Below are 55,655 nucleotides of genomic sequence, written 5' to 3' on the forward strand. Positions count from 1 at the left end.
GGGCCGCCGGGTTGTGCGTGGGTGGCGGGGTGCGCTGTCGCCTCGTGGGCGGAGAAGCGAACGGGAGGGTGCTGTGAGCGTCGCGTGCGGGGCCGCCGGGTTGTGCGTGGGTGGCGGGGTGCGCTGTCGCCTCGTGGGCGGAGAAGCGAACGGGAGGGTGCTGTGAGCGTCGCGTGCGGGGCCGCGGGGTGGTGTGGGGGAGACGGGGTGCGCTGTCGCCTCGCGGGCGGAGAAGCGAACGAAAGGGTGCACTATGACCGTTGAGCTGAACCGCGCGGTGTACGCCGATCTCTTCGGCCCCACCACCGGGGATCGTATACGGCTCGCGGACACCGACCTCTTCATCGAGGTCGAGGAGGACCGCAGCGGCGGGCCCGGCCGGGCCGGGGACGAAGCGGTCTTCGGCGGCGGCAAGGTGATCCGCGAGTCCATGGGCCAATCCCGCGCCACCCGCGCGGAAGGCACCCCCGACACCGTGATCACCGGCGCCGTCGTGCTCGACCACTGGGGCGTTGTCAAGGCGGATATCGGCCTGCGTGACGGCCGTATCACCGGCATCGGCAAGGCCGGGAACCCCGACACCATGGACGGCGTCCACCCCGACCTCGTCATCGGGCCCGAGACCGAGGTCATCGCGGGCAACGGCAGGATCCTCACCGCGGGCGCCATCGACGCCCACGTCCACTTCATCTCCCCGACCCTCGTCGACCAGGCGCTCGCCTCCGGGATCACCACCCTCGTCGGCGGCGGCACCGGCCCCGCCGAGGGCACCAAGGCGACCACCATCACCCCCGGCCCCTGGCACCTCGCCCGGATGTTCGAGGCGCTGGAAGGGTATCCGGTCAACATCGGGCTGCTCGGCAAGGGCAACACCGTCTCGCGCGAGGCGATGTGGTCCCAACTGCGCGGCGGGGCCCTCGGATTCAAGATCCATGAGGACTGGGGGGCCACCCCCGCCGCCATCGACGCCTGCCTCGGCGTCTGCGAGGAGAGCGGCGCCCAGCTCGCCATCCACACCGACACCCTCAATGAGGCGGGCTTCGTCGGCGACACCCTCGCCGCCATCGCCGGGCGCTCCATCCACGCGTACCACACCGAGGGCGCGGGCGGCGGGCACGCGCCCGACATCATCACCGTGGTCTCCCAGCCGAATGTGCTGCCCAGCTCCACCAATCCGACCCGCCCGCACACCATCAACACCGTCGAGGAACACCTCGACATGCTGATGGTCTGCCACCACCTCAACCCGGCCGTCCCCGAGGACCTCGCCTTCGCCGAGTCCCGCATCCGGCCCAGCACCATCGCCGCCGAGGATGTGCTGCACGACCTCGGGGCGATCTCGATCATCTCCTCCGACTCCCAGGCCATGGGGCGGATCGGCGAGGTGGTGCTGCGCACCTGGCAGACCGCGCATGTGATGAAGCGGCGGCGCGGCGCCCTCCCCGGTGACGGCCGTGCCGACAACCACCGGGCGCGTCGCTATGTCGCCAAATACACCATCAATCCGGCGGTGGCCCAGGGGCTCGACGGGGAGATCGGCTCGATCGAGACCGGGAAGCTGGCCGATCTGGTGCTGTGGGACCCCGCGTTCTTCGGTGTCAAACCGCAACTGGTGATCAAGGGCGGGCAGATCGCCTACGCGCAGATGGGCGACGCCAACGCCTCGATTCCCACCCCGCAGCCGGTTCTGCCGCGCCCCATGTTCGGCGCGCTCGGCCGCGCGGCGGCCACGGGCTCGGTCAACTTCGTGACCCCGACGGCGCTCGACGACGGGCTGGTGGACCGGCTGGACCTCCGCAAACGGTTCGTCCCGATCCGCGGTACCCGAGGGGTCGGCAAGGCGGATATGCGGGAGAACGACGCCCTGCCGCGGGTCGAGGTCGACCCCGATACGTTCACGGTGACGATCGACGGCGAGCCCGTGGAACCGGCTCCGGCGGTGGAACTTCCCATGGCCCAGCGGTACTTCCTCTTCTGACCGGGCGTCCGTCATGACTGCGAACGAGATCCCGCCCGTGCCTTGGGGCGGCGGTGGGTCGGCCGCGGGTGGGGCGTGGGCGGGCTTTCCCCCACCCCGCCCCTCCCCGAAACCACGGGGCTCCGCCCCCTGGACCCCCGCTACCCCGCCACCGGACGCCCCGAACCGTGCCCGCCACCCGACGACGAAAGCCCCACCCACAGGACGCGCGGCAGGCCCCGGCCTCCCGGCCGCGCAACGGGTGCCCGGGGAAGAGGCCCCGGCCGCGGGCCGCGGCGAACTTCCGGGCGGGGGGCGCGGCGAGGTCCCCGGGGTCCGGGGTGAGGCCGCGAGCGGGGGTCGCGGTGAGGCCCCCGGCGGGGTTGCCGCGTTGCTTATTCTTGCCGATGGTCGGTTTCCCGCCGGAGGCCATGCTCACTCCGGCGGTGCCGAGGCCGCCGTCGCGGCGGGTCGGATCCATGACGCGGCCTCCCTGGAGGCGTTCTGCCGGGGCCGGCTGCACACCGCCGGGCTCACCGCTGCCGGGCTCGCCGCCGCTGCTGCCGCCGGGCTCGACCCGCTCGCGCTGGACGAGGCGGCGGACGCCCGTACCCCCGCCCCCGCGCTGCGCGCCACCGCCCGGCGGCTCGGCCGTCAGCTGATGCGCGCCGCCCGCGCCACCTGGCCGTCGCCCGAGCTGGACGCCCTCGCCGCCGCCCGGCCGCGCGGGGCGCACCAGCCCGTGGTGCTAGGACTCGCCGCGCGGGCCGCCGGGCTGGGGCCGCCGGACGCCGCGTACGCCGCCGGGTACGAGGCGGTGAGCGGGCCCGCGACCGCCGCCGTACGGCTGCTGAGCCTCGACCCCTTCGACGCCACCGCCGTCCTCGCCCGCCTCGCGCCCGAGTTGGACCAGGTCGTGGCGCGGGCCACCGAGGCGGCACGGCGGGCCCTCGACCAGGGCCCCGGCGCGCTGCCCGCCGCCTCCGCGCCACTGCTCGACATCGCCGCCGAACAGCACGCCACCTGGTCCGTACGCCTCTTCGCCTCGTAACCCCGGCGCGAACCGAACCGCATCCCCCGCACCCGTTGGAACATCGGAGCCGTCATGCATCTCGACCACGCGGACCCCTACCCCCCGCGCCACACCTACGGCGCCCCTGCCCCCCACCGCCCCGACGGCACCCGCAGGGCGCTGCGCATCGGCCTCGGCGGGCCGGTGGGCTCGGGCAAGACCGCGACCGTCGCCGCGCTGTGCCGGGCGCTGCGCGACCAGTTCTCCCTCGCTGTGGTCACCAATGACATCTACACCCGTGAGGACGCCGAGTTCCTGCTGCGCAACGCCGTACTTCCGCCCGAACGCATCACCGCCGTGGAGACCGGCGCCTGCCCGCATACCGCGATCCGCGACGACATCTCCGCCAACCTGGAGGCGGTCGAGGAACTCGAGGAGTCCGTGGGTCCGCTCGATCTGATCCTGGTCGAGTCCGGCGGGGACAACCTCACCGCGACCTTCTCCAAGGGCCTGGTCGACGCGCAGGTGTTCGTCATCGACGTCGCGGGCGGCGACGACATCCCCCGCAAGGGAGGCCCCGGCGTCACCACCGCCGATCTGCTCGTCGTCAACAAGACCGACCTCGCCCCGTACGTCGGCTCCGACCTGGAGCGCATGGCGCGCGACGCGAAGGCCCAGCGAGGTGAACTCCCCGTCGCCTTCACCTCCCTGGTCGCCGAGGACGGCGTCCGCCCCATCGCCGACTGGGTCCGCACCCACCTGGCCGCCTGGACAGCGACTCCGGCATGACGCCCACCCCAGATGCCGTGCCCGGCCCGGAGCTGCCGCGGGCGGGCGGTCCGGCCGTATCCGATGGGGAACAGCCGCGTCCCGCGTCGCGGATGTCCGGGCGCGCCCCGGCGCGGGACGCCCCGGACCCGGGGCGAGGCTCGGCCACCCCGGGTGCGGCAGGCCCCTCGGGCGCGGCGGACCCCTCAGCTATGACGCCCACCTCGCCTGCGGTGGCCTCCTCGGGCACTACGCGCACCCCAAGCACTGCAAACGCCCCAAACGCCCCAAACGCAGGCGTTCGGGTCGTTGGGCGGGTTCGGGCTGAGGTGGATGGGCGGGGTGGGATCGCGTTGCCTGTTCTTGTGGGGGACGGGCCGCTCGCGTTGCGTCGTACCCGGAGCGTCGTGGACGGGGAGGCGCAGGTCACCGTGGTCGGTGCCATGAGCGCGCCCCTCGGCGGCGACCGGATCGCGCTGGAGGTGACGGCGGGGCCGGGCGCCCGGCTGCGCATCGGCTCGGCCGCGGCGACCATCGCCCTGCCCGGGCGGTCGGCCGGGCCCGCCCACTACGAGATCCGGCTGACCGTCGCCGACGGCGCGACCCTGCGTTGGCTGCCCGAACCCCTGATCTCCGCCCACGGCAGTGATCTGCGCATGACCACCCGTGTCGAACTCGCCCCCACCGCCCGCCTGGTGCTCCGCGAGGAGCAGATCCTGGGCCGTACCGGCGAGTCCCCGGGCCATCTGACCACTCGTCTCACCGTCCACCGCGCCGGGCGCCCGCTGCTCGACCAGGAACTCGCCTACGGCCCCGGCGCCCCCGGCTGGGACGGCGGCGCGGTTCTCGGCGGGCATCGCGCGGTGGGACAGCTGCTCGTGGTCGACCCGTCCCGCGACAGCGGCCCCGTCGCGGGGCCACGACTGCTCGGCGCGACCGCCGTCCTCACGCCCCTGAGCGGCCCCGCCGCCCTCGCCACGGCCGTGGCGCCGGACGCCCTTCAGCTCCGCAGGGCCCTCGACGAGGCGGCCGCCGCCGTGGGTTGATGTTCACGTCTTGATAAAGAAACGGCGGTTTGCCCTGTACTCGGCGGTAAGCCAGACAGAAGAATCCCCCTGACACTCTGTGATCATTGCCGCTCCTGGCGGCGCAACAAAGCAGGGGGATTACTACGTGAGACGCACAGCAATCTTCGGCGTGACCGGCGGTGTGATCGCCGGTGCGCTGATAACCGGTGCGCTGGCCGCCCCCACGGCCGGGGCGGCGGAGCGGACGCCCGGTGGGGCCGCCGAGGCCCGTGGTGTGGCGGTGGCCGCGGCCAAGGCCGCGAAGCAGGGCATCGACTGGGCGGACTGCCCGGCCGACTGGGGGCTGGCCAAGCCCATCCAGTGCGGCTATGTCACCGTGCCGCTCGACTACGCCAAGCCGAACGGCCGCACCATCAAGCTCGCGGTGGACCGGATCGCCAACACCGGCACCGCCTCCGAGCGACAGGGGTCGTTGATCTACAACCCGGGCGGGCCCGGCGGCTCCGGGCTCCGTTTCCCGACCCGGGTCACCACCAAGAACCCGCTGTGGACGAAGGCTTCGAAGGCGTACGACTTCGTCGGCTTCGACCCGCGCGGGGTGGGCCACTCGGCGGCCATCTCCTGTGTGGATCCCCAGGAGTTCGTCAAGGCCCCGAAGCTGGACCCGGTGCCCGACAGCGAGGCGGACAAGCGTGTCCAGCGCAAGCTGGCGCGGGAGTACGCCGAAGGGTGCGCGGAGCGCAGCGGCTGGATGCTGCCGCATATGACGACGCCCAACACCGCCCGTGACATCGACGTCATCCGGGCCGCGCTCGGCGACAAGAAGCTCAACTACCTGGGCGTGTCGTACGGAACGTACATCGGCGGGGTCTACGCGACGCTCTTCCCGACCCATGTGCGCCGGCTGATCGTGGACAGCGTGGTCAACCCCTCGCGGGAGAAGATCTGGTACCAGGCCAACCTGGACCAGGACGTGGCCTTCGAGATGCGCTGGAACGACTGGAAGGCGTGGGTCGCCAAGAACGACGCCGCCTACCACATCGGCGACACCCCCGCGAAGGTCCAGCAGCAGTGGGAGAAGCTGCGCGCGGCCGCCAAGAAGAGCCCCATCGGCGGGGTCGTGGGCCCGGCCGAGCTGCTCGGGCTCTTCCAGAGCGCTCCGTACTACGACTCCTCGTGGGCCACGGTCGCCCAGGTGTGGAGCGACTACCTCGCCGGCGATGAGAAGGCGCTGGTCGAGGCCGCGGGCCCGGACATGTCCGACACCGCGGGCAACATCGCCTCGGAGAACGGCAACGCCGTCTACACCGCCGTCGAGTGCGCCGACGCCAAGTGGCCGACCAGCTGGTCGAAGTGGGACCGGGACAACACCCGGCTCCACCGCGACTACCCCTTCCTGACCTGGTCCAACGCCTGGATGAACCTGCCGTGCGCCACCTGGGGCGCCAAGCAGCGGACTCCGCTTGAGGTGGGGGCCGCCAAGGGGCTGCCCGAGACGCTGATCGTGCAGAGCACCCGTGACGCCGCGACCCCGTACGAGGGCGCGGTGGAGCTGCACAAGCGGCTGAAGGGGTCGCGCCTGGTCACCGAGAAGGACGCCGGTTCGCACGGGGTCACCGGTCTGGTCAACCCGTGTGTCAACGACCGGGTGGACGCCTACCTGCTCAAGGGCACGGTGGACGCCACGGACGTGACCTGCGCTCCGCACGCCACACCGGTGCCCGCGAAGTCCGGCGCGGCGGCCGCGAAGGACGCGAAGGCCGCCAAGGAGGCCGCCGTCCTCGTCAAGTAGTTCGGCGAGCGGCGGTATGTGGTGATGGGCCGGGCCCGTGCGTTCCCCGCACGGGCCCGGTGCCGTTTCCCGTACGGGCCGACTCTGTTTCCCGTACGGGCCCGGCTCTGTTTCCAGCGCGGCCCGGCGCCGTTCGCCCGAAGGGATCAGGGCGCGAGGGGGTGTCCGCCGCTCCGCAGCCAGGCGTCCTCGGCCGCGTAGTCGAACAGATCGGTCATCGGGTCGTAGGCGGCGGCCATGTCGGGGAAGGCCGTGCGCCAGTCGGGGGCGGCCGCGAGCCGGTCCGCCAGCCAGGCGACCGTCGCCGGCAGCGATTCCGGGTAGCCGGTCACCGGGCGGTAGCCCAACTCCCGTTCGGCGGCGGACATGTCGTAGACGAGGGGGTGGGCCAGGCTCCAGGGGGTGCTGCCGACATGCGGATGCGGCGGCTCCCCGTCGATCAGCACCAGCTCACCGCGCACCCCCAGCACCGCGTCCACCGCGGCGGAGATGTCGGCGACCGTCGGGGCCTGCGGATCGCCCGCGTTGAGCACCCGTGAACCGGGCCGGTGGGCGGCCAGCCGCATCAGCTCCGCGAGGTTGTCGACATGCACCGGGTGGAACCGGCTGCGGCCGCCGTACGCCAGGATCCGCACCGGCCGCCCGTCCAGCGCCCGTTTGACGAAGTACAGCTCACGGGGGGTCCGGCAGTGCGGGCCGTGGATCGCCCCGGCGCGCAGCAGGGTGGTCGGCAGTCGGTCCCCGGCGGCCAGCAGCTCCCGCTCCAGCGCCACCTTACGGCCGCCGTAACCGTCGCCCGGCGGGACGGTCCGCTGGGACTCGGGGAGCGGCACCGGATAGCGCGGGGCGCCGTCGGGCCGGTCCTGGGTGCCGAACCCCCGGCCCTGGTCGTCCTCGTACACCGCCCCGGTGGAGATCACCACCGCGGAGCCGATCCGGTCCGCGAGCCCCAGCAACTGCCGTGCGTGCGCCCGGCCGTAGGCGACGCAGTCCAGCACCACATCGCAGCCGTCCCCGATCAGCTCCGCCAGCGCCGCGTCGTCGTTCCGGTCCACGGCCACGCCCACCACCGACGCGGGCCAGCTCTCGTCGCGGCCCCCGCCGCGCGAGGCGGCCCGCACCCGCCATCCGTCCGCGGCGAGCGCGCGTACCGCCGCCCGGCCGATCTGCCCCGTCGCCCCGATCACACATGCGCTTCCAGTGGTCATGCCCGGACGCTACGGGCCGGGGTGCCACGCTGCCCAGACTCCTTCGCCATGAGCAGATTCGCCCAGAGCGCGATCATTCACGGTCAAAGAATGAATGCGGATGATCGCTTTTTCTCGCTCTTTGAATTCCTGGTGATGCATTTCGAAGAAAGAGGCATATTCGATTCATGCCACGGTGAAACCGCTATGCTCCAGGGCCCATGACGGGCTGGTTCATCATCGCCCGTATTCCGCACCCATTTCTCTTCGCTGTTTTTAAGGATGCCCATGGTTTTCGCCGGCACCTCATCCGGAGGACGACGGCCCGCCTCCACGCTCGTATGGGTCATCCCTCCCGCCGCGATGGCACTCTGCGCGGCGCTCGCCGTCGCCGTGGTACCCGCCGACGCGCGGGCCGCGGTGATCTGGTGCGGGGTGGTGGCGACGCTCGCGGTGGCGCTGGCGGCGGTCGAGGCGATGCGCCGCGGCCTGCTGATCACCATGCTGCGCACCCGGTTCACCGCCCAGGAGGCCGGGCTGCGGCAGCGCCTGGTGGACCAGGAGAAGGCGATCCGGAGGCTGACCCAGGACGTGCTGCCCCTGGCGGTGGCCCGGCTCCAGCGCGGTGCCGGGGTGCACGAGTCGGTCAAGGACATCGACCATGTGCCCGGTATCGACCCGGACTTCGACGCCGCCCACGGGCAGCTGCTCCGGTGGGTGCTGGAGACCGTACGGACCGAGGAGGACCTGCGGGACGCGGCCCAGCGGGCCTTCGTCAACATCGCCCGCCGGGTGCAGGCCATCGTCCACCAACAGGCCCATGACGTACGGGAGATGGAGGACAAGCACGGCGCCGACCCGGACGTCTTCGAGGATCTGCTCCACCTGGACCACGGCAACGCCCTCATCGGCCGGCTGGCGGACTCCATCGCCGTCCTGGGCGGCTCGCGGCCGGGCCGCCAGTGGCAGAAGGAGGTGCCGCTGTTCAATGTGTGCCGCGGCGCCATGTCCCGCATCCTCGAGTACGAGCGGGTGGATCTGCACTCGGTGGCCGATGTGGCCATCGTCGGCCCCTCGGTGGAGCCGCTGATCCACGCCCTCGCCGAACTGCTCGACAACGCCACCCGCTACTCGCCGCCCAAGACCCGGGTCCATCTGACCGCGATCGAGGTCCAGTCCGGGATCGCCATCGAGATCGAGGACGCCGGGGTGGGCCTGTCGGAGGAGGCGCGCAGGCGCACCGACGCGGTGCTGATCCAGGCGGCCACCGGACTCGACCTCAACGACCTGGGCGAAACGCCGCGGCTCGGCCTGGCCGTGGTGGGCAGGCTCGCCGCGAGGTACCGGTTCCAGATCTCGCTGCGGCCCTCGGCCTACGGCGGGGTGCGCGCGGTGCTGGTCGTACCGCAGGACATCGTCTGCCCCACCCCCGCACCCGGTGGCATGATCGCTCGCGCGGCCAAACTGCCGCCGCCCAAGCCCATCAAGCGGGCCACGCCCCTGCCGTCCCCCACCCGCGCCCGCACCGGCCCGGTGCCGTCGGACCGCCCGGGGCCCGGCTTCCGGCAGAACGGCGCCGGGCTCCCGCAGCGCCACCGCCGGATGCCCATGGTCACCCCGGCCCGCCCGCCGTTCAGGGTCGACTCCGCACCCCCGGCGGCGCCCGCCGCGCCCCGCGAACCGGTCCGGCGGCCCGTGCAACCCGGGATCTGGCTGGACGCCTTCACCAAGGGGCTCAACGGCGAACCGATCCCGGTGGCGGACGCCGCCGAGGACGCACCGGGCCCGCCGGCCGTCCCGGACCCCCGGAGGGCCCCCGACACCCCGGACGTCCAGACCGCCCCGAGCACCCCGAACCCCCCGAGCACCCCGAACGTCGGGACCGCCCCGAACCCCCCGAGCACCCCGAACGCCCAGAACACATCGTCGGACAAGGATGAGTAGGCAAGTGACCCCACCGCGGTTCAACATGGACTGGATGCTCCGGGACCTGGCGTCCAGCGTTCCGCAGACCCGCCACGTGGTCCTGCTGTCCTCGGACGGCCTGTGCATGGCCCAGGTCGGTACGGACAAGGACACCGCCGACCGCCTGGCCGCCGCCTGCGCCGGCCTCCAGAGCCTCTCCGGCGCCATCGCCGCCGAATTCCCCGAGGGGGACGGGCGGATGCGGCTGGTCGTCATCGAGGTCGACGGCGGCTTCTTCTATCTGATGGCGGCCGGTACCAGTTCCTATCTGGCGGTGCTCGCCGAGGACAGCGTGGACGCCGGGCTGATGGGCCAGTGCATGAGAGACCTGGTCGCCCGGCTCGGGGAGCACCTCAGCAGCCCGCCCCGGGTCGACGGACGGGTGACATGAGCGAATCCGGCAGGCCGTGGGACGAGGGCGGGCCCGACCGGCTCTACACCGTCAACCGCGGCCGCGCCCCGGAGGAACCCCGGCCCGTCGAGCTCGTCAGCCTGATCGTGGCGCGCGCCGAGCCGGAGCCGGGGATGGCGCCCGAGGCCGCCGCCGTGCTGAGGATGTGCCGGTTCCCGCTCTCGGTGGCCGAGATCTCCGCGTATCTGGCCCTGCCCGTCTCCACCGTCGGCTTACTCCTCGCGGAGCTGCTGGGGGACGGCCGGGTGGAGGCCAGGGCGCCGGTCCCGGCCGCCGTGCTGCCCGACCCCGAACTGCTCCAGGCGGTGATGCATGGACTACAGAACCTCTGAGGAGATCGTCGGACCGCGCGGCGAGGACACCCTCCCGGCCTCCGCGTCCGCAGCCGTCAAGGTGGTGATCGTCGGAGGGTTCGGGGTCGGCAAGACCACCATGGTCGGCTCGGTGAGCGAGATCCGGCCGCTGACCACCGAGGAGACCATGACCCAGGCCGGGGTCGGGGTGGACGACATCGCGGGGATCGAGCGCAAGACCGAGACCACCGTCGCGATGGACTTCGGCCGGATCAGCCTCAACGAACAGCTGGTGCTGTATCTGTTCGGCACCCCCGGCCAGGAGCGGTTCTGGTTCCTGTGGAACGGCCTCTTCGAGGGCGCCCTCGGCGCCGTGGTCCTGATCGACACCCGCCGTCTGGAGGTCAGCTTCGACGCGGTCGGACGGCTCGAGGAGCGCGGTGTGCCCTTCGTGGTAGCGGTCAATGCGTTCCCCGAGGCGCCCGTCCACCCCATGGCGGAGCTGCGCGCGGCCATGGACCTGCCCGACTCCGTACCGCTGATCGACTGCGATGCCCGCGACCGGGCCTCCAGCCGTGACACCCTCCTCACCCTCGTGCGCCATCTGCAATCCCTCCACCCCGTGACACCGGAGACTCCGTGACCCCTCATCCCGACGGCCCCGGTCCCGGGCCCGCCGAACCCCCGCCCGCCCGGTGCCCCGTCCACCCCGCGCTCTCCGACAGCGGTCCGGTGGACCTCCTCGGGCCCGAGAACGAGAAGGACCCGATGGGCCTGTACGAGCGGCTGCGCGTCGAGCACGGCCCGGTGGCCCCGATCGTGCTCGACGGTGGCATACCGGCCTGGCTGCTGCTGGGCTACCGCGAGAACCTGGAGGTCTCCCGCACCCCCTCCCGCTTCTCCCGGGACTCCCGCCACTGGCACGCCTGGAAGGACGGCGGGATCGGCGCCGACTCGCCCCTGCTGCCGGTGGTCGGATGGCAGCCCATGTGCACCTTCGCCGACGGTGACGAGCATGAGCGGCTGCGGGCCGCGCTCACCGAGTCCATGGGGCGCTTCGACCGCCGCGGGATCCGCCGCCATGTCACCCGCTTCACCCATCAGCTGGTCAACGACTTCTGCGCCGACGGGGGCGCCGAGATGGTCACCGCCTTCGCCGAGCAGCTGCCCATGCTCGTCCTCACCCAACTGCTGGGCATGCCCGACGAGTACGGCCCGCGGCTGGTCCAGGCCACCCGGGACCTGATGAAGGGCACCGAGACGGCCCTGCGCAGCGACGCGTACGTCACCGGGGCGCTCAAGGGCCTGGTGGACCGCAAACGCGCCGACCCCGGCGAGGACCTGGCGTCCTGGCTGCTGGCCCACCCCTCCGGCCTCACCGAGGAGGAGGTGGTCCAGCATCTGCGGCTGGTGCTGCTCACCGGCAACGAGACCACCACCAATCTGATGGCCAACACGCTGCGCATGGTCCTCACCGACCCGCGCTTCCGCGCGTCCCTGGCCGGCGGCCAGATGACCCTGCCGGACGCCATCGAGCATGTGCTGTGGAACGAGCCCCCGCTGACCGTCGTCCCCGGCCGCTGGGCCACCGGGGACACCGAACTGGGCGGTCAGCGGATCAAGGCCGGGGACATGCTGCTGCTCGGGCTGGCCGCCGGAAACGTCGATCCGGCCATCCGCCCCGACATCGGCGCGCCCATGTACGGCAACCGGTCCCATCTCGCCTTCAGCGGCGGCCCCCACGAATGCCCGGGGCAGGACATCGGCCGAGCCATCACCGACACCGCCATCGACACCCTGCTGCTGCGCCTGCCCGATCTGCGGCTCGCCGTCGAGGAGTCCGAGCTGTCCTGGCTCTCGTCCTGGATCTCCCGCCATCTGGTGGCGCTGCCGGTGGAGTTCATGCCCCGCCGCCCCGAGCCGGACATCGTGGACGAACCCGCCACGGGCGTCCTCCCCTCTCGGCCGCGGGCACGTCCGACGCCCGAGCGGGAACCGGCCCCGGCACCGCTCGCGCCCGCCGCCGAGGGGCCCGGGGCGTTGGCCTCCGGGCGCGTTCCGTGGTGGACGGCGTTATGGCGGCGGCTGCTGGGCAGGCCCTCGGGATCCGCCCCCTATGGGCGGCGACCGGGCGCCCCGTAAGGGCGGCGACGGCGCGGTGGCGACCGTAAGGGCGACGCCGTCACGGCGGCGGCTCCGTAAGGGGGGCGACTTCGCGGGGACGCCGAAGGCCCCGCCGCTCAGCCCCGGGCCAGCACGACCCCCACGGTCAGCAGTCCGAGCACGACCCAGCTGAACCAGAGCCAGCCGTTGCTCCCCAGCGCCACGGTGTAGGCCGTCGCCAACACCAGGCCCCCCACCGTGGCCACCGTCATCGTCTTCGCGGAACCGGGCATCCCCGACCTCCTCACGGCGGTCCTGACGCCCCTTCGCCAGGATCCGGGCCACCCAGGGCCCGGGTCCATGGTCTCGCGGTCCGGGGCCCGGCCGCTAGCAGGCGGCCGGGCTTCGGCGGCTCAGGGTCCAAGCGGTTCCGGTCCGGGGCCGGCGGCCGCGGTGCGGCCTCAGTTGCCCCGGGACTGGAGCGAGGCCAGATAGGCGTTGTACGCCGCGAGCTCCTGGTCGCCGTCCCGGTCCGCGGTGCGGTCGATGCGCCGAGCCTGGCGCTCCTCGGACTTGTACCACTGGTGGACCAGCGCCACCAGGACGATCACCGACGGGATCTCGCTGAACGCCCAGGCGATACCGCCCGCCCAGGTCTGGTCCGACAGCGCGTCGATGCCCAGCGAGGCGGGCGGGTGCTGGTACGTCCCGATCATGGGCTCGGTCGCCATCATCAGCGCGATGCCGAAGAACGCGTGGAACGGCATGCCCGCGAACAGCTCCAGCATCCGCATCACATAGCCGGGCCGGTGCGGGCCCGGGTCCACGCCCATGATCGGCCAGAAGAAGACCAGGCCCACCGCGAGGAAGTGGACCATCATCGCGATATGCCCGGTCTTGCTCTCCATCAGGAAGTCGAAGAGCGGGGTGAAGTACAGCCCGTACAGGCTCGCGATGAACAGCGGGATCGTGAACGCCGGGTGGGTGATGACCCGCATATAGCGGCTGTGCAACAGCGCGACCAGCAGCTCCCGGGGCCCCTTGCGGCCGCGCCCGGCCGCCGGGAGGGCCCGCAGGGCCAGCGTGACCGGCGCGCCCATCAGCAGCAGGATCGGCGAGACCATGCTGATGATCATGTGCTGCACCATATGGACGCTGAACATGACCATGCCGTAGTCGTTCAGCCTGGTGCACATCGCGACCACGATGGTCAGCACCCCGAGCACGAAGGAGACCACGCGCCCCACCGGCCAGGCGTCGCCGCGCCGCCACAGCCGGGTGGCGCCCCAGCCGTAAAGACCGAGCGCCAGCACACAGCCGACCAGGAAGAACGGATCGCCGCCGAACTCCAGCCCGCGCGACAGCGTGAACGGCGGCAGATCCATCATCATGCCGTGCCCACCGTGATCCATCCGGTGCTCCTCTTTCAGCGCCTCAACCGGCGCCGCTCTCGCGGACCTGGTTGCTCGCCGTAAGGGTTGCGCAAGTGATGGCCGATGGCCGGGCCCGTGAAGTCGGCATTAACCGGCTTGTGTCGGCACTACAGTACGCACTCGGCCTCGGCATACCGTTCGGCGGGGACCGTCTTCAGCCGCTCCACGGCCGCCGAGAGCGGCACCAGGCCGATGTCCGTGCCGCGCAGGGCCGTGATCGTGCCGAATGCACCGCGGTGGACCGCCTCGACCGCGTGCCAGCCGAAGCGCGTGGCCAGCACCCTGTCGTACGCCGTCGGGGTGCCACCGCGCTGCACATGGCCCAGGATGACCGCCCGCGCCTCCTTGCCGAGCCGCCGCTCCAGCTCGACCGAGAGGTGGTGGGCGATGCCCGCGAAGCGCTCATGGCCGTAGACGTCCTTGCCGCCGGCCTCGTAGTCCATCGTGCCCTCGCGCGGCTTGGCGCCCTCCGCCACCACCACGATCGCGAACTTCTTGCCCGCCTCGAACCGCTCCCCGACGGTCCTGGCGAGCTCCTCGATGTCGAACGGGCGCTCCGGGACGACGATCGCATGAGCGCCCGCTGCCATGCCCGAGTGCAGCGCGATCCAGCCGGTGTGCCGTCCCATGACCTCGACGATCAGCACCCGCTGATGGGACTCCGCGGTGGTCTTGAGCCGGTCAAGGGCCTCGGTGGCGACCCCGACCGCGGTGTCGAAGCCGAAGGTCACATCGGTCGAGGCGATGTCGTTGTCGATGGTCTTCGGCACGCCGACGATCGGCAGCCCGGCGTCCGAGAGCAGCCGGGCGGCCTTGAGCGTGCCCTCACCGCCGATGGGGATGACCGCGTCCAGGCCGAGCTCCGCCACATGCCCCTTGGCCCGCTCCACACCGTCCCGCAGATGCTCGGGGCGCACCCGGGTGGAGCCGAGGATGGTGCCGCCGAGGGCCAGGATGCCGCTCACGGCGTCCAGGTCCAGCTTGCGGTAGTCGCACTCCAGCAGGCCCTTCCAGCCGTCCTGGAAGCCGATCACCTCATCGCCGTGATCGACGGTGGCCCGGTGGACGACTGACCTGATGACCGCGTTCAGGCCGGGGCAGTCGCCGCCGGATGTGAGCACACCAATGCGCATGGCACGCATACCTCTGTCTGCGATGGGGGCCGACGGCCGGACCGCGTCGTCCGGCGGGACCCCGCCACCCTACAAGCGGCCGGGCGGCGGGGGCGCGGTGATCGGCCGGATGTCCGCCATGCGGGCACTCTCGGCCTGGGCTGTGCTCGGGCGAGCGGGTGGCGGCTCAGGCGGGCTGGGTGGCCGCCGCGATCCGCTCGTTGCGCAGCGCCTCGTACCACTGGTCGTCGACCGGCGGCAGCGCGTTCACATCGAGGGCCAGCTTCAGCAGGTGGTCCGCGATATGCGGGTTGCGGGCCATCACCGGGCCGTGCATGTACGTCCCGAAGACGGTGTCGTGGTACGCGCCCTCGAAGCCGTCGCCCGAGCCGTTGCCGTTGCCGAACCGGACCCTGGCGAAGGGGCGGGCGGTCGGGCCGAGGTGGGTGACGCCCTGGTGGTTCTCGAAGCCGGTCAGCGGGGGCAGCCCGAGCCGCTCGTCGATGTCGGCCAGCACGTCCCCGACGCACCGGGCGCCCTCGCCACGGCTGCTGACCACGTCCAGCAGCCCCAGGCCCTGCTGGCGCTGCCCGAGGTCGTTGATGAACTCATGGCCGAGGATCTGGTACCCGGCGCACACCGAGAAGACGATCGCCCCGTTGGAGACCGCCCGGTTCAGCCCGCCGTCCCGGATCAGCCGCTCGGCGGCCAGCCGCTGCGGGCGGTCCTCGCCGCCGCCGACCAGGTAGATGTCCCCGGAGGTGGGGATCTGCTGGTCGGAGCGGACGTCCAGCCGGGAGACCTCCAGCCGGCGCTGACGCGCCCGGCGCTCCACCACCAGGACGTTGCCCTGGTCGCCGTACGTGCTCAGCAGGTCGGGGTAGACCCACACCACACGCAGGCCGTTCTGGCTCGTGCTACGCATCTTCGTGCCTCTCGTACGGGGGGTCAGTTGCCGACCCGGCGGCGCAGGTCCTGGAACGCGGTGTAGTTGGCGATCACCTCGATGCGGCCGGGCGGCGAGATCCGCACCGCCTCGTCCGCATCCGCGCAGACCCGGAAGTCCAGCCCGGCGACCTCCAGGCGCACCGCGAGGTCCAGCTTGCGGTCGCCGAGTACACAGATCGGGTGCCCGGCGAGCCGGGTGTAGTCCACGTCCCACAGCCAGGAGGTGTCGGTGCCGTCGGCGCCGCGCGCGTTCACTGAGAGGATCACCGGGGTGGGCGGCGGGTCGATCAGCGAGAAGGTCTCCAGCCAGCCGGCCGGGTTCTTCGCCAGCAGCAGCCGCATCTGGCGCTCCTGGAAGGTGACCACGTCATAGCGGCCCGCGACGGCCTGGACCTGGTACATCCGCTCCAGCGCGACCTGCGGGGGCACCCCGAAGGTGGCGGCGACGGCGGCCGAGGTGGCCGCGTTGGCCTTGTTGGCACGGCCGGGGAGCTGGAGGTGGATCGGCCAGGCCGCGCCGTGCGGATCGAGGACGTAGTCGCCGTTCAGCGCCCAGCTGGGGATCGGACGGCGGAAACCGCACTCCGCGCAGACCCAGTCGTCGCCCGGGCGCTGGAGCACACCGCCGCAGGACGGGCAGGACCAGGCGTCGTCCTTCCACTCCTGCCCGGCGGCGACCCAGACCACATTCGGGCTGGAGGAGGCGGCCCAGACGATCAGCGGGTCGTCCGCGTTGGCGATCACGACCGCCTTGGAGCCGGTCAGGCCCTCGCGCCACTTCTCGGCGAGCATCCGGGTCTCGGCGGCGCGGTCGAGCTGGTCACGGGAGAGGTTGAGGAGCGCGATCGCCTTGGGCTCGGTGTCGCGCGCCACACCGGCGAGATACTTCTCGTCGACCTCGATCACGCCGTAGCGCGCGTCGGAGCCACCGGCCAGGGCCGAGGTGATACCGGCCGGCATATTGGCGCCCAGTGCGTTGGAGACCACCGGGCCGGCCGCCCGCAGCGCCTCGGCGATCAGCCGGGTGGTCGTGGTCTTGCCGTTGGTCGCCGACACCAGGATGACGTCCAGGTGCTGCGCCAGCCTGCCCAGCAGATCGGGGTCGAGCCGCAGGGCCACCTTGCCGCCGATCACCGATCCACTGCCGCGGCCCGCGGCCCGCGACACCGCCGCCGCGGCCTTGCCCGCCGTCACGGCCAGCTTGGCCCGCGGTGACAGCGGCTCCGAGTTGCCTGACATCGTCTTCTCGATCCTCCTCGCATACCGGCGCCGCTTCCTGCCCCCCGAGGCGCCGGTGGTATGCCCCCTCCGCGCCGCATCGCCAGCCGGGAGGCCACGGTCGAGGAGAAGCCTATCGAGATCCGGCGGCTGTCCCGAATCCCCGTCACCCGCGCAGGACACTCCCCGGGCCCCGTAGGCTTGGCTGCCATGCGACATGGCGTGATCCCGGGCAGCCGCGGAGCGGTGCGGCCCATGCGGCTCCTCGGCGATCCGGCGCTGCGCGCGCGGTGCGAGGAGGTCACCGCGTTCGACGCCGAGCTGGCCCGGCTGATCGAGGACATGTACGCCACGATGTACGCGGCGCACGGGGTGGGGCTCGCCGCCAATCAGATCGGTGTGGGACTGCGGGTCTTCGTCTTCGACTGCCCGGACGACGAGGACCACCGTCATCTGGGGCATGTGGTCAACCCCCGGCTGGCCGCGGCCGACGGGGTGACGGTGCGCGGGCCGGAGGGCTGTCTGTCGCTGCCGGGCATCGAGGCGGGCACCCCGCGCTACGACCGTGCGGTGATCGAGGGCATGACGATGGCCGGGAAGCCGGTGCGGATCGAGGGCACGGGCTTCTTCGCGCGCTGTCTCCAGCACGAGTACGACCACCTGGACGGCGGGCTGTTCATCGACCGGCTCACCGGGCTGCGGCGGCGCAGGGCGCTGCGGGCGGTCCGCCGCGCCCCCTGGGGGGCGTCCGGCGGCGCCGAGGCGGTGGGGGCGTAGCGGCGTCCACCGGGTGTCGGCGGGTGTCTCCCCTGGGCTTCGGCTCTTGGCCCCGGGGTCTGGGCTTCGCCTCCGGACCCCGGGATCTCAGAAGCCCGGTGCGCCGACCCGGTCGTCCGCCAGGGACAGCCGTCCCCACAGCAGATCGGTGAGATGGTGCACCAACTGGCCGCGTGCGCACGGGCGGTCGCGCAGCCACCAGTCACCGGCCCCGTGCATCATGCCGACGATCCCGTGGCCCCAGACCCGCGCCACCTCGTCGCCGCCGGGGCCCAGCTCCAGCCGTTCGGCGATCACCGTGGCGAGCTCCTCGCCGAGCCTGCGCAGCAGCGGGGCGGAGTGCTGGCCGACGTCGAAGCCCTGCTCCGGCTCCGGCTGGCCGTTGTCGGCCGGGTGCATCAGGAAGCGGTACACCTGGGGCCGCGCCTCGATCGCCGCCAGATAGGTGTCCAGCGTGGCCTCCACGCGCTGCCTGCGGTTCTCGGCGGGCGCGTCCAGGGCCGTGCGCAGCGAGGCGAGCAGGGCGTCGGTGTGGCGCTTGGCGAGCGCGCGGTACAGGCCGCCCTTGTCGCCGAAGTGACGGTAGAGAATGGGCTTGGTGATGCCCGCTTCGGCCGCGATGGCGTTCATCGAGGCTTCGGGCCCGTCGCGCAGCACCACCCGGTCCGCGGCCTCCAGCAGCTCCTTGCGCCTGCGCCGGGCGGTCTGCCGCTGGTCGTCCCGCTGGCTGGTCCCGGTCTGCATAAGGTGCCTCCCCGCCCCCGATGTCGTACTCGCGCCTTCGCGCCTCCGCGTTTCCCGGCGCGATCGCGCTCCGCGCTCTGCGCAACGTAACACCCGCGGGGGAGCGGGGCCCGTGTGGCCGGGAGAGTTGACATCGCCTACTCGGCGGTAACAGACTGCCGTTACCGCAGGTAATAAGCACGTGGAGGGGTCATGGCGGAGTTCTCGTTCGAGCTGGACGACGATCAGAAGGCGGTGCGCGACTGGATCCACGGCTTCGCCGCGGACGTCATCCGCCCGGCCGCCGCCGAATGGGACGAGCGCGAGGAGACCCCCTGGCCGATTATCCAGGAGGCCGCCAAGATCGGCCTGTACTCCCTGGACTTCTACGCCCAGCAGTACTTCGACCCCACCGGCCTCGGCATCCCCATGACCATGGAGGAGCTGTTCTGGGGCGACGCGGGCATCGCGCTGTCCATCGTGGGCACCGGCCTCGCCGCCGTCGGCGTCCTCGCCAACGGCACCGAGGAGCAGATCGGCACCTGGATCCCGCAGATGTACGGCGACGCGGCCGATGTGAAGGTCGCCGCCTTCTGCTCCTCCGAGCCCGACGCCGGCTCCGACGTCGGCTCGATGCGCACCCGCGCCGTCTACGACGAGGCCAAGGACGAATGGGTCCTGGACGGCACCAAGACCTGGGCCACCAACGGCGGTATCGCGGGCGTCCATGTGGTGGTCGCGGTCGTCGACCCCGAACTCGGCTCCAAGGGCCACGCGTCGTTCATCGTCCCGCCGGGCACCCCCGGTCTCTCCCAGGGCCAGAAGTTCAAGAAGCACGGCATCCGCGCCTCGCACACCGCCGAGGTGGTCCTCGACAACGTACGGGTGCCCGGCAGCTGTCTGCTCGGGGGCAAGGAGAAGCTGGACGAACGGCTCGCGCGCGCCCGGGAGCGGGCCAAGTCGGGCGGTGAGCGGCTGAAGAACGCCGCCATGGCCACCTTCGAGGCGTCCCGCCCGGCCGTCGGCGCCATGGCGGTCGGCACCGCCCGCGCCGCGTACGAGGTCGCGCTCGACTACGCCAAGACCCGGGAGCAGTTCGGCCGCCCCATCATCGACAACCAGGGCGTCGCCTTCCAGCTCGCCGATATGCGCACGCGGATCGACGCCGCGCGCCTGATGGTGTGGCGCGCGTCATGGATGGCGGTGAACGGCAGGCCCTTCGAGTCGGCCGAGGGCTCCATGTCCAAGCTGTTCGCCAGCGAGACCGCCAAGCAGGTCACCGCCCAGGCGGTGCAGATCCTCGGCGGCAACGGCTTCACCCGTGAGTACCCGGTCGAGCGGATGCACCGCGACGCCGCGATCTACACCATCTTCGAGGGCACCAGCGAGATCCAGCGCCTGGTCATCGCCCGCACCCTCTCCGGCGTTCAGATCCGCTGAGCGCTCCGCTGGAAGGGTCGTGATGTGTCGTCGGCCACTGCGGCGCCGTCGTGGCTGGTCGCGCCCACGCGGCGGAGCCGCACATCGACACAGTCCCGCGCCCCTTCGGGGCGCTGCCCGAACCGTAGCGAGCGGCGGGCGCGTCAGACGGGGCCGACCCCCGCGCCAAAACGTCGCTTCCGGGAGGCAAACGCGGCCAGCAGCGCGCGGAGCTCCTCACCGGTGAAGTCGGGCCACAAGGTGTCCACGAAGAAGAGCTCCGCGTAGGCCGCCCGCCAGAGCATGAAGTTGGAGATGCGCTGCTCCCCGGAGGTGCGCACCAGCATGTCGATGTCCGGCAGATCGGCATGCGGCAGATGGCGGGTGAACAGGGCCTCGTCGATGAGCCCGGGGTCCAGCGCGCCGTCCACCGAGGCGCGGGCCAGGGAGGTGGCGACGCGGGCGATCTCCTCCCGGCCGCCGTGGTTGAAGCAGAACGCCAGCGTCATGGCGCGGTTGTGGCATGTCTCGTCCTCCGCCCGGCGCAGCGCGGCCAGGGTGGCCCGGGGGAGCCGGGCCTCCGAGCCCAGCCAGCGCAGCCGCACCCCCCGCTCGCCGTAGCCCCGGAAGACGTCCGCCAGCTGGGCGGTGAGCCGCATCAGGGCGGCCACCTCACCGCGCGGGCGGTTCCAGTTCTCGGTGGAGAAGAAGAACAGCGACAGATGTTCGATGCCCTCCTCCAGGGCCGTGTCCACCACCCGCGGCAGTGCCAGCACCCCCGCCTGATGGCCGCGGGTGCGGGAGAGACCGCGCAGGGCGGCCCAGCGGCCGTTGCCGTCCATGATGATGGCCAGGTGCCGCGGCCGCCCCGGCGTCCCGTCCTGGGGGCCCCGGCGCTGTCGTACGACGGCGGGCGCCTCGGCCACCGACGCCCGCAGCAGCCGCTTGACGGAGGGCACCCTCCAGGCCCCGACCTCGAACACCCGCGCGTCCCTCCGCCTCGCTTCCCGGCGCCGTGTCTGACGACGCGACGGGGGCGGGGGTTACCTCCCCGGTGGCCGAACCATTCGTTTGGTCGTCACCGCCGTCACGGCTTGCGCGCCACGCCCCCGTGGACATCGGTGGTCTCGATGTCCGTCTCGGAGGGGGCCGGACGCCACAGCGGACACGACACGATACCGGGCTCGATCAGCTCCAGACCCTCGTAGAAGCGGCTGACCTGCTCCACACTGCGCAGCACGTACGGAACGGCGCCGGTGTCGTCGTAGCCCTGCTGCGCCTGCTTGAGCGCCTGGTCGGTGTCGGTGCTGTCGTAGTGCACGAAGTAGCTGCCGGACGGCAGCGCGGCCTGGAGCCGCCGCACGATCGACACCGCCTCGTCGTAGTTCTGGATGTGGCCGAGGATGCCCATCAGCATCAGGGCGACGGGCCGGTCGAAGTCGAGCGTCTTCGCCGCGGCCTCCAGGATCCGCTCGGGCTCGTGCAGATCGGCGTCGATATAGTCGGTGACCCCCTCGGGGGTGCTGGTGAGCAGCGCCTGGGCGTGCCGGAGCACCAGGGGGTCGTTGTCCACGTAGACGATGCGGGCCTCGGGCGCCACCCGCTGGGCGACCTGGTGGGTGTTGTCGTAGGTGGGCAGCCCGGTGCCGATGTCCAGGAACTGCCGGATCCCGCATTCGCCCGCCACATGGGTGACGGAGCGGATGAGGTACGCGCGCGAGGCGCGGGCCATGGTCTCGATGTTCGGGGCGACCTCGCGGTACTCGTCCCCGGCGATCCGGTCGACCTCGTAGTTGTCCTTGCCCCCCATCCAGTAGTTCCAGATCCGGGCCGAATGCGGCACCGTGGTGTCGATCTTGGTCGGGGGCTGCCGGTCCGGGGTGGACGAGCGGTCTGTCATAGCGCCTGTCTCCTGCCGTGCGTATGCGGTTCGCGGGGCACCGACTCGGCTCCGGTGCCGGGTGGTTCAGCGATGCTGGGCACAGTGCGGCACGGGGGAGCGGATACGCGGAAGGGGCCGGGCGAACGAGGCCACCGGGGGCTCGGGCGCCGCCTCGTCGCGGCCCGGACCGGGATCCGGGCCGCCGCCGGGGGCCGGCCGCTCCTCGACGGTGAGGACCGGGGCGTGCTCGGCGAGGGTGGAGAAGGCGTGGTCATAGCCGGTTACCGCGGCGTCGATCTCCGCGAGGTCCGCCGCCGAGGCGCCGCGCGCGGCCAGCCGGACCTCCAGCACCTGAACCGGGGCCGTCACATGGACGAAGGCGCCGTCGCGCTCGGCCACCGCCTCGGCGAAGTCGAACGCCTGGATCCAGGTCACCCGGGAGTGGCCGCGGCGCAAGGGCCCGTAGACGAGCTCGCCGACCAGCCCGGCGTCCACCGCGAGCGCACCGTCGAGCTGGAGGAGTTCGCGGTACGGCCGCACCGGGTCCAGATGGGGGAGGTCGGGGGAGGCGCGGGTGACTGTGTAGCCGTGCCGGCGGGCGAGTCCGGTCAGCAGCGCGTCCCTGCCGACTCCGTCGCAGCCCTCGACGATCAGTGTGCGGTGCTGTGCCACCGCATGGTCGAGGTTCATTCCGGCATCCCGTCGGTCCCATGGCTCTGCAAGGGGGACGACGCCGCCGCCCGCCACGGCATATTCAGTGTGCGTGGCGGGACGGCGGGGACGGGAGTGCGATGCGGGGTTGTGCGGTTGTGCGGGCGTAGTGGTTTTCGGGTGACCGGCCGTGTGCGGCCGCTCTACACGACGAGGAAGTCCGCTTTGCCGGCCTTCGCCGCGTCCAGGAAGGACGCCATCTCCGCGCGGGTGTATATCAGCGCGGGCCCGGCCGGATCGGTGGACTGGCGCAGGGCGACCCGGCCGTCCGGCAGTCGCTTGGCCTCGATGCAGGTGCCGCCGTTGGACCCGCTCCAGGGCTTCTCCCAGCCCTCCGTGCCCAGGTCCGTGGCCGGCATTCCGCTGTAGACGGGCTCGTGCATCTCAGTGCTCCTTACGCAGTTCGGCCAGGATGGTGCTGGAATCGCCGATCGGCTCGGCCTGGACCGCCATCCGGTCCAGGACCTCGAGATAGGCGACGACTTCGGCCGGCTTGTCCACATAGACCGCGCCGGTGAGGCTCTCGGTGTAGACGACGTCCGGCAGTTCGGAGAATCCGAAGCGGAAGTAGTGGAAGGGGCCGAAGGCCCCGGGGTGCGGCCCCGCCGCGAACCGCATGATCTGGAGCCTGACCTTGGGAATCTCCAAGGTGCCGATCAGGTGGTCGATCTGGTCGCGCATCACCCGCGAGCCGCCGACCGGGCGGTGCAGCACCGTCTCGTCGAGGATGGCCCAGATGGTCGGCGCGTCCGGCTTGGTGAGCAGGCTCTGGCGCTGTACACGCAGCGCGATCCGGCGCTCCAGCTCCTCCTCGGTGTCATGGGGGAAGCCCATGCGTAGTACTGCTTGAGCGTAGTCCTCCGTCTGGAGCAGACCGGGGACGTAGTGGGGCTCGTACGCGCGAATGACGGTGGCCTCACTTTCGAGGCTTACGTAAGCACTGAACCAGTCCGGAAGCACATCGCGGAACTGATGCCACCAGCCCGGCTGGTTCGCCTCACGCGCCAGGGCGAGGAAATCCTCCATCTCCGGGCCGCGGACGCCGTAGTTCCGCAGCAGCTCCTTCAGATAAGGAATCTTGAGGCCGACTTCCGCCTTTTCCATCCTGCGCACGGTCAACGGGGTGACCTCGATGGCTTTCGCGGCTTCCTCGAACGACACCTTCGCCCGCTCGCGCAGACGCCGCAGTCGCTTGCCGAGAACTCTGCGCAAAACAGTGGGGGCGGCGCCGGCCGGCCGTGCCTCGCTCACGTCCCGCCTCCCGTAGGAATGGCTGTCATATGCCTGCACAGTGTGCCACGCGATGGATGACACTGACAGAGCGAGCGGATCGCTCTGAAATTATCAGAACGAAGGTTGCGGGGTGATGGCCTCACCACGCATAGTGAGCACGTGACCCATCTCACCCTCTATGGCGAGGGCTCCCAACCACCTTTGTCCACAACGTCGTTGACGCCCCGGACCGACCGGTCGGCATCGATCGACGGGGATCCCGCAGACCGCCGTGGCTACACACAGGGACGGTCACGGTGACGCATCACGCACAGCCGGTAACCGGGCGCCAAGGCCCGGCGGCCAACGCCGCGTTGGCCGCCGCCCTGAAGGAATCCGGGTGCTCCTACGCCTCATTGGCCCTGCGCGTCAATGAACTGGGCCGTAGGCAGGGACGCGAGTCGAATTACGACAAGGCGTCCGTCACCCGCTGGCTGCAAGGCGGACAGCCGCGCGGCACCACGCCGGAGCTGATCGCCGCCGTGCTCTCCCACCGGCTCGGCAGGCCCGTGGCCCCCGCCGAGCTGGGGTTCATCTCCGACCGACAGCGCCCGGTCGTCGCCCGGGCGCTGGCCTACCGGGAGGACGTAAGCGAAACCTTGCACACGCTCGCCGAACTCGGCTCCACCGACATATCCCGCCGCAGCCTGCTGGGTGCGGTGCCCTTCGTCGCCGGCGCGCTGGTGACCCCACAGCGCGAATGGCTGCTGTGGCTGGTCGAGAACCAGGACACCGCCCGGCTCGCACCCGCGGCCGAAGGCGGCCGCGTCGAACAGGTCCACGCGGCGATCAACATGTTCGACGAGATGGACAATCGCTTCGGCGGCGGCCAGGTCCGCGCCAGCATCGTGCTCTATCTGTCGACCGAGGTCGTCCCCATGCTCCAGCAGCGCGGCGCGCCTCCGCAGGAGCGGCGCCAGCTGTTCACCGCCGCGGCCAAGCTGGCCGCGATGGCCGGCTGGAGCAGCTATGACAACGCCGAATACGGCTTGGCCCAGCGCTATATGACCCAGGCGCTGCGGCTGTGCGCCGAGGGCGGCGACCGGGTCCTGGGCGGTCAGATCCTGGCCGGCCTGTCCCATCTGGCGACCAACCTGGGCCAGCCCGAGGCGGGGGTCGAGTTGGCCCGGGTCGGTGTCGCCACGGCCAAGCACGCCGGAAGCCCGCTGGGGCTGATGCGGTTGCACGCCATGGCCGCCCGTGGCTACGCCGCACTGGACCAGCCCCGGGAGGTGTCCAAGTCGCTGCGCGCGGCCGACGCCCAGCTGGAGAAGAGCCAGGGCCCCGAGCAGGAGTCGCCCTGGGTGCGCTTCCTGGACCACCACTATCTGGAGGCGGAGGCGGCGCTGTGCTTCCGCGACCTCGGCAACGCCTCCGACGCCGAGGCCGCCGCCGCCGAATCCGTGCGCGCCAACGCCGATCGGCGCCGGCGCCAGGCCATCAGCAGATCCGTGCTGGCCACGGCACATCTCCAGCAGAACCGGCTGGACGAGGCCGTCGGCACCGCGAGCGAGGCACTGGACACGCTCAGCGGGGTGCACAGCGAGCGCTCGATCCAGGCGCTGCGCGACTTCCGCACCCGGCTGCGGCCGCACCGCGGGGAGCCCATGGTCCGGGAGTTCGAGCAGCGCTCCCGGACCGTGCTCGGCGTGGCCGCCTGAGGCTCCGGGCCCCGGGGCTCCGCCCCGCCCGGTGCCTCGGCGAACTTCCCGGCCGCTCCGCGCGAGCGGCCGGGGAGGTGCCCGGAGCGCCTCCGCTCGGGGGAGCGCCGGGGGTCAATAGCCTCCCGGCGTGGGGGCGTTCTGGGCTCGGTCCACGGGCAGATGCGCACCGGAGACCCCGCTCGAGGCGTCCGACAGCAGAAACGCCACGACCTGGGCGACCTCCCACGGGGTGACCAGTTCACCGCGTGGCAGCTCGGCCATGAACCGGGCGTACGCCTCGGGCTCTTCGGTGCGCATCCGGTCCCACCGCTTCCCGGGGATCAGCATGGACCCCGGGGAGACGGCGTTCACCCGGATCCCGTCCGGGCCCAGCTCACGGGCGAGTGCGGCCGCCAGATGGATCTGGGCCGCCTTGGCCGCCCCGTACTGGGCCTGGGGGCCCGGCTTCCAGCCGGAGATGGAGGCGATCACCACCACGGAGCCGCCGCCCGCGCCGCGTAGATGCGGCACCGCGGCCTTCACCAGCCGTGCCGTATGACCGACGTTCATCTCCCAGGTCAGCGACCAGTCCCGGGCGCCGGCCTCCTCGATGCCGCGGCCGCGGGCGCCACCGGCGCAGGCCACCACGCCATCAAGACCGCTGAAACGTTCCGCCGCGGCCTCGACGAACTCCTCGAGCAGCTCGGGCTCGGTGACATCCAGCGCGCGGGTGAACGGCTCCCCGTGTCCCTGGGCGCTCAGGGACGCCGTGAGCGACCGCAGATCCTCAGGTGTCCGCGCACACGTGGCCAACCGCGCCCCGCCGGCGGCCAGGAGCCGTACGATCTGTTCACCCAGCCCCCGGGAGCCCCCGGTCACCAGGACCCGTTTGCCGTCCACACCGGAGCCTTCCCCCGGGCGGAGCCGCCCCTCGCGGCCGTCGCTCACGCTTGCCACGTCCGGACCGTACAGCCCGAACCACTACGCCCGTACAACCGGACAACCCCCATGCCCTCTCGCCCACCGGCCGGTCCAACCGTTTGTCTACATGAACGGCGACCGATGGCGCTTTGCGCTGCCTTCGAAGGAGGAACCATGCCGGTATCCGGCACTCACCGCGACCGGGCCGTCTCCGTCCGTGGCAGCTGGTCCAGGCGGGTCGGGTGGGGCGTGCGCACCACCTGTCACCAGCTCAGATGTCACGCCGTCGGTCGCCAGAATGCGCTTACCCGCTCACCGGAACATCAATCACTCCATGTGCCCGTATGCCACCCGGGCCCCCAGACCGACGAGGACCGTGAGGACCGACACCGTGAGCCGATCCTTTCCAGGACTGTCGCACCGGCCGGCGTCGGCCGATGAGGAAGGCGAGACGACGGCCACCAGCCGTGGTGTCGCGGTCTCCAAGGACCGCCCGCGAACCGCTGCGGTTACCGGGCCGGTCGCCGCGCCGAGAACCGCTCCGGTTACCGGCCCGGCGGCCGCGGCGATCCCCGTCCCCCGCTCCGGAGGGGAGAGTACGGTGATCCCGCTGGACACCCGCCGGCTCTTCCGGGCGGAGTTCCCCGCCCTGCCCGACCGCGCCGCCGCGGTGCGCCGGATGGTCGCCGGGCATCTGCGCGACTGGCGGCTCGGGGCGATGGTGGACCATGTCGTCCTGGCCACCAACGAGTTGTTCGCCAACGCCGTGGAGCACGGCAGCTCCGGCCCCGCCGACACCGTCACCATCACCGTCTCGCTTGAACGCTTCGGCCGTGAGCTGCGCGTGGAAGTGGCCGACGGCTCGCCCGTGGTCCCGGTCGCCCGCAAACCGGAGCCGACCGAGGAGTCCGGACGGGGGCTGGCCATCGTCGATGACCTGGCGGCCGACTGGGGCACCGAGCCGCCCGACCCCGGAGCGCGGGGCAAGAAGGTGTGGTTCACCCTGCCGCTGGTGGCCACCTCATGAACGCGGGGGCGCGCGGTGACCGCAGGATGCGGGTCACCGTGGAGACCGACGCGGCCGAATGGCTGCTGGCCGCGAGCGAGGACCCCGGGCGGGTGCGGCTCCAGTGGGCCAGCGGCACCGGCCTCGCCGATCTGCCGGTGGGCCCGGTCTTCGACCTGGTGCGGATGTGCGACGACATCGGCTCCGCGGTGATCCAGGCACTTCAGCGGCGTGACGCGGCGGGACCGGTGATGCTCGCCACCGCCAGCCATGTGCACTCCTTCCTCGTACCGCCCGGATCCGCGGCCGAGTGGAAGCGCTGGCTGGCCGGGACGGCGTACGCCCGCCGCCGCACGGTGGCCGCGGCGGGGCCGGGCCGGGTGCTGCGCTGCCCCAGGCCCGGCTGTGTCCGGCAGGGCCATGTCTGGCTGATCCGGCCCGGCGGCCCCCTCATCGACAGCCGCACTCTGCGCGCCGCCCTGGAGGAGGCCATCGACCGCCCCGGCCTCCCGGACGCGCTGTTCCGCTGACCGCTGTCGGCGGGTCCGGCCCCTGCGCCACTCCCGTGACGTCGGCACTGGACGCCGTGGGCCCGCGACGCCCGATGCCGGGCACCTCCCGGTGGCGGCCGGGGGCGCCGTGCCGGGTGTCGGGCGCCCATGGGGATCCGCCGGGCTCAGCCGGCGGGCTCCGGGGTGAAGGCGTGCCGATGGGCCTCGGCGAAGGCGCGGAAGGAGCGGGGAGCGCGCCCGGTGACCCGCTCGACGGTGTCGGTCGTACGGTCCTCCGCGCCGCCCCGGATGTCCTCGTCAAGCCCGGCGAGCACCGCGGCGAACTCCGGCGGCATCCCCATCGCGCTCAGCCGGTCCAGCAACACCCCGGCCGCCACCGCGACATGGCGGACCGGCCGTCCGGAGACCTCGGCCACGATGCGCGCCGCGTCCGCGTAACCGAGCGCCTCCGGGCCGGTGATGACGTGGCCCGTGTTGTGCGGGCGGTCGTCCAGAAGGGCCCGGGTGGCGACGGCGGCGATGTCCGTCGCGTCGACGAAGGCCACTCTGCCGTCCCCGGTGGCGGTGACGATCTCGCCGTTGTCGCGGATGGCATGGGCCACCGCATGGTCACCGGTGAAGTTCTGCATGAACCACGAGGGCCGCAGCACCGTCCACTCCGGGAAGGTCTCCCGCACCAGCCTGGGCAGCGCGCCGACGCCGGTGTCAGCCTCGGGGACCGCGGAGGAGCCGAGCACCACCACCCGCCGTACGCCCTGGGTGACCGCGGTCTTCAGGAACGGCTCGACCACGGGCAGCGGCTCGGCCATCGCCAGGGGCGGGATGAGATAGAGCCGCTCCACACCGCGCAGCGCCGCCGCGTGGCCGGCCGGGTCGTGCCAGTCGAACCGGACGGCGTCGGCGGCCCCGGCCTCGGGCCGCCGGGTGGCCGCCAGCGCCCGCGCGCCCTCCGCGCGCACCATCCGCAGCACCTTGGAGCCGGTGTTCCCGGTGGCGCCGAGGACCAGAACGGTGGGCTCAGCCATCGGTCCGGCCCTCTTCGGAGCCGAAGCTCACCTCGTCGAGCATCAGCGGGTTCCAGTAGTCGCGGTACGAGGCGATCTCGCCGTCACGGACCGTGATGACGGCGATGTACGTGGGGTGGAGCGGACGGCCGGTTCCGACCGCCACGGCGTCCACCGAGAACTCCACGATCAATACGGCGGGGTCCTCGGTGAGATGGACGACCTCATGGGTCACGGTGCGCAGATCGATGTGGTCGGTGTAGTCCCGCAGGTACTCGCGCACGGCCTCGCGCCCCTCCAGCAGGCGCGGCCGGCCGGGCGGGGCGAACGGGAACTCCATGATGCCGTCCACGGCCCACAGATCCGCGAATCCCCTCATGTCGTGGCCGAGCAACAGCTCCTTGGCCCGCTCGAACACCTTGACGCGGTCGTCCATGACGTACTTCCTTCTCACGGTGATTGGACGGAACGGTATCGTCCCGTCCGTCCAGCATAGAACGAGACGGTGCCGTCCCGTCCATCTGCTAATCTCGGAGCTATGTCGGAGCCCACCCGGCGCCCCCCGAGCGGCGCCGCCACCCTGCGCGCGGACAAGACCGCCGCCATCGCCGAGGCCGTCCTGGACGAGCTCGCCGAGCACGGATACGGCCGGCTGTCGATGGAGGCGGTGGCCAAGCGGGCCGGGGTGGGCAAGAGCGCGCTCTACCGGCGGTGGCCCTCCAAGCAGCGGATGGTCATCGCGGTCGTGTCCGAGCCGACCGTCGCCCTGGCCGATCCGCCCGACACCGGATCCCTGCGCGGCGATGTGCTGGCCGCGCTCCACGCGGTCGCCGACTGGCTGACCCATCCGCGGTTCTCGCGGATCCTGCCGGACCTGATCGCCGAGGCGCAGCGGGACGATGAGCTGCGCCGGGCCCTCGCCCTCCGCATCGGCGAGCCGCGGCGCGCCCGCATGATCGGCGTGCTGGACCGGGCGGTCGAGCGCGGTGAGCTGCCACCGGACCTCGACCGGGAGCTGGCGCTCGATCTGCTCGGCGGGCTGGTCTACTGGCGCGTCTCGGCCCGTGGGGCGGCCCTGGAGCCGGGCTACTTCGAGCGCGTCGCCGATATGGCGCTGCGGGCCCTGGACGCCCGGCCGCGCCGGGCCTGATGGCCTGACGGCCGGGGCGAGGCGGGACGGCGGCCTCCTCGGTGGGGCGTTTCCGCGGCGGGGTGCGTTTCCGGTGGGGGCGTTTTCCCGGGCGGCGGCGTTTTCCCGGTGGGGTGCCCGCCGCCGTTTCCCGGGCGGGGTGCCCGCCGCGGTGGGCGCCTCCTCCGGATGGGGTCGGTGAACAGGGCATGGCGGGGCGCGGCCGCGCATCATCGCTTAGTGGCGAGCGGTGGCGCGCCGCCGCCCGTCCCCGACCCTAGGAGCCCCCATGCCCATCGGCCTCTCCGTCCATATCGGACTCAATCAGGTCGACCCCGCCGCGTACGACGGCTGGAGCGGTGAGCTGGGCGCCTGCGAACAGGACGCCGTGGACATGGCCCGGCTCGCCGACGCGGCGGGGTTCGATGTGACCGATCCGCTGTTGAGTCCGGCCGCCACCGCGGAGACGGTCACCGCCACGCTGGAGGCCGCGGCCGGGCGGCTGGCCGAGGGGGACATCCTCTTCCTCACCTACTCGGGCCACGGCGGTCAAGTGCCCGACCTCAACCACGACGAGACCGGCGACCGCCTCGACGAGACCTGGGTCCTCCATGACCGGCAGCTGGTCGACGACGAGCTCTTCGAGCTGTTCGGGAAGTTCGCCAAGGGGGTCCGGATCTGGATGCTCTCCGACAGCTGCCACAGCGGCGCCGTGGCCCGGCGGCTGCCCGAGATGCTCAGCCCCGAGGAGCTCGACCGGCGCTTCAGCACCGCCGACCCCGCGGAGGTCGGCCGGAAGATCAGGGCCATGCCCCAGTCGGTGCAGTCCGCCGTCTACCGGCGCGACCGCGACGCCTACGACCGGATCCAGAACACCCGCACCGCCAAGGACCTCGCCAGGATCGACGCCAGCGTGCTCCGGATCTCCGGCTGCCAGGACAACCAGACCTCCTCCGACGGAATCGTGAACGGCCTGTTCACCGCCACTTTGCTGGAGGTCTGGCGGGGTGGCGCCTTCCCGGGCAGCTACCGCGGACTGCACCGGGAGATCGTCAAGCGGATGCCGCCCGACCAGACGCCCCACCTCTTCCAGACGGGTGTGCCGAACTCGGCCTTCGCCCGGCAGCGGCCCTTCACCATCTGAACCGGGATTCGAACCGTGCCCGTGTCATATCCGTGTGCGATGGCCCGTTCGGCGAGGTATGAAAGTAGGAGGGCATGGCGAGCCGGTGAGGTGCCGGTATGACGACGCATGACCGTGTGGACCAGGAGGACGAGGCAGGCATCAGCAGCATGGCGATCGCCCCGGGAGGGGTGCTCGACCTGCTGCGGGTCGCCGCCATCGCGCTGGATGTCGAAGGACGGATCGCCCTGTGGAGCCCGGAGGCCGAACAGCTATTCGGTTACCGGGCGGCAGAGGCGCTGGGCTGCCGTGCGGACAAGCTGCTGGTCCATCCGCGGGACCGGCGGGCGGCCGTGGAGCTCTTCGCACGCGTACGGGCGGGCGACACCTGGGCCGGTATCTTCCCGGTCCGCCGCCCGGACGGCTCCACCCTGAAGGTGGAGTTCCGCACCATGGGCCTGCGCGATGCCCACGGCGCGGTCTACGCCCTCGGTCTGGCCGCCGACGAGGGAACCGTACGGCGGCTGGAGACCGATCTGGCGGTATCCGGCTTCCTGGTCAAACAGTCGCCCGTGGGGCTCGCGGTGTTCGACACCGAGCTGCGCTGGCTGCGCGCCAACCCGGCACTCCAGCAGATGAACTCCACCACCGAGTCCCAGGTGCGCGGCCACCGCGTCGGGGAGGTGCTGCCGGGGCTGGACGCGCGGGCCATCGAGGGCGCGATGCGGCATGTGCTGGAGTCCGGTGAGCCGCTGCTCGACCAGCAGAGCGTCGGCCGGACCCCCGCCGACCCCGACCATGACCACGCCTGGTCGGAGTCGTACTACCGGCTGGAGGACCCCAGCGGCCGGATCCTGGGCATCGCGGTCTCCATCATGGACGTCTCCCGCCGCCACCGGGAGACCAGCGAGATCGCCGAGGCGCGCGAGCGGCTGGCCGTGATCGCCGACGCGAGCGTCCGCGTCGGCACCACGCTGGATCTGCGGCAGACCGCCCAGGAACTCGCCGATGTGACCGTGCCCCGGCTCGCCGACCTCGCGGCCGTCGACGTCCTGGACTCCGTGGTGCACCGCGAGGCCACCCCCCGGGTGTGGGCCGACGGCTCGGCCCGCTTCCGGGCGCTCGCCGTCGCCGCCGGCTACCCCACCGACGCCGTCCACGCGGCCGACCCGGTCGGCGAGATCGCCCGCTACGACCCCACCCGGCTGATCACCCAGTGCGTCCGCGAGGCCCGGCCCATCCTGGTGCCGCACGTGACCGAACAGGACATACGGCGGATAGCCCGGGACGACGACGCCGCCGGGGTGCTGAAGCGCGAGGGAGTGCACTCCTACATCGCCGCCCCGCTGATCGCCCGCGGCAGTGTGCTCGGCACCCTCAGCCTGCACCGCACCATCAACCCCAAGCCGTTCGACGAGGAGGACCTCACCCTCGCCTGCGAACTGGCCATTCGCGCCGCCCTGTGCATCGACAACGCCCGGCTCTACGCCCGGGAACGCGACGCCGCGCTCACCCTCCAGCGCAGCCTGCTCTCCCAGCAGCCGCGCGATCTGGACGGTCTGGAGATCGCCTCCCGCTATCTGCCCGCGGTCAGCGCCGCGGGCGGCGACTGGTTCGATGTGCTGCCCCTCCCGGACGGCAAGGTCGGTCTCGTGGTCGGCGATGTGATGGGCAAGGGCATCCACGCCGCGGCGATCATGGGCCAGCTGCGCACCGCCACCCGGGCCTTCTCCCGGCTCGACCTGCCCCCGGCCAAGGTTCTGTGCCATCTGGACGAGATCACGCCCAGCCTGGGGGAGTCCATCGCCACCTGTCTGTACGCGGTGTGCGATCCACGCACCGGGCGGTGCGAGATGTCCACCGCCGGCCATCTGCCGCCGGTGCTGGTGCAGCCCGGCGGCGAGGCCGAACTCATCGACATCCCCACCGGCGCGCCGCTGGGCGTCGGCGGCGTCCCCTTCGCCTCGGTGGAGCGGGAACTGGCCGAGGGGGCGCTGCTGGCCCTGTTCACCGACGGCCTGGTGGAGAAGCGCCATCAGTCCCTGGACGTGGGACTGCACACCCTGGTCCAGCTGCTGCGCCGCCACCAGGGACCGCTGGAGCGGATCTGCGACCAGGTGCTGGCCGCGCTGCACGGGGCGCCCGACGACGATGTGGCCCTGCTGCTGGCCCGGCTGCGCCGCCCTCGCCTGCCGGAGAAGTCCGTGGTTACGGTGGAGGAAGGCTGAAGAAGGGCCGACCGCATCACTTCACGGATGAGACGACGTCCCCATGGCTCAGCTCGCCCGCCGCTCCGGCGTATTGATCACTCTGGTGGCCGTCGCCCTGGGGGCCACCGCCTCCCTCGCCGGCGCCGCGGAGCCGCACCCCAGACCCACCCCCAAGGTCGCCGTCATCGGCACCGGGGGCACCATCGCGGGCGTCAGCAGGACCAAGGTGTCCTTCGACGACTACCGGGCGGGGAAGCTCCCGGTGTCCCGGCTGGTGGGCGACCTCAGGCCCGAGGTGAACCGGATCGCGGACGTGACCACCCAGCAGTTCGGCAACAAGGACTCCAACGACTACACGATCCCCGAGTACCGCCGCCTCACCGCCGCCGTCGACCACGCCCTGAAGTTCAACGACGGGGTCGTGGTCACCACCGGCACCGACACCATGGAGGAGTTCGCGTACTGGCTGGACCTGACCGTCCGCAGCGACAAGCCGGTGGTGCTCACCGGTTCCATGCGGCCCTGGACGGTGATCGGCTCCGACGCCCCGGCCAACCTCTACAACGCGATCCACCTCGCCGCCAGCGGCCGGACCACCTGCTTCGGCACCGTGGTGATGCTCAACGACCAGATCCACGCCGCTCGCGAGGTGCGCAAGTCCGACACCCTGCGGCTGAACGCGTTCACCAGCGGCAGCAGCGGGGAGCTCGGGGTGATCGACCAGAACCACATCCGTGTCGACCGCGCGCCCGCCCGGGTCGAGCGGTGCGGCAAACCCGCCTGGAAGACCCCGTTCGACCTCGACCGGATGGGCCGGCGGGCGCTGCCGAAGGTCGACATCGCCTATAGCTACCAGGGCGCCGGACCCCAGGCCATCAAGGCGTTCGCCGACGCGGGGGCGGCCGGGATCGTCACGGCGGGCACCGGGGCGGGCGGTCTCTCCCCGGCCATGACCGAGGCCCGGGACGACGCCGTCAAGAACGGGGTGGTCATGGTCTCCGCCTCCCGCACCGGCTCCGGCGCGGTCTACGACCCCCATGTCCGCGGTGTCATCGGCGCCCAGGACCTGACCCCGCAGAAGGCCCGGCTGCTGCTGCTCCTCTCGCTCGCCACCACCCACAACGAGCATCGGATCCAGACCTGGTTCCACACCTTCGGCACCGGCCAGTTCACGGCCCGCCACTAGGCGCTCCGCGGGGAGCGGCGCACGGTGCGGTCGTTCATCCGCGGCCGCGGCGTGGCTGGTCGCGCCCGCGCGGCGGAGCCGCATATCGACACGGCCGCGGCGGAGCCGCATATCGGCACAGCCCCGCGCCCCTTCGGGGCGCAACCGACCCCGGACCCCAGGGCCCAGGGGGGCCGAGCCCCTGCCACCGGACACCCCTCAGGGGCGGGTTGCGCCGCCCCGGAACGTGGAGCGGTAGGCGCTCGGCGACACCCCGAGGGCGGTGTGCAGATGCTGCCGCAGCGAGGCCGCGGTGCCGAAGCCCGCGTCCGCCGCGATCCGGTCCACCGGCAGATCGGTCTCCTCCAGCAGCTGCCGGGCCCGCTCCAGGCGCCGCTGGGTCAGCCACCGCACCGGGGTCATCCCCACCTCGTCCCGGAACCGCCGGGAGAAGGTCCGTACGCTCATCGACTCCCGCTCGGCCAGCTCCCGCAGGGTCAGCGGACGGTCGAGCCGGGTCAGCGCCCAGGCGCGGGCCGTACCGGTGGAGCCGCCGCGCCGCTCCGGCACCGGCCGCCGGATGAACTGCGCCTGGCCGCCCTCGCGATGCGGGGCCACCACCGAGCCGCGGGCCACCTCGCCCGCCACCGCCGCGCCGTGGTCGCGCCGGATCATATGCAGGATCAGGTCGATACCGGCGGCGTCCCCGGCCGAGGTCAGCACCTCGCCCTCGTCCGCGTAGAGCACGTCCGGGTCGAGTGCGACGGCCGGGAACAGCTCCCGGAACCGGTCGGCCGCCTGCCAGTGGGTCGTGGCCCGGCGGCCGTCGAGCAGCCCCGCGGCCGCCAGGACGAACGCCCCCGTGCAGATCGAGGCGATCCGGGCGTCGGGGCGGATCCGGGCGAAGGCGCTGGTGAGCGCGGTGCCCAGACGGCCATCGGTCTGTGGCTCGTCCGGTTCGTTGGCGGCCGGGACGAGCACGGTGTCGGCCTCGGCCAGCGCCTCCGGTCCCTGGGCGACGTTCAGCGTGACATCGGAGTCGGTGCGCACCTCACCGGCGACGAGTGCGCAGGTCACCACCTCGTACAGCGGTTCGCCCGCGGCCGATACGGCCCGGCCGAACAGCCGGTGTGCGATGCCCAGCTCGAACGGCAGCAGCCCGTGGCGCACCAGCACCGCCACCCGATGGCGGCCGGGGTGAGTGAAGACGGGCATGGCGCGATTCTCGCAGCCGCCGAGGATCCGGCCATCACTTCTTGGCCCGGCTGGGCTGCACCCGCTTCGGCTCGCCCTTCATCTTCGGATGCTCCGGCGGATACGGGAGGTCGCCCAGGCCGTGCTCCCGCTCGTCCCGCGCGGCCAGCTCCAGCGCGGCGTCCAGGCGGAAGGCGTGCTCGTCCATGTCCGCGTGCACATCGCCCAGTTCGCGGTAGCGCACCGGCATGGTGGCCAGGTCGAAGTCGCGCGGCCGGGCGTCGGGAACCTCATCCCAGCGCAGCGGCGCGGAGACCGGGGCATGGGGGCGGGGGCGCACCGAGTAGGCGCTGGCGATGGTGCGGTCCCGGGCGGTCTGGTTGTAGTCCACGAAGATCTTCTGGCCGCGCTCCTCCTTCCACCACTTGGTGGTCACCCGCTCCGGAGCCCGCCGCTCCAGCTCCCGTGCGATCGCGATCGCGGATCGCCGCACCTGGGTGAAGGTCCACTCCGGCACGATCGGGACGAAGATGTGCAGCCCCCGGCCGCCCGAGGTCTTGGGCCACCCCCGCAGCCCCAGCCCGTCCAGCACCTCGCGCAGCTCTCCGGCGGCCCGGACCGCGTCGCCGTAGTCGGTGCCCGGCTGCGGGTCGAGGTCGATCCGCAGCTCGTCGGGGTGTTCGGTGTCCCCGCGCCGCACCGGCCATGGATGGAAGGTCAGGCTGCCCAGATTGGCCGCCCACACCACGGCCGCCGGTTCGGTCGGGCAGATCTCGTCCGCGTGCCGCCCGCTGGGGAAGGAGATACGGCCGGTCGGAATCCACTCCGGGAGGTTCTTCGGGGCCCGCTTCTGGAAGAACGACTCCCCCTCGACCCCGTCCGGATAGCGCTCCAGCGTCGTCGGCCGGTCCCGCAGCGCCCGCAGCGCGCCCTCGCCGACCGCCAGGTAGTAGCGGGCGAGATCCAGCTTGGTGAACCCGCGCTCCGGGAAGTACACCTTCCCGGGGCTGGTCACCCGCACCACGCGACCGCCGACCGTCAGCTCCACCGACTCTCCCATACCGACACGCTAGGCCCGCCCGCCCGAGGCCGCCTCCCGGCGGGCGCCGGGCCCGCCACAGGCGCACAATCGGACACCATGGACCTTCCGGTGATGCCTCCCGTCCAGCCGATGCTGGCCAAGGCCGTGGCCACGATCCCGCCCGGAATGGTCTACGAGGGCAAATGGGACGGCTTCCGGGCCATCGTCTTCCGCGACGGGGACGAGATCGAGATCAGCAGCCGTACCACCAAGCCGCTCACCCGCTACTTCCCCGAACTGGCCGAGGCGCTGCTCGCCAACCTCCCGCCGCGCTGCGTCCTGGACGGCGAGATCGTCATCGTGCGCGGCGGGCGGCTGGACTTCGACGCCCTCCTGGAGCGGATCCACCCCGCCGACTCCCGGGTGCGGCTGCTGGCGAAGACCACCCCGGCCGCCTTCGTGGCCTTCGACATCCTCGCCCTCGGCGACGCCTCGCTGATGGCCACCCCGCTCAGCGAGCGCCGCGAGGCGCTGACCGAGGCGCTGCGCGGCGCCGCGGACCCGGTGCACCTCGCCCCCTGCACCGACGAGCTCGACGTGGCCCGGCAGTGGTTCGAGCAGTACGAGGGGGCGGGGCTCGACGGCGTCGTGGCCAAGAGCCCCGACCTCCGCTACCTCCCCGGGGAGCGCGTGATGGTCAAGGTCAAGCACGAGCGCACCGCCGACTGTGTGGTGGCCGGCTACCGCGTGCACAAATCAGGGCAGGGCATCGGCTCCCTACTGCTGGGCCTGTACGACGCCACCGGCCGCCTCCAGCACGTGGGCGTCAGCGCGGCCTTCTCCGCGCGCCGCCGCCAGGAGCTGATGGCCGAGCTGGAACCGCTGCGCATGGAGACCGTCGAAGGCCACCCCTGGGCCGACTGGGCGCGCGAGGAGGCCCATGCCCGGGGCCGGATGCCGGGCGCGCCCAGCCGCTGGACCGGGGTCAAGGACCTGTCGTGGGTGCCGCTGCGCCCCGAGCGGGTGTGCGAGGTGGCCTACGACCATATGCAGAGCGGCCGCTTCCGGCACACCGCCCGCTTCCGCCGCTGGCGGCCGGACCGGGAGCCCCCGCAGTGCACCTACGACCAGCTGGAGGAGCCGGTCTCCTACGATCTGGGCCAGGTGCTGGGGTCCGCGCCGGAGCCGTAGCCCCGCTTGACACCTGCCGGCGGGCTGCTCCCCTCCCCGCCCCTCCCCAAAACCGGTGCTCCGCCCCGGCCCCCGAAGCTGGGGCTCCGCCCCGGCCCCCGAAGCTGGGGCTCTGCCCCGGGCCCCGGAGCTTGGGCTCCGTCCCGGGGCCCGGAGCGGGTGCTCTGCCTCGGGGCCCAAAGCCGGGGCTGTGCCTGTGCCTCGGGGCCTGAAGCTGTGCCTGTGCCTCGGGGCCCGGAGCGGGTGCTCTGCCTCAGGGCCCAAAGCCGGGGCTGTGTCTCGGGTCCCGGAGCGGTGGCGTGTCCCGGGGCCCGAAGCTGGGCCTGTGCCTCGGCGCCCGAAGCTGGTGCTGTGTCTCGGGTTCCGAAGCGGGTGCTCTGCCTCGGGTTCCGGAGCGGGTGCTGTGCCTCGGGTTCCGGAGCTGGTGCTCCGCCTCGGGCCCCGAACCGGGGCTTCGCCCCGGGCTCGGAGCTGGTGCTGTGCCTCGGACCCCGAAGGCGGGTGCTCCGCCTCGGTTCCGGAGCGGGTGCTGTGCCTCGGGTTCCGGAGCTGGTGCTCCGCCTCGGGCCCCGAACCGGGGCTCCGCCCCGGGCCCGGAGCTGGTGCTGTGCCTCGGGCTCCGAAGCCGGGGCTCTGCCTCGGGCTCCGAAGCCGGGGCTGTGCCTCGGGGCCCGGAGCTGGGGCTGTGCCCTCTTCCCGTTGCCAGGGGCTGTGCCCTGGGCCCGGGGGCCGGGGCGGAGCCCCGGTTGTGGGGAGGGGCGGGGAGGGGAACAGCCCGCCGCAGGCGTCCCCCAGCCGCGCCACGCGCGTCAGCGCTTGCCGCCCCGGGCCGGGCGCTTTCCCATCCGTACGAACCAATCGCGCGCCGCCTCGGCGGCCTGCTCCAGGGTTCCGGGCTCCTCGAACAGATGGCTCGCCCCGGGCACCACATGGATCTCCTGCGGGGCGGCGAGCATGGCGGCCGCCTGCTGGTTGAGCCGCAGCACCTCGTGGTCGTCGCCGCCCACGATCAGCAGCACCGGCGCCCGCACCCGGTTCAGCGCACCGCCCGCGAGATCGGGCCGCCCGCCGCGGGAGACCACGGCGGCCACCCGTTCCGGCCGTTCGGCGGCGGCCGTGAGCGCCGCCGCCGCGCCCGTACTGGCGCCGAACAGCCCCACCGGCAGCCCGGAGGTGGCCGGATGCCCGTCGAGCCAGTTCACCGCGGCCACCAGCCGCCGGCCCAGCAGCGGGATGTCGAAACGCAGTTCGGCGGTGATCGCGTCCACCCGCTCCTCGGCCTCGGTGAGCAGATCGAACAGCAGGGTGGCGAGATCCGCGTCCTGGAGCACCCGGGCCACCGCGCGGTTGCGCGGGCTGTGCCGGGAGCTGCCGCTGCCGTGGGCGAACGCGACGACGCCGAGGGGTTGGTCGGGGAGGGCCAGATCGCCCACGAGCATGGCGTCGTCCGCGGCGATACGGGCGGTCTCGGAGCGCATCGGCCACCTCCTGCCGGGGTTGTGCGGGCTGGTGCCGTCAGGCGTAGGCCATGAGCCCTTGCCGCAGCTCGCTGTAGAGCCGGGAGAGCCTGCGGGATATGTGCATCTGGGAGAAGCCGAGGATCTCGCCGATCTGGCTCTGCGAAAGCCCGGCGAAGAACCTCAGATAGAGCACGTAGCGGTCCTGCTCCGACAGTTCGGCGATCAGCACCCGCAGCGCCTCACGGTTGACGACGCGTTCGATCGCGGCGTCGTCCGCGCCCACCGTCTCGGCGAGCAGCCGCTCCTCGGCGCCCTGCACCGCGGCGTTGAGGGACAGCGGGGTGCAGGAGGCGCTGGCCTCCAGACCCGCCTTCACATCCTCCTGGGGCATACCGGTGCGCAGACAGATCTCGTGCACGGTGGGGGTGCGCCCGCCGAGCTCCTGCTCCAGCGCGTCGCGTGCGGAGCGGGTGCGGGAGCGGACCTCCTGGATGTTGCGGGGGATGTGCAGCGTCCACAGGTAGTCGCGGAAGTGGCGTTTGAGCTCACCGGTGATGACGGGAATCGCATACGAGGGAAAGGCGTGCCCGAGGTCGGGGTTGTAGCGGTCGACGGCCTTCACCAGGGCCAGCGACGCGACCTGTGTGAGGTCCTCCATGTTCTCGCCCTTGTTGCGGAAGCGCAGCGCCAGGCGTTTGGCGACGGGCAGCCAGGCGCAGATGATCGCCTCGCGCAGCGCGTCGCGTTCGGGCCCGGACGGGAGCCGGGACAGACGCAGGAAGGCACCGCCGGTGTCGGGAGTGTCGTCATGGCGTCGTTGGCGAGTCGCGGTTGCTGACATGGTCACTCGCCTCCGTGGTCCGATGTCACGGCGGTCGCCACCAGATTCGCATGAGCCCCAACCACTCGCAATTCGGCCGAATTGGTGATGGTGTGAACCTCTTTGGGTGGTATGCGTGTTATTCCTGATTCGTCCTGGTCATGGCGGGGTATGGACCGAGGATGAACGCACGCCTTCGTCTCGCCCAGCAGCCCGAGGCGGACGCCTTGCTCGAGCGCGATCCCCTGGCGCTGATGATCGGGATGCTGCTCGATCAGCAGGTGCCCATGGAGTGGGCGTTCTCCGGTCCGTACACCATCGCCCGGCGCCTGGGCAGGGACGGTCTTGACGCCCAGGAGATCGCAGCCCAGGACCCCGAGCGGTTCGCCGCGCTGCTGTCGGAGAAGCCCGCCGTGCATCGCTACCCGGGTTCGATGGCGGGGCGCATCCAGCAGCTGTGCCGGTATCTGGTCGAGCACTACGACGGCGACCCGACCGCCCTGTGGCGCGAGGTCTCCTCCGGTCAGGAGCTGCTCCGGCGGCTGCACGAGCTGCCGGGCTTCGGCAAGCAGAAGGCGCAGATCTTCCTCGCGCTGCTGGGCAAGCGGATGGGGGTGCGGCCGGAGGGCTGGCGCGAGGCCGCCGGGGCCTACGGCGAGCAGGACGCGTATCGCTCGGTGGCCGACATCACCGGACCCGAGTCGCTGGAGAAGGTCCGCGCCCACAAGCAGCAGCTCAAGCGGCAGGCCCGAAAATAAGCTCAGTTGGTGCGCAGTGCGTCCCGCAGGGTGCCCACGGCCAGGGCGAGCGCCGCCCGCGCGGCCCGGGTGTCGCGGAGCGCGTCGAGCATCAGGAAGTCATGGATGATCCCCTGCATCCGCACCGCGGTGACCGGCACCCCGGCGTCCCGCAGCTTGGCCGCGTACGCCTCGCCCTCGTCGCGCAGCACATCCGCCTCGCCGGTGATCACGAGGGCGGGCGGCAGCCCGGCGAGCAGTTCGGGGGCGGCGCGCAGCGGTGAGGCGGTGACCTCGGAGCGCTGCGCCGGGTCGGTGGTGTACTGGTCCCAGAACCACCTCATCGCCTCGCGGGTGAGGGAGTAGCCCTCGGCGAACTGCTCGTAGGAGCCGGTGTCGAAGGCGGCGTCGGTCGCCGGGTAGAAGAGCACCTGCTGCACCAGCGGCAGATCGCCGCGCTCCTTGGCGAGCAGGGTGAGGGCGATGGCGATGTTGCCGCCCACCGAGTCCCCGGTCACCGCGATCCGGGCGGCGTCCAGCCCCGCGCCCTCGCCGTGCGCCACGATCCACTGGCCGACGGCGTAGCTCTGCTCGAGCGCCACCGGGTAGTGGGCCTCGGGGGAGAGGTCGTACTCGGGGAAGACCACCGCGGCGCCCACCCGGACCGCCAGCTCCCGGACCAGCCGGTCATGGGTGTGGGCGTTGCCGTACACCCAGCCCGCGCCGTGGATGTAGAGGATCGCCGGAAGGGTGCCGACGGCCTTCGGAGGGCGGACGATCCGCGCCCTGAGGCCGCCCGCCGGGATTCCGCCGACGTCGATCCACTCCTCGTCCACCTCCGGTTTGGGCATCTCGCCGGACTGCGCCTCGTCCAGCGCGCGACGGCCCTCGGCGGGCGTCATCTGGTACGGATACGGCGGCTTGGCGGCGGCTTCGGCGAACGCCGCGGCGGCGGGTTCGAGGACGGGGCGGGCCGGAGCGGTGGTGGCCATCTGGTTCTCCTTTGCCGGTCCGGTTCCCGTCCGACGATCTCACCCCGGCCGCCGCGGCACCCATCGCTGTTACGCCACCCGGGCGCCCATCGGGCCCCGGTTTCCCGCCGACGGCGTCAGGTCAGCGGACCCGGTGCCGGGGAGGGGTCGGGGACCGGATCCGGGCCCGGCGGCCTGGGCACCGGGTCGGGGGACGGTTCCGGTGTGGGGCCGGGGGTGGGGTTCGGCGGCGGCTCGGGCGGCGGCGTGGGAATCGGGTCGGGCGGCGGACCCGGAGGCGGTCCGGGCACGGGGCCCGGTGCGGGACCCGGTTCGGGGCCGCCAGGACCGGGCGACGGGGTCGGGGACGGCGGCCCGGGTTCTCGCTGCGTCGGGTGGATGGGGGTCGGGTCGGTCTGCCGTGCCACGGTGTCCTCCAAAGCTCTTCGGCAGGTGGCCACGTCACTTCCGGGGGCGGGTGCCCCGGTCCCCTGGGACATACGCATGGTCTCGGCGCCGAACGCGAGGGCGGGCCGAACGCGGAATCGGCGCCGAACGCGGGGCAGCGGGGAGGGCGGGCGATAATTCCTCCACCCGGCGGAAGCGGCGTGGCTAGCATCGCCGTCGCCATGCGACGTTTTCCTGATCCGGATCCCGGAAATCCAGACCATCGCTCACCGACATCCTATCTGTTATGGCTTGCCGCTTATCAGCGCAATGCACTATTCGCCGGTGCCCTCTATGGAATTGTCCATGTGGTGGCCCAGGCCCTGGTGCCCGCCGCCGTCGGCAAGGCCATCGACACCGGAATCATCGCCCGTGACCAGCGGGCACTGCTGCTGTGGGGCGGTGCGGTGGTGGTTCTCGGGGTGGTTCAGGCCACCGCCGGAATTCTGCGGGACCGCGCCGCGCTCACCACCCGGCTGGGTGCCTCCTACCGCACCGCACAACACATCGCCCGGCAAGCCGCCCGGCTGGGGGCGGCCTTGCCGAAACGAGTGGCCAAAGGCGAGATCGTAAATGCCGGGGTGGTCGATATCGGACGGCTCGGCGACGCCCTGGCCGAAACCGCCCGGGGCAGCGGTGCCATTGTCGCCATCGCCGTGGTGGCGGCCATCCTGCTGCACACCTCCTGGCAGCTCGGCCTGGTGGTACTGCTCGGGGTGCCGCTGATGGTGGGGGTGGTGTCCCTGCTGCTCCGCCCGCTGCACCGGCGCCAGCAGCGGCTGCGCGAGCAGCAGGCCGAGCTGACCGGCCGTGCCGTCGACATCGTCAGCGGGCTGCGGGTGCTGCGCGGCATCGGCGGCGAGGAGGTCTTCGCCGACCGCTATCGCGCCGACTCCCAGCGGGTGCGTGCCGCGGGGGTGGCGGTGGCCCGGGTGGAGGCGCTGCTCGACGGTGCCAAGGTGCTGCTGCCGGGGCTGCTGACCACCGTCGTCGTCTGGCTGGGCGCGCACTACGTGGCCACCGGACGGATGGGCGCGGGACAGCTCGTGGCCTTCTACGGCTACGCCGTCTTCCTGGTCGATCCGCTGCGGCGGCTCACCAACGCGGCCGGCCGGCTGACCCAGGGGCATGTCGCCGCGCGCCGTATCACGGCGTTCCTCGCGCTGCGGCCCGAGTTCGCCCCGAGCGCCGTCGCTCCCGCTCCGTACCAGGGCCCCGCCCCGCTCACCGACCCCGCCTCCGGGCTGACCGTGGCACCGGGGAGGTTCACCGCCGTGGCCTGTGCGTCCCCCGCCGACGCGGCGACCCTCGCGGCGCGGCTGGGCCGCTACACCGACTCCGCCGTCACCCTCGGGGACACCCCGCTCGCCGATCTGCCCCCGGACGAGATACGCCGCCGCATCCTCGTGGGCGACAACGACGACCGCCTCTTCGCCGGTCCGCTGCGTGAGGAGCTCCGCGGCCGGGGAAGCGATGCCGAGGTGGGCGGTCGGGGGCGCGACGTCGCGCTGGATGGCCGGGGGTGCGGCGTCGGGCTGGTTGGTCGGGGCAGTGACGCCGCGCTGGAGCGGGCCGTTGACGCCGCTTGTGCGCGGGACATCGTGGAGGCGCTCCCGGACGGGCTCGACGACCTCGTCGAGGAGTCCGGGCGCAACTTCTCCGGCGGTCAGCAGCAGCGGCTGCGCCTGGTGCGGGCGCTCATGGCCGACCCGGAGGTGCTGATCCTCATCGAGCCCACCAGCGCCGTCGACGCCCACACCGAGGCCCGTATCGCCCACGGGGTGGGAGAGCTGCGCGCGGGGCGGACCACGTTGGTGTTCACCACCAGCCCCGTGGTGCTCGACCGGGCGGACCACGTCGTCTACGTACAGGGCGCGAAGGCCGTCGCCCAGGGCTCGCACGGCGATCTGCTCACCGATGTCCGCTACCGATCCGTCGTGGCACGGGAGGAGACCGAATGAGCACCCACACTTCGCTGCCCGTCGCCCCGGCGCGTGACACCCGCGCCTACGCCCGGCGGCTGGCGCTGCGCCATCCGCGCGAGCTCACCGCCGTGCTCGCCCTCTACGCACTCGCCGCGGGCTGTGGGCTGGTGGGCCCCCGGCTGCTGGGCGATCTGGTGGAGGACACCCGTGACGGAGGCGGCGACGGAGGCGGCGCCATCGCCCGTACGGCGTTGCTGATCTGCGTGTTCGTCATCGTCCAGGCGCTGCTGACGCATGCGGCGACGTACGCCTCGGCGCGGCTGGGCGAGAAGGTCCTGGCCGAGCTGCGCGAGCGGTTCGTGGGCGATGTGCTGGCCCTGCCGCTCGCCACCGTCGAACGAGCTGGCGCGGGCGATCTGGTCACCCGCACCATCCGCGACGTGGAGGTGCTCGCGGGCTGTGTGCGCCGCGCGGTCCCCGCCACCATGACCGCCCTGGTCACCATCGCCGTCACCTTCGGCGCCCTGTTCGTGGTGGGCCCGCTGCTGGCCTTCCCCTGCCTGATCGCGGTCCCGGTGCTGTGGGCCGCGAGCCGGTGGTTCTTCGGCCGGTCGCGCGAGGCGTTCCTGCGGCAGAGCGCGTCCTACGCGCGCATCACCGAGAGCCTCACCGAGACGGTCGAGGGGGCCCGTACCGTCGAGGCGCTGCGCCTGGCCCCTCGGCGCGCGGAGCGCACCGACCGGGACATCGCCGGGTCCTACGCGGCCGAGCGCCACACCATCGGACTGCTCACGGTCTTTCTGCCGATCGTCGACACCGCCTATGTGCTGCCGGTGGCCGCGACCTTGGTGCTCGGTGGGCTCTTCGCGCTGCACGGCATGGTCTCGCTCGCCGCCGTCACCGCGGCCACCCTCTACGTCCAGCAGCTGCTGGGCCCGGTCGACACGGTGCTGTACTGCCTCGGCGACCTCCAGGCCGGTGCCGCCTCACTGGCCCGGCTGCGGGGCGTCCACCGCGCGCCCGCGTCCGGCGCCCCCGCGCCCGGCGCCGACGCATCCGGCACCGACGCCTCCGCCGTGGCCGCGGCCCGGCACCGGGGCCTGGCGCTGCGCGGAGTGCGCTACGCCTACCGGGACGACAGGGATGTGCTGCGCGGGATCGACCTGGAGATCGAGCCGGGGGAGCGGCTGGCGGTCGTCGGGCCGTCGGGCGCGGGCAAGTCCACTCTCGGCCGGCTGCTCGCCGGGATCCACGCACCGCGCACCGGCTCGGTGACCGTCGGCGGGGTGCCGCTCGCCGAGCTCTCCCCGGACCGGCTGCGCGGCCAGGTGGCCCTGGTGACCCAGGAGACATACGTCTTCGCCGGAACGCTCCGGGAGAATCTGCTCATCGCCGCGCCCGGACGCGTGCCCGGACCCGGACCTGGACGCGGGCTCGGACCCGGAGCCGGACGCGGACCCGGGCCCGGGGTCGCCGACGCCGAGCTGGAGCGGGCGCTGGAGGCGGTCGGGGCCCGGGAGTGGGCGTTGGAGCTGGGGCTGGACGCACGGGTGGGGGCGGGCGGCGCGGCCCTCGCACCGGACCGGGTCCAGCAACTCTCCCTCGCCCGGCTGGTCCTGGCCGATCCGCACACCCTGGTGCTGGACGAGGCCACCTCGCTGCTCGATCCGCGCGCCGCCCGCCGTCTGGAGCGCTCCCTCGCCGCCCTGCTCGAGGGGCGTACCGTCATCGCGATCGCCCACCGGCTGCACACCGCGCATGACGCCGACCGGGTGGCGGTGATGGAGAACGGGCGGATCACCGAACTCGGCCCGCACGATGAGCTGGTGGCGCGCGGGGGCGCGTACGCGGCGCTCTGGGAGTCCTGGCACGGCCGTACGTGAGCGGTGCGGGGCATACGTAGGACGGGCGCGGGGGCGGGGGTACGCATGACCGGTGCGGGGCGTAGGCGTGATGGGTGCGCGGTTCGCGCAGGACGGGCCACCGGCCGTCGCCGCGGCTGGTCGTCGCGGGGCGGGCGTCACGCCTCCTCGACGACCGTGACCTCCACCCCCTGGGCGCGCAGGGCCCGGATCTCGTGCGGGTCGGCGCCCGCGTCGGTCACCAGCGTCCAGCCGGGCGGCAGCCGTACCCAGGTGTGGAAGGGGCGGCGGCCGATCTTCGCCGAGTGGGCCAGTACGTACACCGCCTCCGCCCGGCGGGCCATCAGCTCCTTCAGCCGGGTCTGGCGCAGATCCGCCTCGCAGATGCCGTGTTCGGCCGTCACCCCGTCGGCGCCCAGGAAGACCCGGTCGAAGGTCATGCGCTCCAGGGCGGCCTCGGCGAGCGGGCCGAGGAAGCTCTGGCTCAGCGGCCGCAGCGTACCGCCGAGACACTCCACCTGCACGGTCTCCACATCGGCGAGCTCCTGGAGCGCGGTGAGTCCGGTCGTGGCCACCGTGAGCCCCTCGGCGGTGCGCAGCTCATGGGCGAGGGCGCCGACGGTCGACCCGGCGTCCAGCAGCACCGTCTCCCCGGTGCGGATCGCCGACGCCGCCCAGCACGCGATGGCCCGCTTGGCCTCGAACGCCTCGCCGGTGCGCTGGCGCAGCGATGCCTCCGGGTGGGCCACCAGTGCCATCGCCCCGCCGTACGTCCGCGCCAGCCGACCGTCCGCGGTGAGCTGGGCGAGGTCGCGGCGGATGGTGGAGGCAGTGACGCCGAAGGTGCGGGACAGCTCCTCCACGCTGGCCAGACCCGTGGTCGTGGCGAGGTGGACGATCTGGTCGCGCCGCGCCCGTGCTCCGTTCAACGGCATATCTCTCGCGTTCCTCACCATGGGCTGGGCGTCAGCGGGCGGGGGACGGCGACATCTCGGCCGCCTGCCGCAGCGCCTCGATCATGCTACCGGCGTCGGCCGTGCCCGTACCGGCGATGTCGAAGGCGGTGCCGTGGTCCACGGAGGTGCGGATCACGGGCAGACCGACGGTCAGATTGACCCCGGCCTCCAGGCCCAGCACCTTGACCGGGCCATGCCCCTGGTCGTGGTACATCGCCACGATCAGGTCGTAGTCGCCGCGCCCGGCCAGGAAGAACGCGGTGTCGGCGGGGAGCGGGCCGCGGGCGTCGATGCCGTCGGCGCGCAGCACCTCCAGCGCGGGCACGATCTTCTCCTCCTCCTCGCCGTAGCCGAACAGGCCGTTCTCCCCCGCGTGCGGATTGATCCCGCACACCCCGATCACCGGTTCGGGGGTGCCCGCGCGGACCATCGCCTCGTGGCCGCGGCGCACGGTGCGCTCGACCAGACCGGGCTCGATCCTCCGCACCGCGTCGATGAGCCCGATGTGGGTGGTGACGTGGATGACCTTCACCGTGGGGGTGGCCAGCATCATCGATACCTCCTCGACCCCGGTGAGCTCGGCCAGCAATTCGGTGTGGCCGGGGAAGAGATGGCCGCCCGCGTGCAGCGCCTTCTTGTTCAGCGGCGCGGTGCAGATGCCCTGCACCTCACGGTTCATGGCGAGTTCGGCGGCGGTCCGTATGTACTGGTAGGCCGCGTCCCCGGCCACGGGGGAGAGCTCGCCCCAGGGCAGATCGGCGGGGAGTAGCCCGAGGTCGACGACGTTGATCCGGCCCGGGGTGAACGCCGCCTCCGCGGGCGTGGCCACGGTGACGATCTCGCATGCGAGGTCGCGCAGCCGGGCGGCCTGCCGCAGTCGCTCCGCGTCCCCGATGACCACCGGCCGGCAGCGCCGCAGAGTGTCCGGGTCGAGCAGCGCGGGGACGACCACCTCGGGTCCGATGCCGGCGCCGTCGCCCATGGTCACCGCGATGAGCGGAAGCGTGGCGGGATCGGTGGAGGAGTTCATGGGGTGACCTTCCATTCGGTCGAGTGGGGGCGCAGCGCCTGGACGATCTGGCGCAGGGAATCGGGATCGCCGAAGCTGCCCGGTCGGGTCACGACGGATCGCCCGTCGGGGGTGGCGAGATGGACGGCGCCGTGGTGCACCTGGCCGACCGGGTCGAGCTCGGCCACCGCCAGGGCGTCCAGTACGCGGCGTGCCGTTTCACCGCCGGTCAGCACGAGATCCACGGCGCCGTGGTGTGCGGCGACGGCGTCGCCGATGACGCGGGCGAGCCCCAGCACCAGCCGCCGCCCGGAGACGGCCCCCGGCTGCTTGCCCGTCTGGCCGTCTGGCCGGTCGGGCCCGGTGCGGTCGGCCGTGTCGACGGGCGGTGACGCTGGGGTGGGTGGGGTGTCGGGTGTGGGGCGGAGTGTGGGGCTGGGGGCCGGTTTGGGTGCCGGGCCGGAGATGGCCCCCGGCTGTTTGCCCGTCTGGCCGTCTGGCCGGTTCGGTTCCGTGTGGTCGGCCGTGTCGATGGACGGTGACGCTGGGGTGGGTGGGGTGCCGGGTGCCGGATTGGGTGCCGGGCCGGGGGCGGCGGCCGGTGTGACGGTCTCGGGCGCCGGACGGGGGGAGGGGAGGGGCGCCGTGTCCGTGGCCACGGCCCCGTGGGGCGGCGCCGGATCCGGGGCCCCGGACGGGGCGCCGAGGGAGACGACCGTGACCGGGGCGGTCAGCGGGGGCAGCCGCACCGGGGCCCCGCCCGACAGCAGCCCCGCGAGCGGGAGTTGATGGTGGACGGCGCCGTCCTCGACCAGGCGCCGCACCTGTTCGGCGGCGGCCGGTTCGGCCGTACCGACCACGACCAGCACGGGCCTCCCGGCGCTCGCGGGGGACGCGGCCGCCCTGGCTGCTCCCACCGCCATATCGGCGGGTGGGGCGGCCACTGCCATCTCGGCGGGTGGAGCGGCCGGAGCCGCGTCGGCAGCCGGAGCACCCCGCTTCCCGGTGGCGGCCGGAGCTGCCCCGGCCCCGATCGCATTCAGGGTCGTTCTCAGATGGCGGCCGAGGGCCAGGGCCAGGCCGCCCGAGCCGACCAGCCGCATTCGGGGGCCCTCGGCGAGCGCCGCTTCGACGACCGCGTCGAGATCGGCGTCCGTCTCCGCGTCGCAGATCGCCACCCGTCCGGCCGCCGCGGCCGTGCGCAGCGCGGTCAGCAGGGTGCGGCGGGAGGCCCGTACGGTCGTCAGGGGGACCAGCACGGTCGGCAGGCCGCCGAGCGCGTGGGCCACCGAGGCGGGCGGGAGCAGGGTTTCGGCGCGCCATGCGTCGCTCTCGTGGAGCGCCACTCCGCCGAGGTGGACGACGCCCGAGCGCACCACGCGCCCGGCGATCGGCAGCGCGGGGGCGAGCACCACACCGGCCCCGCCCTCGGCGAGTGCGGCGATCTCGGCGGCGACATTGCCCCGCAGCAGCGAGTCGATTTTCTTCAGTACCAGGGTGTCCAGGGCATCTGGAGCATTCTCGTCCGGCGAGGACAGCCGCAGCGCCTCGCGGACCGCCTCGGCCGCCTCGGTGGCCGGGCGATAGCGGGAGTCGAGGTCCAGGACGGTCGCCTCGCCGGGGTGGCGGGGGTGTAGAGCCCTCGCCACCCTGCCGTTCACCGCACCGGTCGTCCCGGCGTTCACCGCACCGGGCCTGCCTATCAGCAGCACCCGACTGCGTGTTGTGCGCGAATGAAGCGCCGCCGCCACTTCCGCGGCGCCTGACAGGTCATCCGCGATGGCCAACAGCCTCCGGCTGGCCGCCATGTCCACCGGTACCTCCTCGAATGACCATGACCGGCGGAGCGACGCGCTGCTGGCGACATCGTCTCCGTGGTCCCGATGATGACATACTTTGCGCGAAGTGCGCGAGAGCTATTGCGTAAAGCGCGCAGTCATGTCACGGTGACCGTCGCGACACTTTGACCCGTACGGTCGTCATCCGGGCGCCGCACGGGTCGAGCGAGTGGAGCGAGTCGAGCGAACCGGTCGCTCGCCTCAGAACTGCCGAGAGGTCAACGCTGACCCGTACCCCCTACGTTCCGGCTCTCCCGTGTCCACGATCGCGACCGACCGGGAACCACGGGAACGGGAACTATGGGAACCACAGGACCCACGGGAACCACAGGAACCAGGAGCAACGCAGTGAACGCGCATGCGCAGACCCACACCACCGCCCACGCGTCGCCCGGCGGGGTCGCCCTCCCCGGAACCCCGGTGCCGCTCTCGCGGCTGGTGCTTGGCACCATGACCTTCGGTGACACGGTGGACCGCGCGGGCGCCGCCACGATGCTGGACACCGCGCTGGACGCCGGGGTGACGGGCGTGGACACCGCCAACGCCTACGCGGGCGGCACCACCGAGACGATCCTGGCCGAGCTGCTGCCCGGCCGCCGCGACCGGATCGTGCTCGCCACCAAGGCCGGTATGCCGCACCCGGACGCCGGTGACCACTCACCGCTGTCCGCGCGCGGAATGCGCGCGGCCCTCGAAGGCAGCCTGCGCCGTCTGGGCACCGACCATGTCGACCTGTTCTATCTCCACCAGCCCGACCGCTCCACGCCGCTGGAGGAGACGCTGGGCACGGTCGCCGAGTTCCTCGCCGAGGGCAAGATCCGCGCGCTCGGCGTCTCCAACTACGCCGCCTGGCAGATCGCCGAGATCACCCACACCGCCGAGCGGGTCGGCGCCCCGCGCCCGGTGGTGGCCCAGCAGCTCTACAACCTGCTGGCGCGGCGGATCGAGGAGGAATACCGGGAGTACGCGGCCACCAGTGGACTGCGCACCATGGTCTACAACCCGCTCGGCGGCGGGCTGCTGACGGGGCGTCATACGTTTGAGGAGCGGCCGGAGTCGGGCCGCTTCGGCGACTCCCGGGTGGCCGCCATGTACCGGGAGCGCTACTGGGACGCTGGGCTCTTCGAGGCCGTACGCGACCTGGGCCGGATCGCGGACGAGGCGTCCATCCCGCTGACGGACCTCTCGCTGCGCTGGCTGCTGTTCCGCGACGGAGTGGACGCCCTCCTGCTGGGCGGCTCCCGGATCGAGCACCTCCGGTCCAACCTGGACGCGGCCACGGCGGGGCCGCTTCCGGATGATGTGGTGGCGGCGTGTGACGAGGTGGGGGCGCGGTTGCGTGGGCCGATGCCCGCGTACAACCGGTAGGCCCGTGGTTTTCCCCACCCCGCCCCTTCCCGAACCCAGGGGCTCCGCCCCTGGACCCCGAACGCCCCTCGGGCCCGGTTCCTGGGCGGCAGCGCCCCGCCCCGCCCCGCGTGGGTGCGACCGCGGCGCCTCGCTTCGCCGCCGTGGCCGCAGCGTGTTGCTGTGGGAGGGCCCTTCCCGAACCAGGGGTTGTGCCCTTGGGCCCCGGACGCCCCTCGGGCCTGGTTCCCGGGCGGCGGCGCCCCGCCCCGCCTCCGTGTCGTGCGGCGTGGCCGCAGGGTGTTGCCGTGGGAGGGCCCCCGATGGCCCCGGACTCCGTCGGGCGGCGTCTCTCCTCGGGGGGCGCCCGCTGCGCCCGGGACGCCTGTCAGGCGCGTCCTCCCGGGCCGGGGGTCCGGTTGGTATCGGGGCCCGTGGCTCGGCCGCGGGTCGGGGCCGGGGGAAGGCCACTTCCCGGCCCGGTCGATATGCGGCTCCCGCCCCCGGACACCCGGAGCCGCCCCTCGGGCGCGTCCTTGGGGCCGTCCGTACACATTCCCGTATCACCGCAACCCTGAGGAGCCCGGCGACCATGACCGCCGACCATGACACCGCTCTGCCGCCGACCGACGGACGGCTCCGGGTGCGCCCCGGTGACCCGGCGTGCCAGGAGGCGTTTCTGCCCGCGCCCGCCGTGCAGAACCATGCCGCCAATCTCACCGTGCTGCCCGGAGGGGATCTCGGCTGTGTGTGGTTCGGCGGCACCCAGGAGGGCGTACCGGACATCTCCGTGTGGTTCTCCCGGCTCGCCCCGGGCTCCGGCGCCTGGACGGAGCCGGTCCGGCTCTCCGGCGACGCCACCCGCTCGGAGCAGAACCCGTTGCTGTTCCCCACCCCGGCCGGTGAGCTGTGGTTGCTCTACACCGCGCAGCGGGCGGGTGACCAGGACACGGCGGAGGTGCGGCTGCGGGTGTCCGCCGACGCGGGCGCCACCTGGGACGCGCCGCGTACGCTCTTCCCGGCCACCGAGGCGGGTGGGGTGTTCATCCGTCAGCCGGTGGCCGTTCTGGACTCCGGGCGGTGGCTGCTGCCGGTGTTCCACTGTGTGGCCACCCCCGGGGCCAAATGGGCCGGAGACCATGACACCAGCGCGGTGATGATCAGCGACGACCAGGGGCGGACCTGGCGTGAGCGGCCCGTGCCGGGCTCGACCGGCTGTGTGCACATGAACGTCCACCAACTGCCGGACACCACCCTGCTGGCCCTCTTCCGCAGCCGCTGGGCGGACGCGGTGTACCGCTCGCACAGCACCGACGGCGGGGAGACCTGGAGCGAGCCGGTCCGCACCGAACTGCCCAACAACAACTCCTCCGTGCAGTACGTCCCGCTGGCCGACGGCCGGCTCGCGCTGGTCTACAACCACAGCAGCCGGGCGGACGCCACGGCCCGCCGCGTCTCCCTCTACGACGAGATCGACGACGCGGGGCACACCGCTCGGGCCCCCGCCCCGGCCACCGCGCGGGACGCCTCGGCGCCCGGCGCCTTCTGGGGCGCACCCCGCGCCCCGATGACCCTCGCGCTGTCCTCCGACAACGGCCTGACCTGGCCCGTACGGCGCGATCTGGACACCGGCGACGGCCACTGCCTGACCAACAACTCACGCGACCGGCTCAACCGCGAGCTGTCCTACCCCACCATCCGGCAGGGCCCCGACGGCACCCTGCACATCGCGTACACCTACCACCGCCAGGCCATCAAATACGTCCGCGTCGCACCGGATTGGGCGGCCGATGGCTGAGCCCCGCCACGCCGTGGTCACCGGTGTCAGCTCGGGTATCGGCGCCGCCATCGCCACCCGGCTGCTGGCCGAGGGGTGGCGGATCACCGGGCTGAGCCGTACGGCCCCCGCGCACACGGTCGCGGGGTCGCACTGGATCCCGGCCGATCTGTCCCGGCCGGAGACCCTCCCCGAGCTGCTCGCCCCGGTGTCCGGGGTGGACGCGATCGTGCACGCGGCGGGCGTTCAGCGCTCGGCGCGGCTGGGGGAGCTCGAGCCCGAGGACGGGGCTCTGATGTGGCGGATCCATGTGCAGGCGGCGGGCGTCCTGGTGGACACGCTGGTGGACCGGATCGCGGACGGCGGCCGGGTGGTGCTGGTGGGCAGCCGGACGATGACCGGCGTCCCGGGCAAGAGCCAGTACGCCGCCACCAAGGCGGCGCTGCCCGCCCTGGCCCGGTCCTGGGCGGCCGAGCTCGCGCCCCGCGCGGTCACGGTGAACGTGGTGGCGCCGGGGCCGACGGACACCCCCATGCTGCGCGACCCCGGCCGTAGCCGCACCCCGCCGGTGCTGCCACCGCTGGGCCGGCTGGTGCGCCCGGAGGAGGTGGCGGGGCTGACGTCGTTCCTGCTGGGCCCGGAGGGCGGCGCGGTCACCGGCCAGACACTGGTGATGTGCGCGGGCGCCTCGCTCTGACGGGACCGGGGGTGGCCGCAGGGGGCCGGGCGTGGCCGCGGGCGCCTCGCTCTGACCGGGCCGGGGGAGCCGCCGGGGGCCCTTCACTCCGACGTGGCAGGGCGTGGACGCAGGCGCCTTATTCCGGCGCGGGTGGGGAGTCGGCGCGGGCGAGCGCCAGCAGCCCCGCCGGATCCCCGGGCCGGGCCTGGAGCGAGGGCAGCAGCAGGGTCCACAGATCGGCCAGGCGGTCCTCGACCAGCCGCCGCCCGTCCAGGGCCTCGGAGACGGTGTGCAGCCCGAAGAAGGCACAGACCACGGTCCGGGCGGCGGGCAGCGGATCGACATGCGGGGCCAGATCGCCCTCGGCCCCCGCCTTCTCCATCATCTGGCCCACGGCGTCGATCCACCCCACGAACGGCGGTGGCATGGGCGCCTCGATCAGGGTGCGCTCGGCCCACAGCCGGGCTCCGGCGCGGACCACGATGTCGTCGCGGAAGGCGCGGGCCACCGCGAAGCTGAGCCGCACCAGTTGCTCCAGCGGAGGCGAGTCGAGGGCGGTGTAGCGCTCGATCAGCGGGGGCCAAGAGGCGAAGTGCTCCTCCACCACGGCCAGCGCGAGCCTTTCCTTGCTCGTGTAATGGAAATAGATCGCGCCGCTGGTGTGGCCGGACCTGGACGTGATGTCGCTGATGCTCGTTCCGGCGTATCCCCGTTCGTCGAAAAGGAATGCGGCGGCCTCCAGAAGGGATCGGCGTGTTTGTTCGGCCCGTTCTTGCACGTGTTCGCCGTCCTTACACCAGCACATCGGATGTGACGGGGAGAACTTAGCGGACTTTCGGCCAGTGATGGTGATGAGGCGAGACAGGTCAAACATTATTAGTATTTTATGGTGATCGTTCGTGAGGCTCATGGCCTTTCGGAGCCGTCCGGTCCCGCCGGGCGGCCGCTCAGCTGGTCCCGCACGGTGGCGCGGGAGGCGGTGCACCGGGTCTCGGTGGCCGAGGTGCTGCTCACCGATGTGCGTACGCACGGTGACAATCGATTCGAGGCCGCGGCCCAGTGGCCGAGGTCCCATCCCACCTTCCCGCACGGCGGGGACGGCCGTCACCATCCGCTGATGATCGCGGAAACCCTGCGCGAACTGGGGATCTACATCCCCACGCGGTACTACGCGGTGCCCGCGGGGGCGCATTTCCTGATCCGGGACATCTCCTACCGGCTGGACCCCGAGACCGAGCCCCGGGCGCCGTACGGCGCCTCCGACATCACCTGCCGGGCCGCCGTCACCGACATCCGCACCAGCCCCTGCGGGCGTTTCGTCACCGGGATGCGGCTGGATGTCGTGCTGTCGGCGGGCGGCAAGCTCTTCGCCTGGGCCGGGGGCACCGCGCGCTTCCTCGACGGCACGACCTACGCGGAGACCCGGGCCGCCGCCCACGGACACACCGCGCGCCGTCGGCTGCGCGCCGCGGTGCGGCCCTCACCTGCGCAACTGGCCGTTCCCGCGGCCCGGGACGTCCTGGTGGTGCGGGACGGGGGAGTGGTCTATCTCGACCCCGCCGACCCCCGCCATCCGTTCTTCTTCGACCACTGGAGCGACCATATGCCGGGGCTGGTGCTGCTGGAGGGCGCCCGCCAGGCGGCGGCGCTGGCGACCGGCGGGACGCTGATCCGGCCCGTCGTCTGCCGGATGAAG

51 protein-coding genes (1 of these 51 cut by a window edge) are annotated in these 55,655 nt (G+C 72.6%); 27 read left to right on the forward strand and 24 right to left on the reverse strand.

Annotation, left to right across the window (positions count from 1 at the left end):
- The first annotated feature begins 253 nt into the window (after positions 1-253).
- The 5 genes from AB0E24_RS31840 (at position 254) to AB0E24_RS31860 (ending at position 6,557) form a co-directional block, all read left to right on the forward strand.
- Positions 254-1,978: an urease subunit alpha gene (locus AB0E24_RS31840; RefSeq protein WP_359382201.1), complete on the forward strand. Its 1,725-nt coding sequence runs from the start codon at positions 254-256 to the stop codon at positions 1,976-1,978.
- A gap of 370 nt (positions 1,979-2,348) precedes the next feature.
- Positions 2,349-3,008, forward strand: coding sequence for an urease accessory protein UreF (locus AB0E24_RS31845; RefSeq protein ID WP_079259833.1), 660 nt, complete (start codon positions 2,349-2,351; stop codon positions 3,006-3,008).
- A 54-nt stretch (positions 3,009-3,062) separates the two neighbouring features.
- Positions 3,063-3,758, forward strand: a complete 696-nt coding sequence (gene ureG / locus AB0E24_RS31850) for an urease accessory protein UreG (protein WP_079259834.1) — start codon at positions 3,063-3,065, stop codon at positions 3,756-3,758.
- A gap of 332 nt (positions 3,759-4,090) precedes the next feature.
- Positions 4,091-4,783: an urease accessory protein UreD gene (locus AB0E24_RS31855; RefSeq protein WP_435865346.1), complete on the forward strand. Its 693-nt coding sequence runs from the start codon at positions 4,091-4,093 to the stop codon at positions 4,781-4,783.
- Positions 4,784-4,910: 127 nt separating this feature from the next.
- Positions 4,911-6,557: an alpha/beta hydrolase gene (locus AB0E24_RS31860; protein ID WP_099015732.1), complete on the forward strand. Its 1,647-nt coding sequence runs from the start codon at positions 4,911-4,913 to the stop codon at positions 6,555-6,557.
- A 146-nt stretch (positions 6,558-6,703) separates the two neighbouring features.
- On the opposite strand, the gene AB0E24_RS31865 is transcribed toward AB0E24_RS31860, so the two are convergent.
- A complete protein-coding gene (locus AB0E24_RS31865) occupies positions 6,704-7,765 on the reverse strand; it encodes an NAD-dependent epimerase/dehydratase family protein (protein WP_359382209.1) in 1,062 nt (353 codons plus the stop codon).
- Between the two features lie 267 nt (positions 7,766-8,032).
- On the opposite strand from AB0E24_RS31865, the gene AB0E24_RS31870 reads away from it, so the two are divergent.
- Genes AB0E24_RS31870 through AB0E24_RS31890 form a run of 5 tightly spaced genes read left to right on the forward strand, consistent with a single transcriptional unit; the run spans position 8,033 to position 12,556 of the window.
- On the forward strand, positions 8,033-9,688 hold the full coding sequence (locus AB0E24_RS31870) for a sensor histidine kinase (protein ID WP_359382212.1): 1,656 nt from the start codon (positions 8,033-8,035) through the stop codon (positions 9,686-9,688).
- Positions 9,681-10,100 (forward strand): roadblock/LC7 domain-containing protein, encoded by a 420-nt coding sequence (locus AB0E24_RS31875; protein WP_069867319.1) that lies wholly within the window; start codon positions 9,681-9,683, stop codon positions 10,098-10,100. The genes AB0E24_RS31870 and AB0E24_RS31875 overlap by 8 nt, the downstream gene beginning before the upstream one ends.
- Positions 10,097-10,453 carry a DUF742 domain-containing protein gene (locus AB0E24_RS31880; RefSeq protein WP_069867318.1) on the forward strand — a complete coding sequence of 119 codons (357 nt, stop codon included), beginning with the start codon at positions 10,097-10,099 and terminating at the stop codon, positions 10,451-10,453. The genes AB0E24_RS31875 and AB0E24_RS31880 overlap by 4 nt, the downstream gene beginning before the upstream one ends.
- Positions 10,434-11,057 (forward strand): GTP-binding protein, encoded by a 624-nt coding sequence (locus tag AB0E24_RS31885; protein ID WP_069867317.1) that lies wholly within the window; start codon positions 10,434-10,436, stop codon positions 11,055-11,057. Before AB0E24_RS31880 ends, AB0E24_RS31885 begins: the two co-directional genes overlap by 20 nt.
- Positions 11,054-12,556: a cytochrome P450 gene (locus AB0E24_RS31890; protein WP_435865347.1), complete on the forward strand. Its 1,503-nt coding sequence runs from the start codon at positions 11,054-11,056 to the stop codon at positions 12,554-12,556. Before AB0E24_RS31885 ends, AB0E24_RS31890 begins: the two co-directional genes overlap by 4 nt.
- A 98-nt stretch (positions 12,557-12,654) precedes the next feature.
- On the opposite strand, the gene AB0E24_RS31895 is transcribed toward AB0E24_RS31890, so the two are convergent.
- From AB0E24_RS31895 to AB0E24_RS31915, 5 genes are all read right to left on the reverse strand, one after another.
- The gene (locus AB0E24_RS31895; protein WP_167746864.1) at positions 12,655-12,810 is read right to left on the reverse strand and encodes a hypothetical protein; all 156 of its coding nucleotides are present in this window, start codon (positions 12,808-12,810) and stop codon (positions 12,655-12,657) included.
- A gap of 168 nt (positions 12,811-12,978) precedes the next feature.
- Entirely contained in the window at positions 12,979-13,929 is a 951-nt protein-coding gene (locus AB0E24_RS31900) for a cytochrome c oxidase assembly protein (protein WP_359382216.1), read from the reverse strand.
- 128 nt (positions 13,930-14,057) lie between these two features.
- Complete coding sequence (locus tag AB0E24_RS31905) at positions 14,058-15,083, reverse strand: 6-phosphofructokinase (protein WP_093702013.1); 1,026 nt, start codon at positions 15,081-15,083, stop codon at positions 14,058-14,060.
- Between the two features lie 166 nt (positions 15,084-15,249).
- Entirely contained in the window at positions 15,250-15,987 is a 738-nt protein-coding gene (locus AB0E24_RS31910; protein ID WP_069867313.1) for a type 1 glutamine amidotransferase, read from the reverse strand.
- A 23-nt stretch (positions 15,988-16,010) separates the two neighbouring features.
- Positions 16,011-17,249: a Mur ligase family protein gene (locus AB0E24_RS31915; protein WP_069867312.1), complete on the reverse strand. Its 1,239-nt coding sequence runs from the start codon at positions 17,247-17,249 to the stop codon at positions 16,011-16,013.
- A 189-nt stretch (positions 17,250-17,438) separates the two neighbouring features.
- Here AB0E24_RS31915 and def point away from each other — a divergent pair, with 189 nt between their 5' ends.
- Entirely contained in the window at positions 17,439-18,005 is a 567-nt protein-coding gene (gene def, locus AB0E24_RS31920; RefSeq protein WP_079259838.1) for a peptide deformylase, read from the forward strand.
- A gap of 87 nt (positions 18,006-18,092) precedes the next feature.
- Here the strand turns inward: def and AB0E24_RS31925 are convergent, their stop codons facing one another.
- Positions 18,093-18,749 carry a TetR/AcrR family transcriptional regulator gene (locus AB0E24_RS31925; protein WP_359382220.1) on the reverse strand — a complete coding sequence of 219 codons (657 nt, stop codon included), beginning with the start codon at positions 18,747-18,749 and terminating at the stop codon, positions 18,093-18,095.
- A gap of 192 nt (positions 18,750-18,941) precedes the next feature.
- On the opposite strand from AB0E24_RS31925, the gene AB0E24_RS31930 reads away from it, so the two are divergent.
- Positions 18,942-20,168: an acyl-CoA dehydrogenase family protein gene (locus AB0E24_RS31930; protein ID WP_069867309.1), complete on the forward strand. Its 1,227-nt coding sequence runs from the start codon at positions 18,942-18,944 to the stop codon at positions 20,166-20,168.
- A gap of 143 nt (positions 20,169-20,311) precedes the next feature.
- On the opposite strand, the gene uppS is transcribed toward AB0E24_RS31930, so the two are convergent.
- The 5 genes from uppS to AB0E24_RS31955 all read right to left on the reverse strand — a co-directional run bounded on the left by uppS (position 20,312) and on the right by AB0E24_RS31955 (position 23,991).
- Entirely contained in the window at positions 20,312-21,130 is an 819-nt protein-coding gene (uppS, locus tag AB0E24_RS31935; protein WP_079153200.1) for a polyprenyl diphosphate synthase, read from the reverse strand.
- A 104-nt stretch (positions 21,131-21,234) separates the two neighbouring features.
- A complete protein-coding gene (locus tag AB0E24_RS31940; protein ID WP_069867308.1) occupies positions 21,235-22,047 on the reverse strand; it encodes an SAM-dependent methyltransferase in 813 nt (270 codons plus the stop codon).
- Between the two features lie 66 nt (positions 22,048-22,113).
- Entirely contained in the window at positions 22,114-22,719 is a 606-nt protein-coding gene (locus AB0E24_RS31945) for a DEAD/DEAH box helicase family protein (protein ID WP_069867307.1), read from the reverse strand.
- Between the two features lie 164 nt (positions 22,720-22,883).
- Complete coding sequence (locus AB0E24_RS31950) at positions 22,884-23,123, reverse strand: DUF397 domain-containing protein (RefSeq protein ID WP_069867306.1); 240 nt, start codon at positions 23,121-23,123, stop codon at positions 22,884-22,886.
- Between the two features lies 1 nt (position 23,124).
- Positions 23,125-23,991: a Sco1979 family transcriptional regulator gene (locus tag AB0E24_RS31955; protein WP_069867305.1), complete on the reverse strand. Its 867-nt coding sequence runs from the start codon at positions 23,989-23,991 to the stop codon at positions 23,125-23,127.
- 278 nt (positions 23,992-24,269) lie between these two features.
- On the opposite strand from AB0E24_RS31955, the gene AB0E24_RS31960 reads away from it, so the two are divergent.
- Entirely contained in the window at positions 24,270-25,673 is a 1,404-nt protein-coding gene (locus tag AB0E24_RS31960) for an NsdA family TPR-like regulatory protein (RefSeq protein WP_232640062.1), read from the forward strand.
- A gap of 114 nt (positions 25,674-25,787) precedes the next feature.
- Here AB0E24_RS31960 and AB0E24_RS31965 read toward each other — a convergent pair whose 3' ends face one another.
- On the reverse strand, positions 25,788-26,603 hold the full coding sequence (locus tag AB0E24_RS31965) for an SDR family NAD(P)-dependent oxidoreductase (protein WP_359382404.1): 816 nt from the start codon (positions 26,601-26,603) through the stop codon (positions 25,788-25,790).
- A 574-nt stretch (positions 26,604-27,177) separates the two neighbouring features.
- Here AB0E24_RS31965 and AB0E24_RS31970 point away from each other — a divergent pair.
- Both AB0E24_RS31970 and AB0E24_RS31975 read left to right on the forward strand, forming a co-directional pair.
- Positions 27,178-27,603 carry an ATP-binding protein gene (locus AB0E24_RS31970; RefSeq protein WP_231981185.1) on the forward strand — a complete coding sequence of 142 codons (426 nt, stop codon included), beginning with the start codon at positions 27,178-27,180 and terminating at the stop codon, positions 27,601-27,603.
- The gene (locus AB0E24_RS31975; RefSeq protein WP_079259841.1) at positions 27,600-28,112 is read left to right on the forward strand and encodes a hypothetical protein; all 513 of its coding nucleotides are present in this window, start codon (positions 27,600-27,602) and stop codon (positions 28,110-28,112) included. Before AB0E24_RS31970 ends, AB0E24_RS31975 begins: the two co-directional genes overlap by 4 nt.
- A 146-nt stretch (positions 28,113-28,258) precedes the next feature.
- Here AB0E24_RS31975 and AB0E24_RS31980 read toward each other — a convergent pair whose 3' ends face one another.
- Positions 28,259-29,119 carry a Rossmann-fold NAD(P)-binding domain-containing protein gene (locus AB0E24_RS31980; protein WP_359382224.1) on the reverse strand — a complete coding sequence of 287 codons (861 nt, stop codon included), beginning with the start codon at positions 29,117-29,119 and terminating at the stop codon, positions 28,259-28,261.
- Positions 29,112-29,534, reverse strand: coding sequence for a nuclear transport factor 2 family protein (locus tag AB0E24_RS31985; RefSeq protein ID WP_359382227.1), 423 nt, complete (start codon positions 29,532-29,534; stop codon positions 29,112-29,114). Before AB0E24_RS31985 ends, AB0E24_RS31980 begins: the two co-directional genes overlap by 8 nt.
- Before the next feature lie 102 nt (positions 29,535-29,636).
- On the opposite strand from AB0E24_RS31985, the gene AB0E24_RS31990 reads away from it, so the two are divergent.
- From AB0E24_RS31990 to AB0E24_RS32005, 4 genes are all read left to right on the forward strand, one after another.
- Positions 29,637-30,248: a TetR/AcrR family transcriptional regulator gene (locus tag AB0E24_RS31990; RefSeq protein ID WP_069867298.1), complete on the forward strand. Its 612-nt coding sequence runs from the start codon at positions 29,637-29,639 to the stop codon at positions 30,246-30,248.
- 268 nt (positions 30,249-30,516) lie between these two features.
- Positions 30,517-31,371 carry a caspase family protein gene (locus AB0E24_RS31995; RefSeq protein WP_069867297.1) on the forward strand — a complete coding sequence of 285 codons (855 nt, stop codon included), beginning with the start codon at positions 30,517-30,519 and terminating at the stop codon, positions 31,369-31,371.
- A 98-nt stretch (positions 31,372-31,469) separates the two neighbouring features.
- Positions 31,470-33,578, forward strand: a complete 2,109-nt coding sequence (locus AB0E24_RS32000) for a SpoIIE family protein phosphatase (protein WP_347210704.1) — start codon at positions 31,470-31,472, stop codon at positions 33,576-33,578.
- Positions 33,579-33,621: 43 nt separating this feature from the next.
- Positions 33,622-34,746, forward strand: coding sequence for an asparaginase (locus AB0E24_RS32005; RefSeq protein ID WP_359382231.1), 1,125 nt, complete (start codon positions 33,622-33,624; stop codon positions 34,744-34,746).
- Positions 34,747-34,944: 198 nt separating this feature from the next.
- Here the strand turns inward: AB0E24_RS32005 and AB0E24_RS32010 are convergent, their stop codons facing one another.
- Positions 34,945-35,940 carry a GlxA family transcriptional regulator gene (locus AB0E24_RS32010; RefSeq protein ID WP_359382234.1) on the reverse strand — a complete coding sequence of 332 codons (996 nt, stop codon included), beginning with the start codon at positions 35,938-35,940 and terminating at the stop codon, positions 34,945-34,947.
- Between the two features lie 34 nt (positions 35,941-35,974).
- The gene (gene ligD, locus AB0E24_RS32015; protein ID WP_069867293.1) at positions 35,975-36,979 is read right to left on the reverse strand and encodes a non-homologous end-joining DNA ligase; all 1,005 of its coding nucleotides are present in this window, start codon (positions 36,977-36,979) and stop codon (positions 35,975-35,977) included.
- Between the two features lie 78 nt (positions 36,980-37,057).
- Here ligD and AB0E24_RS32020 point away from each other — a divergent pair, with 78 nt between their 5' ends.
- A complete protein-coding gene (locus AB0E24_RS32020) occupies positions 37,058-38,131 on the forward strand; it encodes an ATP-dependent DNA ligase (RefSeq protein WP_100805465.1) in 1,074 nt (357 codons plus the stop codon).
- 809 nt (positions 38,132-38,940) lie between these two features.
- Here the strand turns inward: AB0E24_RS32020 and AB0E24_RS32025 are convergent.
- Positions 38,941-39,609: a dienelactone hydrolase family protein gene (locus AB0E24_RS32025; protein ID WP_069867291.1), complete on the reverse strand. Its 669-nt coding sequence runs from the start codon at positions 39,607-39,609 to the stop codon at positions 38,941-38,943.
- A gap of 37 nt (positions 39,610-39,646) precedes the next feature.
- Positions 39,647-40,432: a sigma-70 family RNA polymerase sigma factor gene (locus tag AB0E24_RS32030; protein WP_069867290.1), complete on the reverse strand. Its 786-nt coding sequence runs from the start codon at positions 40,430-40,432 to the stop codon at positions 39,647-39,649.
- A 161-nt stretch (positions 40,433-40,593) separates the two neighbouring features.
- Here AB0E24_RS32030 and AB0E24_RS32035 point away from each other — a divergent pair, with 161 nt between their 5' ends.
- Complete coding sequence (locus AB0E24_RS32035; protein ID WP_359382238.1) at positions 40,594-41,169, forward strand: HhH-GPD-type base excision DNA repair protein; 576 nt, start codon at positions 40,594-40,596, stop codon at positions 41,167-41,169.
- A gap of 2 nt (positions 41,170-41,171) precedes the next feature.
- On the opposite strand, the gene AB0E24_RS32040 is transcribed toward AB0E24_RS32035, so the two are convergent.
- A complete protein-coding gene (locus AB0E24_RS32040) occupies positions 41,172-42,140 on the reverse strand; it encodes an alpha/beta hydrolase (protein ID WP_359382241.1) in 969 nt (322 codons plus the stop codon).
- A gap of 608 nt (positions 42,141-42,748) precedes the next feature.
- Between AB0E24_RS32040 and AB0E24_RS32045 the strand changes: the two genes are divergently transcribed.
- Together AB0E24_RS32045 and AB0E24_RS32050 are read left to right on the forward strand one after the other, a co-directional pair.
- On the forward strand, positions 42,749-44,527 hold the full coding sequence (locus tag AB0E24_RS32045) for an ABC transporter ATP-binding protein (RefSeq protein ID WP_359382244.1): 1,779 nt from the start codon (positions 42,749-42,751) through the stop codon (positions 44,525-44,527).
- On the forward strand, positions 44,524-46,374 hold the full coding sequence (locus AB0E24_RS32050; RefSeq protein ID WP_359382247.1) for an ABC transporter ATP-binding protein: 1,851 nt from the start codon (positions 44,524-44,526) through the stop codon (positions 46,372-46,374). The genes AB0E24_RS32045 and AB0E24_RS32050 overlap by 4 nt, the downstream gene beginning before the upstream one ends.
- Before the next feature lie 137 nt (positions 46,375-46,511).
- Here the strand turns inward: AB0E24_RS32050 and AB0E24_RS32055 are convergent, their stop codons facing one another.
- The 3 genes from AB0E24_RS32055 to AB0E24_RS32065 are packed head-to-tail and all read right to left on the reverse strand — an operon-like array spanning position 46,512 to position 50,126.
- The gene (locus AB0E24_RS32055; protein ID WP_069867285.1) at positions 46,512-47,288 is read right to left on the reverse strand and encodes a DeoR/GlpR family DNA-binding transcription regulator; all 777 of its coding nucleotides are present in this window, start codon (positions 47,286-47,288) and stop codon (positions 46,512-46,514) included.
- 31 nt (positions 47,289-47,319) lie between these two features.
- Positions 47,320-48,339, reverse strand: a complete 1,020-nt coding sequence (gene pdxA, locus AB0E24_RS32060) for a 4-hydroxythreonine-4-phosphate dehydrogenase PdxA (protein WP_079259851.1) — start codon at positions 48,337-48,339, stop codon at positions 47,320-47,322.
- Entirely contained in the window at positions 48,336-50,126 is a 1,791-nt protein-coding gene (locus AB0E24_RS32065; RefSeq protein ID WP_359382407.1) for a four-carbon acid sugar kinase family protein, read from the reverse strand. Before AB0E24_RS32065 ends, pdxA begins: the two co-directional genes overlap by 4 nt.
- Positions 50,127-50,504: 378 nt before the next feature.
- Between AB0E24_RS32065 and AB0E24_RS32070 the strand changes: the two genes are divergently transcribed.
- From AB0E24_RS32070 to AB0E24_RS32080, 3 genes are all read left to right on the forward strand, one after another.
- Positions 50,505-51,524 carry an aldo/keto reductase gene (locus tag AB0E24_RS32070; RefSeq protein ID WP_359382251.1) on the forward strand — a complete coding sequence of 340 codons (1,020 nt, stop codon included), beginning with the start codon at positions 50,505-50,507 and terminating at the stop codon, positions 51,522-51,524.
- Between the two features lie 571 nt (positions 51,525-52,095).
- A complete protein-coding gene (locus tag AB0E24_RS32075) occupies positions 52,096-53,301 on the forward strand; it encodes a sialidase family protein (RefSeq protein WP_359382253.1) in 1,206 nt (401 codons plus the stop codon).
- Positions 53,294-53,977, forward strand: a complete 684-nt coding sequence (locus AB0E24_RS32080) for an SDR family NAD(P)-dependent oxidoreductase (RefSeq protein WP_102936651.1) — start codon at positions 53,294-53,296, stop codon at positions 53,975-53,977. Before AB0E24_RS32075 ends, AB0E24_RS32080 begins: the two co-directional genes overlap by 8 nt.
- A 118-nt stretch (positions 53,978-54,095) precedes the next feature.
- On the opposite strand, the gene AB0E24_RS32085 is transcribed toward AB0E24_RS32080, so the two are convergent.
- Positions 54,096-54,737 carry a ScbR family autoregulator-binding transcription factor gene (locus tag AB0E24_RS32085; RefSeq protein ID WP_069867280.1) on the reverse strand — a complete coding sequence of 214 codons (642 nt, stop codon included), beginning with the start codon at positions 54,735-54,737 and terminating at the stop codon, positions 54,096-54,098.
- Between the two features lie 108 nt (positions 54,738-54,845).
- Here AB0E24_RS32085 and AB0E24_RS32090 point away from each other — a divergent pair, with 108 nt between their 5' ends.
- Positions 54,846-55,655, forward strand: partial view of a ScbA/BarX family gamma-butyrolactone biosynthesis protein gene (locus tag AB0E24_RS32090; RefSeq protein WP_069867279.1) — the 5' portion only. 126 nt of this gene lie beyond the right edge of the window; the window shows 810 of its 936 coding nt (coding positions 1-810); the start codon lies at positions 54,846-54,848; the stop codon falls past the right edge of the window.

It is taken from the genome of Streptomyces malaysiensis subsp. malaysiensis (assembly GCF_040653035.1).
GTDB classification, from domain to species: Bacteria; Actinomycetota; Actinomycetes; order Streptomycetales; family Streptomycetaceae; genus Streptomyces; species Streptomyces malaysiensis.

What these genes read in the sequence shown, in the direction of transcription:
- AB0E24_RS31840 (WP_359382201.1), top strand. Translation starts at nt 254, where the DNA reads ATGACCGTTGAGCTGAACCGCGCGGTGTACGCCGATCTCTTCGGCCCC.
- ureG (WP_079259834.1), top strand. Translation starts at nt 3,063, where the DNA reads ATGCATCTCGACCACGCGGACCCCTACCCCCCGCGCCACACCTACGGC.
- AB0E24_RS31865 (WP_359382209.1), bottom strand. Translation starts at nt 7,765, where the DNA reads ATGACCACTGGAAGCGCATGTGTGATCGGGGCGACGGGGCAGATCGGC.
- AB0E24_RS31870 (WP_359382212.1), top strand. Translation starts at nt 8,033, where the DNA reads ATGGTTTTCGCCGGCACCTCATCCGGAGGACGACGGCCCGCCTCCACG.
- AB0E24_RS31875 (WP_069867319.1), top strand. Translation starts at nt 9,681, where the DNA reads ATGAGTAGGCAAGTGACCCCACCGCGGTTCAACATGGACTGGATGCTC.
- AB0E24_RS31880 (WP_069867318.1), top strand. Translation starts at nt 10,097, where the DNA reads ATGAGCGAATCCGGCAGGCCGTGGGACGAGGGCGGGCCCGACCGGCTC.
- AB0E24_RS31885 (WP_069867317.1), top strand. Translation starts at nt 10,434, where the DNA reads ATGGACTACAGAACCTCTGAGGAGATCGTCGGACCGCGCGGCGAGGAC.
- AB0E24_RS31895 (WP_167746864.1), bottom strand. Translation starts at nt 12,810, where the DNA reads ATGCCCGGTTCCGCGAAGACGATGACGGTGGCCACGGTGGGGGGCCTG.
- AB0E24_RS31900 (WP_359382216.1), bottom strand. Translation starts at nt 13,929, where the DNA reads ATGGATCACGGTGGGCACGGCATGATGATGGATCTGCCGCCGTTCACG.
- AB0E24_RS31905 (WP_093702013.1), bottom strand. Translation starts at nt 15,083, where the DNA reads ATGCGCATTGGTGTGCTCACATCCGGCGGCGACTGCCCCGGCCTGAAC.
- AB0E24_RS31910 (WP_069867313.1), bottom strand. Translation starts at nt 15,987, where the DNA reads ATGCGTAGCACGAGCCAGAACGGCCTGCGTGTGGTGTGGGTCTACCCC.
- AB0E24_RS31915 (WP_069867312.1), bottom strand. Translation starts at nt 17,249, where the DNA reads ATGTCAGGCAACTCGGAGCCGCTGTCACCGCGGGCCAAGCTGGCCGTG.
- def (WP_079259838.1), top strand. Translation starts at nt 17,439, where the DNA reads ATGCGACATGGCGTGATCCCGGGCAGCCGCGGAGCGGTGCGGCCCATG.
- AB0E24_RS31925 (WP_359382220.1), bottom strand. Translation starts at nt 18,749, where the DNA reads ATGCAGACCGGGACCAGCCAGCGGGACGACCAGCGGCAGACCGCCCGG.
- AB0E24_RS31930 (WP_069867309.1), top strand. Translation starts at nt 18,942, where the DNA reads ATGGCGGAGTTCTCGTTCGAGCTGGACGACGATCAGAAGGCGGTGCGC.
- AB0E24_RS31940 (WP_069867308.1), bottom strand. Translation starts at nt 22,047, where the DNA reads ATGACAGACCGCTCGTCCACCCCGGACCGGCAGCCCCCGACCAAGATC.
- AB0E24_RS31945 (WP_069867307.1), bottom strand. Translation starts at nt 22,719, where the DNA reads ATGAACCTCGACCATGCGGTGGCACAGCACCGCACACTGATCGTCGAG.
- AB0E24_RS31950 (WP_069867306.1), bottom strand. Translation starts at nt 23,123, where the DNA reads ATGCACGAGCCCGTCTACAGCGGAATGCCGGCCACGGACCTGGGCACG.
- AB0E24_RS31975 (WP_079259841.1), top strand. Translation starts at nt 27,600, where the DNA reads ATGAACGCGGGGGCGCGCGGTGACCGCAGGATGCGGGTCACCGTGGAG.
- AB0E24_RS31980 (WP_359382224.1), bottom strand. Translation starts at nt 29,119, where the DNA reads ATGGCTGAGCCCACCGTTCTGGTCCTCGGCGCCACCGGGAACACCGGC.
- AB0E24_RS31985 (WP_359382227.1), bottom strand. Translation starts at nt 29,534, where the DNA reads ATGGACGACCGCGTCAAGGTGTTCGAGCGGGCCAAGGAGCTGTTGCTC.
- AB0E24_RS31990 (WP_069867298.1), top strand. Translation starts at nt 29,637, where the DNA reads ATGTCGGAGCCCACCCGGCGCCCCCCGAGCGGCGCCGCCACCCTGCGC.
- AB0E24_RS31995 (WP_069867297.1), top strand. Translation starts at nt 30,517, where the DNA reads ATGCCCATCGGCCTCTCCGTCCATATCGGACTCAATCAGGTCGACCCC.
- AB0E24_RS32000 (WP_347210704.1), top strand. Translation starts at nt 31,470, where the DNA reads ATGACGACGCATGACCGTGTGGACCAGGAGGACGAGGCAGGCATCAGC.
- AB0E24_RS32005 (WP_359382231.1), top strand. Translation starts at nt 33,622, where the DNA reads ATGGCTCAGCTCGCCCGCCGCTCCGGCGTATTGATCACTCTGGTGGCC.
- AB0E24_RS32010 (WP_359382234.1), bottom strand. Translation starts at nt 35,940, where the DNA reads ATGCCCGTCTTCACTCACCCCGGCCGCCATCGGGTGGCGGTGCTGGTG.
- ligD (WP_069867293.1), bottom strand. Translation starts at nt 36,979, where the DNA reads ATGGGAGAGTCGGTGGAGCTGACGGTCGGCGGTCGCGTGGTGCGGGTG.
- AB0E24_RS32020 (WP_100805465.1), top strand. Translation starts at nt 37,058, where the DNA reads ATGGACCTTCCGGTGATGCCTCCCGTCCAGCCGATGCTGGCCAAGGCC.
- AB0E24_RS32025 (WP_069867291.1), bottom strand. Translation starts at nt 39,609, where the DNA reads ATGCGCTCCGAGACCGCCCGTATCGCCGCGGACGACGCCATGCTCGTG.
- AB0E24_RS32030 (WP_069867290.1), bottom strand. Translation starts at nt 40,432, where the DNA reads ATGTCAGCAACCGCGACTCGCCAACGACGCCATGACGACACTCCCGAC.
- AB0E24_RS32035 (WP_359382238.1), top strand. Translation starts at nt 40,594, where the DNA reads ATGAACGCACGCCTTCGTCTCGCCCAGCAGCCCGAGGCGGACGCCTTG.
- AB0E24_RS32040 (WP_359382241.1), bottom strand. Translation starts at nt 42,140, where the DNA reads ATGGCCACCACCGCTCCGGCCCGCCCCGTCCTCGAACCCGCCGCCGCG.
- AB0E24_RS32045 (WP_359382244.1), top strand. Translation starts at nt 42,749, where the DNA reads ATGCGACGTTTTCCTGATCCGGATCCCGGAAATCCAGACCATCGCTCA.
- AB0E24_RS32050 (WP_359382247.1), top strand. Translation starts at nt 44,524, where the DNA reads ATGAGCACCCACACTTCGCTGCCCGTCGCCCCGGCGCGTGACACCCGC.
- AB0E24_RS32055 (WP_069867285.1), bottom strand. Translation starts at nt 47,288, where the DNA reads ATGCCGTTGAACGGAGCACGGGCGCGGCGCGACCAGATCGTCCACCTC.
- pdxA (WP_079259851.1), bottom strand. Translation starts at nt 48,339, where the DNA reads ATGAACTCCTCCACCGATCCCGCCACGCTTCCGCTCATCGCGGTGACC.
- AB0E24_RS32065 (WP_359382407.1), bottom strand. Translation starts at nt 50,126, where the DNA reads ATGGCGGCCAGCCGGAGGCTGTTGGCCATCGCGGATGACCTGTCAGGC.
- AB0E24_RS32075 (WP_359382253.1), top strand. Translation starts at nt 52,096, where the DNA reads ATGACCGCCGACCATGACACCGCTCTGCCGCCGACCGACGGACGGCTC.
- AB0E24_RS32080 (WP_102936651.1), top strand. Translation starts at nt 53,294, where the DNA reads ATGGCTGAGCCCCGCCACGCCGTGGTCACCGGTGTCAGCTCGGGTATC.